55 protein-coding genes (2 of these 55 only partly in view) are annotated in these 57671 nt (G+C 37.1%); 9 read left to right on the top strand and 46 right to left on the bottom strand.

The annotated features are described in order from the left end of the window. Together ACM26V_RS24375 and ACM26V_RS24370 are read right to left on the bottom strand one after the other, a co-directional pair. Positions 1-470, bottom strand: partial view of a metal ABC transporter permease gene (locus ACM26V_RS24375; protein WP_416149347.1) — the 5' portion only. 364 nt of this gene lie to the left of the window's left edge; the window shows 470 of its 834 coding nt (coding positions 1-470); its start codon is at positions 468-470; its stop codon lies beyond the left edge, outside the window. Then, positions 467-1291 carry a metal ABC transporter ATP-binding protein gene (locus ACM26V_RS24370; RefSeq protein ID WP_416149346.1) on the bottom strand — a complete coding sequence of 275 codons (825 nt, stop codon included), beginning with the start codon at positions 1289-1291 and terminating at the stop codon, positions 467-469. Before ACM26V_RS24370 ends, ACM26V_RS24375 begins: the two co-directional genes overlap by 4 nt. 317 nt (positions 1292-1608) lie before the next feature. Between ACM26V_RS24370 and ppx the strand changes: the two genes are divergently transcribed. After that, the gene (ppx, locus tag ACM26V_RS24365; protein ID WP_416149345.1) at positions 1609-3147 is read left to right on the top strand and encodes an exopolyphosphatase; all 1539 of its coding nucleotides are present in this window, start codon (positions 1609-1611) and stop codon (positions 3145-3147) included. 91 nt (positions 3148-3238) lie between these two features. Continuing rightward, entirely contained in the window at positions 3239-5359 is a 2121-nt protein-coding gene (locus ACM26V_RS24360) for an RNA degradosome polyphosphate kinase (protein ID WP_416151958.1), read from the top strand. 104 nt (positions 5360-5463) lie between these two features. Here the strand turns inward: ACM26V_RS24360 and ACM26V_RS24355 are convergent, their stop codons facing one another. From ACM26V_RS24355 to ACM26V_RS24345, 3 genes are all read right to left on the bottom strand, one after another. Next, the gene (locus ACM26V_RS24355) at positions 5464-6180 is read right to left on the bottom strand and encodes a lytic transglycosylase domain-containing protein (protein ID WP_416149344.1); all 717 of its coding nucleotides are present in this window, start codon (positions 6178-6180) and stop codon (positions 5464-5466) included. A gap of 266 nt (positions 6181-6446) precedes the next feature. After that, positions 6447-7316: a metal ABC transporter permease gene (locus tag ACM26V_RS24350; protein WP_416151957.1), complete on the bottom strand. Its 870-nt coding sequence runs from the start codon at positions 7314-7316 to the stop codon at positions 6447-6449. Beyond that, the gene (locus ACM26V_RS24345; protein ID WP_416149343.1) at positions 7316-8089 is read right to left on the bottom strand and encodes a metal ABC transporter ATP-binding protein; all 774 of its coding nucleotides are present in this window, start codon (positions 8087-8089) and stop codon (positions 7316-7318) included. Before ACM26V_RS24345 ends, ACM26V_RS24350 begins: the two co-directional genes overlap by 1 nt. 386 nt (positions 8090-8475) lie before the next feature. Here ACM26V_RS24345 and ACM26V_RS24340 point away from each other — a divergent pair, with 386 nt between their 5' ends. Further along, on the top strand, positions 8476-8739 hold the full coding sequence (locus ACM26V_RS24340; protein ID WP_416149342.1) for a DUF2624 family protein: 264 nt from the start codon (positions 8476-8478) through the stop codon (positions 8737-8739). Positions 8740-8848: 109 nt separating this feature from the next. Here the strand turns inward: ACM26V_RS24340 and ACM26V_RS24335 are convergent, their stop codons facing one another. Both ACM26V_RS24335 and ACM26V_RS24330 read right to left on the bottom strand, forming a co-directional pair. Beyond that, positions 8849-9748, bottom strand: coding sequence for a deoxyribonuclease IV (locus ACM26V_RS24335; protein WP_416149341.1), 900 nt, complete (start codon positions 9746-9748; stop codon positions 8849-8851). Between the two features lie 32 nt (positions 9749-9780). Further along, on the bottom strand, positions 9781-11079 hold the full coding sequence (locus tag ACM26V_RS24330) for a DEAD/DEAH box helicase (protein WP_416149340.1): 1299 nt from the start codon (positions 11077-11079) through the stop codon (positions 9781-9783). A gap of 218 nt (positions 11080-11297) precedes the next feature. Between ACM26V_RS24330 and vrrA the strand changes: the two genes are divergently transcribed. The 3 genes from vrrA to ACM26V_RS24315 all read left to right on the top strand — a co-directional run bounded on the left by vrrA (position 11298) and on the right by ACM26V_RS24315 (position 13679). After that, positions 11298-11897 carry a VrrA/YqfQ family protein gene (gene vrrA / locus ACM26V_RS24325; protein ID WP_416149339.1) on the top strand — a complete coding sequence of 200 codons (600 nt, stop codon included), beginning with the start codon at positions 11298-11300 and terminating at the stop codon, positions 11895-11897. Between the two features lie 131 nt (positions 11898-12028). Next, the gene (locus ACM26V_RS24320; protein WP_416149338.1) at positions 12029-12520 is read left to right on the top strand and encodes a CarD family transcriptional regulator; all 492 of its coding nucleotides are present in this window, start codon (positions 12029-12031) and stop codon (positions 12518-12520) included. 202 nt (positions 12521-12722) lie between these two features. Continuing rightward, positions 12723-13679, top strand: a complete 957-nt coding sequence (locus tag ACM26V_RS24315; RefSeq protein ID WP_416149337.1) for a 4-hydroxy-3-methylbut-2-enyl diphosphate reductase — start codon at positions 12723-12725, stop codon at positions 13677-13679. Between the two features lie 397 nt (positions 13680-14076). On the opposite strand, the gene ACM26V_RS24310 is transcribed toward ACM26V_RS24315, so the two are convergent. The 26 genes from ACM26V_RS24310 to rpsU all read right to left on the bottom strand — a co-directional run bounded on the left by ACM26V_RS24310 (position 14077) and on the right by rpsU (position 40164). Beyond that, entirely contained in the window at positions 14077-15195 is a 1119-nt protein-coding gene (locus tag ACM26V_RS24310) for a Nif3-like dinuclear metal center hexameric protein (RefSeq protein ID WP_416149336.1), read from the bottom strand. Next, positions 15192-15935 (bottom strand): tRNA (adenine(22)-N(1))-methyltransferase, encoded by a 744-nt coding sequence (locus ACM26V_RS24305; RefSeq protein ID WP_416149335.1) that lies wholly within the window; start codon positions 15933-15935, stop codon positions 15192-15194. The genes ACM26V_RS24310 and ACM26V_RS24305 overlap by 4 nt, the downstream gene beginning before the upstream one ends. Before the next feature lie 65 nt (positions 15936-16000). Beyond that, positions 16001-16369, bottom strand: a complete 369-nt coding sequence (locus ACM26V_RS24300; protein ID WP_416149334.1) for a c-type cytochrome — start codon at positions 16367-16369, stop codon at positions 16001-16003. Between the two features lie 105 nt (positions 16370-16474). Beyond that, complete coding sequence (locus tag ACM26V_RS24295; RefSeq protein ID WP_416149333.1) at positions 16475-17215, bottom strand: glycerophosphodiester phosphodiesterase; 741 nt, start codon at positions 17213-17215, stop codon at positions 16475-16477. Between the two features lie 24 nt (positions 17216-17239). Beyond that, on the bottom strand, positions 17240-17797 hold the full coding sequence (locus ACM26V_RS24290; protein ID WP_416149332.1) for a hypothetical protein: 558 nt from the start codon (positions 17795-17797) through the stop codon (positions 17240-17242). A 366-nt stretch (positions 17798-18163) separates the two neighbouring features. Next, on the bottom strand, positions 18164-19279 hold the full coding sequence (rpoD, locus tag ACM26V_RS24285) for an RNA polymerase sigma factor RpoD (RefSeq protein ID WP_416149331.1): 1116 nt from the start codon (positions 19277-19279) through the stop codon (positions 18164-18166). Between the two features lie 47 nt (positions 19280-19326). Next, positions 19327-21138 carry a DNA primase gene (gene dnaG, locus ACM26V_RS24280; RefSeq protein WP_416151956.1) on the bottom strand — a complete coding sequence of 604 codons (1812 nt, stop codon included), beginning with the start codon at positions 21136-21138 and terminating at the stop codon, positions 19327-19329. A 1693-nt stretch (positions 21139-22831) separates the two neighbouring features. After that, complete coding sequence (locus ACM26V_RS24275) at positions 22832-23644, bottom strand: pyruvate, water dikinase regulatory protein (RefSeq protein ID WP_416149330.1); 813 nt, start codon at positions 23642-23644, stop codon at positions 22832-22834. A 32-nt stretch (positions 23645-23676) separates the two neighbouring features. Then, positions 23677-24321 carry a helix-turn-helix transcriptional regulator gene (locus ACM26V_RS24270; RefSeq protein WP_416149329.1) on the bottom strand — a complete coding sequence of 215 codons (645 nt, stop codon included), beginning with the start codon at positions 24319-24321 and terminating at the stop codon, positions 23677-23679. Positions 24322-24436: 115 nt separating this feature from the next. After that, positions 24437-26530: a glycine--tRNA ligase subunit beta gene (gene glyS / locus ACM26V_RS24265; RefSeq protein ID WP_416149328.1), complete on the bottom strand. Its 2094-nt coding sequence runs from the start codon at positions 26528-26530 to the stop codon at positions 24437-24439. Further along, the gene (glyQ, locus tag ACM26V_RS24260) at positions 26523-27413 is read right to left on the bottom strand and encodes a glycine--tRNA ligase subunit alpha (RefSeq protein ID WP_416149327.1); all 891 of its coding nucleotides are present in this window, start codon (positions 27411-27413) and stop codon (positions 26523-26525) included. The genes glyS and glyQ overlap by 8 nt, the downstream gene beginning before the upstream one ends. Positions 27414-27744: 331 nt before the next feature. Then, positions 27745-28494: a DNA repair protein RecO gene (recO, locus tag ACM26V_RS24255; RefSeq protein WP_416149326.1), complete on the bottom strand. Its 750-nt coding sequence runs from the start codon at positions 28492-28494 to the stop codon at positions 27745-27747. 39 nt (positions 28495-28533) lie between these two features. Beyond that, positions 28534-28680 (bottom strand): YqzL family protein, encoded by a 147-nt coding sequence (locus tag ACM26V_RS24250; RefSeq protein ID WP_416149325.1) that lies wholly within the window; start codon positions 28678-28680, stop codon positions 28534-28536. A gap of 142 nt (positions 28681-28822) precedes the next feature. Then, the gene (gene era / locus ACM26V_RS24245) at positions 28823-29734 is read right to left on the bottom strand and encodes a GTPase Era (RefSeq protein WP_416149324.1); all 912 of its coding nucleotides are present in this window, start codon (positions 29732-29734) and stop codon (positions 28823-28825) included. Next, positions 29727-30125, bottom strand: a complete 399-nt coding sequence (locus ACM26V_RS24240) for a cytidine deaminase (protein ID WP_416149323.1) — start codon at positions 30123-30125, stop codon at positions 29727-29729. The genes era and ACM26V_RS24240 overlap by 8 nt, the downstream gene beginning before the upstream one ends. Positions 30126-30220: 95 nt before the next feature. Further along, positions 30221-30571 (bottom strand): diacylglycerol kinase family protein, encoded by a 351-nt coding sequence (locus ACM26V_RS24235; RefSeq protein ID WP_416149322.1) that lies wholly within the window; start codon positions 30569-30571, stop codon positions 30221-30223. Positions 30572-30596: 25 nt separating this feature from the next. Continuing rightward, a complete protein-coding gene (gene ybeY / locus ACM26V_RS24230; protein WP_416149321.1) occupies positions 30597-31061 on the bottom strand; it encodes an rRNA maturation RNase YbeY in 465 nt (154 codons plus the stop codon). Next, the gene (locus ACM26V_RS24225) at positions 31058-33364 is read right to left on the bottom strand and encodes an HD family phosphohydrolase (protein ID WP_416149320.1); all 2307 of its coding nucleotides are present in this window, start codon (positions 33362-33364) and stop codon (positions 31058-31060) included. Before ACM26V_RS24225 ends, ybeY begins: the two co-directional genes overlap by 4 nt. A 159-nt stretch (positions 33365-33523) precedes the next feature. Next, positions 33524-34498: a PhoH family protein gene (locus ACM26V_RS24220; protein WP_416149319.1), complete on the bottom strand. Its 975-nt coding sequence runs from the start codon at positions 34496-34498 to the stop codon at positions 33524-33526. Between the two features lie 5 nt (positions 34499-34503). Next, positions 34504-35691: a sporulation protein YqfD gene (gene yqfD / locus ACM26V_RS24215; protein ID WP_416149318.1), complete on the bottom strand. Its 1188-nt coding sequence runs from the start codon at positions 35689-35691 to the stop codon at positions 34504-34506. Between the two features lie 29 nt (positions 35692-35720). Further along, complete coding sequence (yqfC, locus tag ACM26V_RS24210; protein ID WP_416149317.1) at positions 35721-36002, bottom strand: sporulation protein YqfC; 282 nt, start codon at positions 36000-36002, stop codon at positions 35721-35723. A gap of 285 nt (positions 36003-36287) precedes the next feature. After that, the gene (locus ACM26V_RS24205) at positions 36288-36812 is read right to left on the bottom strand and encodes a hypothetical protein (RefSeq protein ID WP_416149316.1); all 525 of its coding nucleotides are present in this window, start codon (positions 36810-36812) and stop codon (positions 36288-36290) included. A gap of 52 nt (positions 36813-36864) precedes the next feature. Beyond that, a complete protein-coding gene (floA, locus tag ACM26V_RS24200; protein WP_416149315.1) occupies positions 36865-37857 on the bottom strand; it encodes a flotillin-like protein FloA in 993 nt (330 codons plus the stop codon). A gap of 26 nt (positions 37858-37883) precedes the next feature. Continuing rightward, on the bottom strand, positions 37884-39224 hold the full coding sequence (locus ACM26V_RS24195; RefSeq protein WP_416149314.1) for an NfeD family protein: 1341 nt from the start codon (positions 39222-39224) through the stop codon (positions 37884-37886). Between the two features lie 303 nt (positions 39225-39527). Continuing rightward, positions 39528-39971: a GatB/YqeY domain-containing protein gene (locus tag ACM26V_RS24190; protein WP_416149313.1), complete on the bottom strand. Its 444-nt coding sequence runs from the start codon at positions 39969-39971 to the stop codon at positions 39528-39530. 19 nt (positions 39972-39990) lie between these two features. After that, entirely contained in the window at positions 39991-40164 is a 174-nt protein-coding gene (gene rpsU, locus ACM26V_RS24185) for a 30S ribosomal protein S21 (RefSeq protein ID WP_280768509.1), read from the bottom strand. A gap of 259 nt (positions 40165-40423) precedes the next feature. On the opposite strand from rpsU, the gene ACM26V_RS24180 reads away from it, so the two are divergent. Then, positions 40424-41359, top strand: a complete 936-nt coding sequence (locus ACM26V_RS24180; protein ID WP_416149312.1) for a Na/Pi symporter — start codon at positions 40424-40426, stop codon at positions 41357-41359. A 114-nt stretch (positions 41360-41473) separates the two neighbouring features. Here the strand turns inward: ACM26V_RS24180 and mtaB are convergent, their stop codons facing one another. The 12 genes from mtaB to gpr all read right to left on the bottom strand — a co-directional run bounded on the left by mtaB (position 41474) and on the right by gpr (position 55537). Beyond that, positions 41474-42808 carry a tRNA (N(6)-L-threonylcarbamoyladenosine(37)-C(2))-methylthiotransferase MtaB gene (gene mtaB / locus ACM26V_RS24175; RefSeq protein ID WP_416149311.1) on the bottom strand — a complete coding sequence of 445 codons (1335 nt, stop codon included), beginning with the start codon at positions 42806-42808 and terminating at the stop codon, positions 41474-41476. Positions 42809-42810: 2 nt separating this feature from the next. Further along, the gene (locus tag ACM26V_RS24170) at positions 42811-43566 is read right to left on the bottom strand and encodes a 16S rRNA (uracil(1498)-N(3))-methyltransferase (RefSeq protein ID WP_416149310.1); all 756 of its coding nucleotides are present in this window, start codon (positions 43564-43566) and stop codon (positions 42811-42813) included. 8 nt (positions 43567-43574) lie between these two features. Then, the gene (prmA, locus tag ACM26V_RS24165; protein ID WP_416149309.1) at positions 43575-44516 is read right to left on the bottom strand and encodes a 50S ribosomal protein L11 methyltransferase; all 942 of its coding nucleotides are present in this window, start codon (positions 44514-44516) and stop codon (positions 43575-43577) included. A gap of 25 nt (positions 44517-44541) precedes the next feature. Next, a complete protein-coding gene (gene dnaJ, locus ACM26V_RS24160; RefSeq protein WP_416149308.1) occupies positions 44542-45663 on the bottom strand; it encodes a molecular chaperone DnaJ in 1122 nt (373 codons plus the stop codon). Between the two features lie 179 nt (positions 45664-45842). Beyond that, entirely contained in the window at positions 45843-47681 is a 1839-nt protein-coding gene (dnaK, locus tag ACM26V_RS24155; protein ID WP_416149307.1) for a molecular chaperone DnaK, read from the bottom strand. Between the two features lie 31 nt (positions 47682-47712). Then, a complete protein-coding gene (gene grpE / locus ACM26V_RS24150; protein ID WP_416149306.1) occupies positions 47713-48300 on the bottom strand; it encodes a nucleotide exchange factor GrpE in 588 nt (195 codons plus the stop codon). 54 nt (positions 48301-48354) lie between these two features. After that, on the bottom strand, positions 48355-49389 hold the full coding sequence (hrcA, locus tag ACM26V_RS24145) for a heat-inducible transcriptional repressor HrcA (RefSeq protein WP_416149305.1): 1035 nt from the start codon (positions 49387-49389) through the stop codon (positions 48355-48357). A 117-nt stretch (positions 49390-49506) separates the two neighbouring features. Further along, entirely contained in the window at positions 49507-50649 is a 1143-nt protein-coding gene (hemW, locus tag ACM26V_RS24140) for a radical SAM family heme chaperone HemW (RefSeq protein WP_416149304.1), read from the bottom strand. A gap of 64 nt (positions 50650-50713) precedes the next feature. Beyond that, complete coding sequence (gene lepA, locus ACM26V_RS24135) at positions 50714-52540, bottom strand: translation elongation factor 4 (protein ID WP_416149303.1); 1827 nt, start codon at positions 52538-52540, stop codon at positions 50714-50716. A gap of 186 nt (positions 52541-52726) precedes the next feature. Then, complete coding sequence (locus ACM26V_RS24130; protein ID WP_416149302.1) at positions 52727-53140, bottom strand: hypothetical protein; 414 nt, start codon at positions 53138-53140, stop codon at positions 52727-52729. Between the two features lie 28 nt (positions 53141-53168). Further along, positions 53169-54344: a stage II sporulation protein P gene (spoIIP, locus tag ACM26V_RS24125; RefSeq protein WP_416149301.1), complete on the bottom strand. Its 1176-nt coding sequence runs from the start codon at positions 54342-54344 to the stop codon at positions 53169-53171. Positions 54345-54418: 74 nt separating this feature from the next. Beyond that, on the bottom strand, positions 54419-55537 hold the full coding sequence (gene gpr, locus ACM26V_RS24120; protein ID WP_416149300.1) for a GPR endopeptidase: 1119 nt from the start codon (positions 55535-55537) through the stop codon (positions 54419-54421). A 142-nt stretch (positions 55538-55679) separates the two neighbouring features. Between gpr and rpsT the strand changes: the two genes are divergently transcribed. Continuing rightward, entirely contained in the window at positions 55680-55946 is a 267-nt protein-coding gene (gene rpsT, locus ACM26V_RS24115) for a 30S ribosomal protein S20 (RefSeq protein WP_416149299.1), read from the top strand. A gap of 260 nt (positions 55947-56206) precedes the next feature. Here rpsT and holA read toward each other — a convergent pair whose 3' ends face one another. After that, entirely contained in the window at positions 56207-57229 is a 1023-nt protein-coding gene (gene holA, locus ACM26V_RS24110) for a DNA polymerase III subunit delta (protein WP_416149298.1), read from the bottom strand. Positions 57230-57657: 428 nt separating this feature from the next. On the opposite strand from holA, the gene ACM26V_RS24105 reads away from it, so the two are divergent. Further along, on the top strand, positions 57658-57671 hold the 5' end (the start) of the coding sequence (locus ACM26V_RS24105; RefSeq protein WP_416149297.1) for a YqzM family protein. The gene runs 118 nt beyond the window's last position; the window shows 14 of its 132 coding nt (coding positions 1-14); its start codon is at positions 57658-57660; its stop codon lies beyond the right edge, outside the window.

Raw genomic sequence — 57671 nt, 5'->3', positions numbered from 1 at the left:
AAAAGAAGTACAATTGAAACAAGAATTGTTAATACAACAACAACTCGAAAATCGGTTTGGTTAATCGCGACAACGCTACCGAATAAATAATTAAACAAATCGTTATTAAATCCATCAGCCAAAGAAATAAAGACAACTCCTACTCCAATTCCTGCTGATAAAATAATTGGAATCGCTAGTTCTTTGTAAAATCGATAGACATGTCTCAATTTTTCAATCAAAAGAGCACCAGTTACTGAAAATGCCATTCCCATATAAACAGGGTTCAATCCAGCAAAAAAGCTAAAGTTCCTTCCCAACAATAAACTAAACGCTATTCCTGTTAATGTAATATGTGAAAGCGCATCAGCCATCATTGATAACCGACGGACAACGATAAATACCCCCACAACTGGAGCTAAGAAGCCGATCATCAGTCCCGTATACAGAGAATAACGTAAAAAATCAAATTGAAAGAAAACTTCGATCATGTTACGTCTCTCCTCCCATCATCATGATCATGATGATGATGGTGGTGATCGTGATCGTGGTTGTGTTCGAGTAGGTTAACTTCATGGCCGTACATAGCGGTCATCATTTCTTCTTTATTTTTATCAAATGCATGTTTATCTCCATGGAAATGTAAGCATTTATTTAAGCAAGCTACATCAGTTACATATTCTGACATCGCTCCAATATCATGTGTTACAAGAATTAACGTGATCCCTTTTTCATCATTTAATTTTTTTAGCATTGTATAAAAATTACTAACCGATTTTGCATCCACACCTACTGTCGGTTCATCAAGGATCAGTAAACTCGGATCACTCACTAGCGCTCGCGCTATAAAAACTCTTTGTTGCTGACCACCTGAAAGCTGACCTATGTTGGCGTCTATAAAATCCTCCATTCCAACTTGCGCTATCGCTTCTCGGACTTTTTCTTTATGTTTTTTATTTAAAAACCGGAAAAGACCTACCTTTCCGTATAATCCCATCGATACCACTTCAAAAACCGTTGCTGGAAAACCACTATTAAAGCTGTTCGCCTTCTGAGAGACGAAACCAATATCACTCCAATGATCAAATTTTTTCACATCAACTCCAAATAATTTTACCGTTCCTTGATGAGGTGAAAGTAAGCCAAGTAAACATTTTATTAGTGTCGATTTTCCTGAACCATTCGGGCCAACCAAACCAAGAAAAGATCCTTGAGGAATTTTCATGTTTATGTCTTCAAGAACATTTTGATTTTGATAAGCAAATGATAGTTGATGAATATCTATTGCTAGTGGCTTTAATTTATTATTCATACCCGATACCTCTTTACATATAAGAATCATTACGATTTATTTCCTTACCGTAGTATACACGAGCAATAACCGTTTGTAAATAATTCAGTTTGACTTGTATTAGTAGACCTTCTCGCATCTTTAAGCCAACCCCTATATAATAGAAGTCATAAGATAATATCTAGTACATTGAGCATAGATTCACTATATCTTACTTTCAGATATTATTACCGTTGGCCACAAGCTTCATGAGCCAAACTTTCACTTTAACAATTTACCTATCGAAAAGCTAGAAGGTTAGATGTATAATCCAATTAATTTAAAAGGAGGCTTCCAAAATGAAAGCTCATCAAATTGGTATTATCGATATGGGTTCCAACTCGATTCGCTTTGTCATTTATGCGGTTGATCGCCTCGGTTGCTATAAAGAGGTATTAAATTTAAAAGTAACCGCACGTTTAAGTACATATATTACAAATGAAAGAACGATGACTCAAGAAGGAATAGAGGTTATTTTAAGTACCTTAGCAAAGTTCGAGAGCGTGATAAATGATTTTCAACTAACGGAGATTAGAGGTGTTGCTACAGCCGCTATCAGAAATGCAGAAAATAAAGCAGAAATTTTACAAGCCATTTCTGAAAAAACTCCCTTTTTAATCTCTGTCTTATCAGAGCATGAAGAAGCTTATTACGGGTATTTAGCAATCACGAACTCAACAAATATTTCTCAAGCAATTACGATAGACATAGGTGGTGGGAGTACAGAGATCACCTACTTTAAAAATAGAGAATTAAAACATTCACATAGTTTTCCTTTCGGCGCACTCACTTTAAAAAAAGAATTCGTCAAGAATCATACACCGACAGACAGTGAATGGGATAACATACGGAAATTTTTAAAAGAACAATACGATACCCTCCCTTGGTTAAAAGGAAAAGAGGTCCCTGTCATCGGAATTGGAGGAACAGCTCGAAATATTGCTCTTGTTCATCAAAATTACATTGACTATCCTCTTTCAGGTTTACATCAATATGAAATGTCAAAAAAAGATGTTGCATCGATTCAAGGTAAACTCTCCTCACTGTCTTTAAAAAAGAGAGAAAAAGTAGATGGTCTATCTAAAGATCGTGCAGATATTATTTTGCCTGGTATCGCTGCTATTGAGGAACTAATTGAACATGCCAATTCAGATAAATTTGTAATAAGTAATAAAGGACTTCGCGATGGACTTTTTTACGAAATCTTACTTAAACCAATGGAAGTCACTCACTTCCCTAATGTTACAAGCGAAAGTTTTTACCAGTTAGGCGTCACCTATAACCTAGATCAAGACCATCAAAAAAGAATCGCTATTTTGTCATCTTACTTTGCAAAGGAATTGCTTCCTTTAAATGATGTTACCCTTTCCCAGCAAGACTTACAGCATATTCAATGGGGAGCAAATGTTTTCTATCTTGGATACACTATTCACCCAGAATCGCAAAGTCAGCATAGTTTCTATCTACTAACAAATCAATCAATAGACGGACTTTCTCACTTTGAGAGGTTAACAATCGCCTTTCTTTCTTCGTTTAAATCTCAGTCTCAATTAAAACGTTTTGCTGAACCTTTTCGACACTGGATTTCAAAGGAAGAATTAAGTAATGTTGAACTAATGGGTGCGATTTTAAAGCTTTGCTATGGCCTAAATGTATCCAAAAGAGATATTGTTAAACGAATTGAAATGACGAAAAATTCTTCTAAATTAATTGAGTTATCTATTTTTTATAGGGGTGATGTGTATTTTGAATCTAACCACGCAAATAAATACAAAAAACATCTAGAACGTTCACTTAAAAAATCGATCGAGTTATCTTTTATTGAGGAAGATTATTAAATCTTTACACCAATTTAACAATGATTTGCTAATCTAAATGAGAAAGATCTTGCATAAACTAATGATGATTCTTCTTTCCAATGCGCAAAAGATGGAGGGTTCTCTGTTGAAACTACACGGAAATCACAAAGAGATAAATCTAAATGACCCAAAATATTATAACAATCGTGAATTAAGCTGGTTAAGTTTTAATAAACGAGTGTTGCAAGAAGGGATAGATAAAGAAAATCCATTGTTAGAAAGATTAAAATTTATGGCGATATTCAGCTCAAATCTCGATGAATTCTTTATGGTGCGAGTAGCTGGATTAAAAGATCAGGTTAAAGCTGGGTTTAACAAGCCTGAAAATAAGGCTGGACTTACACCAAAACAACAATTAAAAAAAATTGCATTCGAAACACACCGTCTCGTCGAAATACAGGACGATTTATACAACTCAGAATTACGATTTACACTATCCCAAAAGGGAATTACGTTTTTACAAATAAGTAAACTGACAGGAAAAGCATACGATGCCCTTTCTAATCATTTCAAGAATTACATCTTACCCGTTTTGACACCGATGGCAATTGACGCTTACCGACCGTTTCCGATGCTTTTAAATAAAAGTCTGAATTTAGCTGTTGTTCTTCAGGGGAATGAAGACGAGCAAGCCGATAAATTAGCAATCGTTCAAGTTCCAGCGGTTTTAAAAAGATATTTACCTGTATTAGGAGACGACCTTTCACACCAATTTGTATTATTAGAAGATGTGATTAGCCACTTTATTGATCACCTCTTCAGCGGGAATAAAGTAAAATCAGTTTCTCCCTTTCGTATTACTCGAAATGCTGATTTAACGATTCACGAAGAAGATGCAAGCGACCTATTGAGAGAAATTGAAAAGGAATTAAAAAAAAGAAAATGGGGTGCTGCCATTAGGTTGGAGACGAAACGAGATAATATGGACCCCAAAGTACTTTCGTTTTTAACGAATGTTCTTGAACTACGTGTTGAAGATTTATACGAAGTGTCAGGACCTATTGACTTGTCCTTTTTATTGCCTTTTTATGACGAGGTAGCTCCCGACTTCGAATTATTGATTCATGAAACATCCGTTCCACAGCCACCTGCAGATTTGAGTGACGAAAGTGATATTTTTCAAGCAGCTTTGAAAAAAGATCTATTTTTTCATCATCCATACGAATCGTTTCAACCGATCGTTGACTTTATTACTAGAGCTGCTGGCGATAAAGATGTCTTAGCAATTAAACAAACACTCTATCGAGTGAGTGGGGACTCACCAATTATTGAAGCTTTATTGCTAGCTGCTGAATTAGGCAAACAAGTAACTGTTCTTGTTGAATTAAAAGCAAGATTTGATGAAGAAAAAAATATTCATTGGGCAAAAAAATTGGAAAAGTCGGGTGTACATGTTATCTATGGGATTTCCGGATTAAAAACTCATAGTAAAATAACATTGGTTATTCGTCATCATCATGAAAAAATTCAGCGTTTTGTTCATCTTGGAACTGGAAACTATAATGATTCAACAGCTAAACTTTATACAGATATGGGACTCTTAACAACTAAAGACTCATTTGGTCGTGATGCTACAAATTTTTTCAATTATTTGAGTGGTTTCAGCAACAAGCCGAACTGGATAGAGTTATCGACTTCTCCTTTCGATATGAGAGAAACGTTTCTAACTCTAATTAATGAAGAAATAAAATATCAGGAAGAACATGGTGACGGTCATATTATCGCAAAGATGAATTCACTTACAGATAAACCGATTATTTTAAAGCTCTATGAGGCAAGCAGAGCTGGTGTTAACATTGATTTAATTGTACGCGGTATTTGTTGTCTTAGGCCTGGAATTCCTCATGTCAGTGAGAACATTACTGTTCGTAGTATTGTTGGAAGATTTCTCGAACATAGTCGTATTTTTTATTTTCATCAACATGGAACAGAAAAGATATTTTTATCTTCTGCCGACTGGATGACTCGTAACATGGAAAAGCGGATTGAACTTTTGTTTCCTATTTATTCACAATCAATAAAACGGCGCATAAAAGATGTATTAATGCTTTCGTTACGTGATAATGTTAAAGCTAGGATCCAAAAACCTGATGGCAGTTATGAATACATTTCACGGACTACCGATACCCCTACTATTATGAGCCAAAATGTATTCCATGAACAAGCAGCAGTATTTTTCGAGGACAATTAAGTTTCTGAAAAACCTCACATTTCTGTAAGGAGACAATTCTGTTCACTAAATATCTTGTTATAGAAAATGAAGAGAACCTCAAAAGGATCTCTTCATTCCCTACTTTATTGGTCATACGACAATAGAGTACTTTTTTCTACATTTTCCTGAATTTCAACAGCATACCAACTTTTCGCATCCCCATTCTCTTCAATATACTGTTCTAATCCATACATTCCTCTGTGATAGGCTGTTAGTGCATGATCCCAGTCTCCATATTCCTCGTAAAGAAAATCCAAATATACGATTGATAATTGAATTGCATAGTACGGATCAAATAACATCTCGTCTTCATATGGAAGGTCTGCCATATCTGCAATCCACGGCCCTGTATTTTTCATAAATTGGGCTAAACCATAAGCATGTCCATATTTCGTCTCTGGACCAATTAAGTCAGGGTCAAAAACACCACCCGTCTCTATCTTTAGCAATTCGTAAACAATAAGTGGATTGACCTCTCTTTGTTGTGCTTCGAGAGCTAGAAAGGTTCCCCAATCTTTCTTAAACTCTCCATCACTATCTTCATATAAGTGGTTTGATACTTGTTTTGCCTCTTGCCAATTTTCCAAGCCTGACACTTGGTATTCATCTGGCAGGTGATTAATATATCCTTTCAATTTTTCGATTTCTAAATCCATTTGCTGCTGCTCTTTTTGTTCTTCCTTGGCTATCTCTAATTCTTGTATTTTATCTTTTGTATTAAGATATTCATTTCCTAATACAATTGAGACACCAGACAGGACAGCAATAACTAATATCATCACAAGCGTTTGAACACGCATGAGTTAGTCCCTCCTTTTGAAACTGCACATCTATGTGTACAGTTTAGGATGTTAACTGATGCTGAGTAGAAAAGCAACTAATGAGACCTAAGAATAGGTTAAATTGTCCTTTTTACACCTGTATTTTACTAAAGATGGTATTATATATTAATAAAAAGTACCTGTGTACTATACACAGGTACTTTCGATTAGGTTTATTATTTTTTAAAGAAAATGCTTTACGAGAGGCCGCAACTCAGGAATAGCCATCTTTTACTACAGAAAGTTTATGAAAACGATTCTTTTTTCGGCGTCCGTAACCACTTCATGACAATACCTTGTTTAGGTGAAAAAAAGAAAGCTATCATAAAAATCACTGACGCGACCAAAACAATTGATGCCCCGGAGGATACATCATAGATAACTGAAAAGTAAAGACCCACTACGGCTGAAATAACGCCAAAAACGGCTGATAATAATAGCATAACAGAAAACCTTTCCGTCAATAGATATGCCGTCGATCCCGGTGTGATGAGCATCGCTACCACAAGAATGATCCCTACCGTTTGCAACGAAGCGACGGTTACAAAAGAGAGTAAAAGCATTAGCATGTAATGTATCCACTGGACCGGTAAACCCGTAGCTTTAGCCATCGTCTCGTCAAAAGTACTTAATAATAGCGGACGATAAAAAATTAAAATAGCTACTAAGACAAAAGACCCAATCCCTATCGTGATGTACAGATCAGTTTGCGAAACAGCTAAAACATTCCCAAAGAGAATATGCCATAAATCGATACTTGTTCCCTGCATAGCAGTTATCATAACAACACCTAAAGCAAACATTGCCGAAAACATGATTCCTATTGCCGAATCCTCTTTTATTCGACTATTTTGTGATATAAATCCAATCGCGAGTGCCGTTAAAACTCCCGTAATAACTGCCCCTACGAAGAAACTTGCCCCAACCATATAAGCTATCACAACGCCTGGAAGCACAGCATGAGAAATTGCATCTCCCATTAGTGCCATGCCACGTAATATAATAAAACAACCAATCACGCCACATATAATCCCAACTAAAACTGCTGCTAATAAAGCATTTTGTAAATATGGATAATTCATTAATTGATAAATGAACATTTCTATATTTGCGATCAAGGTCCCACCACCACCATTTCCTTACTGTCAGATAATATAGCTGCATTTCCTTGATAGGCTTCTTTTAAGAACTTTGCTTGGTAAACATCATGAACAGTTCCTGCCTGAATAAGCTCTTGATTCAATAAAATAAGATAATCAAAATATTTTTCGACTTTACTTAAATCATGATGAATAATAAATAACGTTTTTCCTTCATTTCGTAATTTGTGGAGGATATTCACAATAATTTCTTCAGATTTCACATCAATCCCCACAAATGGTTCATCCAAATAAAATAAATCGGCATCTTGAGCTAATGCTCTTGCTAGGAATACACGTTGTTGTTGACCACCAGACAACTCTCCTATTTGTCGGTTCGCATAACTTTCCATTCCAACTTCCTTCAAAGCTAGTTTAGAACGCTTCCGATCTTGTCGGCTAGCTCTCTTATACCAAGGGATATGCATAAATCTTCCCATGAGAACGACGTCTTCCACTCGAACTGGGAAATCCCAGTCAATTGAATTTCTCTGAGGAACATAGGCAATTTTTTTACGCATAGAGTTGACTTTTTTTCCAAAAATAGAAACTTGTCCTTGACTCTTTTCAAGCCCAAGCATAGCTTTCATTAGTGTCGATTTTCCGGCACCATTTGGCCCGATCACACCAACGATCGTCCCTTCTTCAACAGAAAAAGTGATATCGCGAATAGCTGTGTGATTATAATAATGTACGGATAAATGCTTTACTTCTATCAATTGTTTAGTCACTTCTTTCAACCTCCTCATTTCAACAAAATCATATAATAAGTTTATAAAATTAAAAATTAATCATAATCAATGTTTTTCATACTAAACTACACTCGTTGAAGAGTAGAGTTTGCTTTTATAATTATTATGACCCAATTGTATATGGTTAAATTTAATGTTTTATCCTATGCATATCTACAATGATTGTGCCCTGAACTGAAAATGTTGTGTTAACATCAAAAAGTTTACTTAGGGAAACTTTTTCAGTCACTTTTTATTATAATGCATCTGTTTCAATCTTTCAATGTATTACTGCATTTATAAATAATCGCATCGTTTCTTTGCGAAAATATCCGTTTTCTTCACATGATCTATCCCTTCTTCATAAAATAAATAATCTGATATACAATAGAGGAGGATCCCCATTGAATTCAGTCATTCAAGATATTATTAACCAAAAAGTTCGACAACTGACCTTAAAAGAATTGATTAAACTTTGTCAACAGGAAGGAATTCCATTAACTGTTAAAGACGGACGTCGTATTCTTGCTATCCTTCAAAGAAAACCATTTGATATTGCAGATAAAAAAAGAATTAAATCAATTAGAAAGCAATTGCAACAAGAATTCCCTTCTCAATATAAACATGCTCTCGTATTATTAAAGCCTTATGAACATTATTTAGAATAATACGAACGAATTTTAAGAGGTTTGCTTAGATCTTAAGTTAGTGATCAAGTTAGAATAACAAGCAAAAAAGGAGTACCCAATGATACTTGGATACTCCTTTTGTTTAGCATTATGCCTGACTTGCAAGAAGTTCATCTTTTAACGATTCATGGAAAATACGTTTTTTAAGCATGTCAATTTCTTTTCCATATGGTGGTTTTTTGTTTTTCTTATCTGTACCAACATAAGGCGTTTCTAAGATTTTAGGGATATTAATAAACACTTCATGATACAAGATTCGTTCAATCGCTTCAAAGCCAATATGGCCAAAACCAATATTTTCGTGACGGTCCTTTTGAGCTCCCCGTTCATTTTTACTATCATTTACGTGAAGAACTTTAATTCTGTCTAATCCAACAATCTTATCAAATTCAGCTAATACCTTGTCCAATTCTTCTACAATATTATATCCAGCATCGTGAACGTGACATGTATCAAAACAAACGGACAGCTTTTCGTTGTAGTTTACACCTTCAATTATCGCAGCTAATTCTTCAAATGAACGACCACATTCAGAACCTTTGCCAGCCATTGTTTCCAACGCAATTTGCACGTCTTGCTTAGGGTCTATCACTTCATTTAATCCTTCAATAATTTTTGCGATACCAGTCTCAGCACCCGCTCCTACATGAGCACCTGGGTGCAAGACGATTTGTTTTGAGCCAATCGCCTCCGTACGATCTATTTCACTTTTCAAGAAATCGACACCTAGCTGAAACGTTTCCGGCTTCGTAGTATTTGCAATATTAATAATGTATGGTGCATGAACGACCATGTTTGAAATCCCATTTGTCTGCATATGTTCTTGACCCGCTTCGATATTCAAATCTTCTATCGCTTTACGTCGAGTGTTTTGCGGTGCACCTGTATAAACCATAAAAGTCGTTGCTCCATAAGAAGCTGCTTCTTCACTTGCACCTAACAACATTTTTTTTCCGCTCATTGATACATGCGATCCTAATAACATCAAACATTCCCCCTATTCATCTTGCCCGATTTACACTAATCGTTTTTTCTTTTTAATCTCCGCTGACGATTCTCCCGTTGTTCCATTTCTCTTTTAGCCTTTTTCTTGTAACCTGGCTTAACTTTCTGCTTACTTTTCGTACTTTTCACTGGTGGTCCTGGCGTATGATTTGTTTTTTGGACTGGAGCAATCCTCTTTTCAATCGTTATCCATTCACCTTTCTTCAGCTCTTTATATACAAATTGAATACCTTGTTTTTCCAGTTTTTCAATACTTAATTGATCTGAACGTCCGTATAAAGTCAAAGCAATGCCATCCCATCCAGCTCTAGCAGTACGTCCGACACGATGAATATAATACTCTAATTCTTTTGGTATCTCAAAATTAATAATGTGACTAATTCCTTTAATATCAATTCCTCGTGCTACAAGGTCTGTCGCTACCAAATATTGAATTTCTGCATCCTGAAGTTTTTTCAATACTTTTTTTCGATGGCGAGGTTGCATGCCACCATGAATACAATCAACATTTAACCCTTGTGCTTGTAGTGTACGAAATACATCGTCGGCTGACTCTTTTGTATTCGTAAAAATTATCGCCAAAAATGGATTTAACACTTTCGTTATGTTAACAAGAATGTTTTTGCGATCACGATCTCGATCAGGAATAAGCCAGTGATTTATATTTTTTGGCGAAGCACCTTTTGCATCTACATCTACTTGTTTTGGATTTTTCATATACTTCTGTAAGAATGGTTTTAACTTCTCAGGAATCGTCGCTGAAAACACCATTATTTGTAAATTCTTATTCATCCTAGATGCAATAAGATCTACTTCTTCTAGAAAGCCCATATCAAGCATTTGATCCGCTTCATCAACAACTAAAGCTTCGACATGCGTTGGTTTTAATGCTTGCTGATTTAACATATCCAATATTCGACCTGGAGTTCCAATAACGATATGCGGGTGATGTTTTACTTTTTCGATCATTCTCAAACGATCTGTCCCACCGACAATAAGTTGTGAAGTAATTTGTTTATCACTTTTATCTGCATAAGATTTGCACACTTCATAAAGTTGTGTAGCTAGCTCTCTCGTAGGTGCAGTAATTACAAACTGAGTCGTTTCTTCCTCTGGTTTCACACGGTTTAACATAGGCAACAAAAAGGCTAATGTTTTTCCGGTGCCTGTTTGCGAACGACCTATGACATCTTGGCCATTTTTTATTGCTGGAATTAACCTCTCTTGGATTTCGGTTGGCAATGATATACCTTCTTGATTTAATGAATCAATTAAAAAAGGTTTCAATTCAAATCGATCAAAATTATGCTTCATGTTTTTTTCCTTCTTTCTATTAACGAATCATTTAGCTCTAATGAACCATTTTATCACGAAGACGGAAGCAAATGCCAGTTCATGTCCGTTTTCATTAATTTTTTTTATTTCACGGTTATAGCGTCCATCAAAATAAGCATCTTTAATCTATTTGCATAATAATTTATATTAACTTAAGCAAAAGCCCAAACGTTTGAGTTTATAGGGGCATACATATAGTGAAGAAGGTCATGTTTGAAAGGATGATCAAAATGTTCGGGCCTCCCCCTTTTCCAACTCATATGCCAATGGCTCCCCAATCATTTTTTCCAGGCGGCGCATCTCCTGCAAGTATGGTTCCATCTACCATTCCTCAAGGAGCACAAGGCGCTGGTCTGCTGTCAAAACTATTTGGAGGCGGTTCTGCAGTTGGTGGTGCCACTTCATCATTATCTGGGTTAGCTTCTGCAGGACAAGGAATGAATATGGGGCAATTGATCGGCTTAGCTCAAAACGCACAAAAGCTTATTCAAACTGTTCAAACCGTTGGACCGATTGTTCAACAGTATGGACCAATGGTGAAAGCTCTACCTCAGTTAATGCAACTATTAAATACTAGTTCAATTCCAGAACCAGAACAAGAACAAGAAAAAGAACCAAAAAAAGCAAAAACAGTGAAATCGAAATCAGTCAAAAAAAAGCCCACAAATAAACAAAAGCTTAAAAAAAGCAATGAATTATCTTCTCCACAAAAAACAAGCAAGCAGCCACTTGCAAAAAAAAGTACTAAAAAAACGCAAAAATCATCGAATATACCAGCACCTAAATTATATATTTAATTGTCAAAACCTCTGATGATAAAGAGGTTTTTCTATTTTTCTATTGACTAATAGAACGTAACATAGTAGAATGTTTTATTTTGATTCGATTTGTGTTATAATAGAAATACTATTGCATTGGAGGAATGTCTATGTTTAATGTGGGAGAAAGCGTCGTATACCCTTATCATGGGGCTGGCACAATCAAAGATATGGAAGAAAAGGATATACTAGGAGAAAAACACATTTATTTTGTTGTGTACTTTCCACTAAACCACGTAACTTTAATGCTTCCAGAAAACAGGATAAAAGAATCTGGTCTTCGCAAAATCATTAAAAGCGACCAACTTGAAGAAGTAGCTACTGCACTTAAAACAAGTGAAGTGCCTGAGAAGAAAGAAGCAGCTCGTCCCTACTCTAAAGAAAACGAGACATTACTTAAAACAGGCTCAATTCTTGATGCAGCCAGCGTTATTGCAAACCTCACTTCAAAGCAAGGCGAACGTAATAATGGCCTTCATATGGAAGATCGAAAAAACCTCGATAGAGCAAAACAGTTTATTGTTAGTGAACTGATGCTTGTAAATGAAATGAGCGAAGATGAAGCAATGAGCTTCATCAACGAACACGCTCACGGAGCATAGTATTAAATGATAACGGGTCCCTAGTTCCTAGGTATCCGTTTTATTTTTTATTCGATCTACATAAACATGTACTATTTGTTTGTCATTAAGTAGTTCAACATTTATAATTAAATTGGAGTTATCTCCGTTTCACTCTTTTTCAATTAAAACTAGCATAAATTAGCGACAAAAGCTTTTTTGAATCATTAGGAGGAATAGACTTATGGAAGTTATTAAAATTTCCCCAAGAGGTTATTGTTACGGCGTCGTTGATGCGATGGTATTAGCCAAACAAGCTGCTGCGAATTTGGATTTACCAAGGCCGATCTATATATTAGGAATGATCGTTCACAATCAACACATCACAGATGCCTTTGAAGAAGATGGGATAATTACTCTTGATGGACCAAATCGATTAGAAATACTAAAGCAAGTCGAAAAGGGTACCGTAATATTCACTGCTCACGGCGTCTCGCCGGAAGTAAGAGAACTTGCTAAAGAAAAAGGACTAACAACAGTAGATGCCACATGCCCAGATGTAACCGTGACACATGACCTTATTCGCAATAAAAAAGCAGAAGGTTATGAATTTATCTATATAGGTAAACAAGGCCATCCTGAACCAGAAGGAGCCATTGGCGTAGCCCCAGATGTCGTTCATCTTGTTGAGTCAGAGCAAGATGTAGAAGACTTAACATTAACAAACGATAAAATCTTAATTACGAATCAGACCACCATGAGTCAATGGGATGTTTCAACGATTATTAATAAAGCATTGAAAAAATATCCTAGAGCCGAAGTTCACAATGAAATTTGTATGGCGACACAAGTTCGTCAAGAAGCTGTTGCTGAACAAGCTGGCAAAGCAGACCTTCTCATTGTCGTGGGTGATCCCAAAAGTAATAATTCAAATCGACTTACCCAAGTATCAGAGGAAGTAGCAGGTACACCATCTTACCGAGTCAAAAGTGTAAACGACTTGGATCTAGAATCACTTAAAGGTATTAAAACAGTTGCTGTCACTTCAGGTGCAAGTACTCCTACACCAATAACAAAAGAAGTAATCACCTTTTTGCAGAATTTTGATGAGGAAGATCCTCATACATGGGATACAACAAGCATGGTAAAATTAACAAAAGTTCTTCCGAAAATAAAAAAGAAAAGGATTCAAGAGGCATAAGAGAAAGACGCCGGGCTAACTATTGCCCGGCGTCTTTTTTGTTTTTCCACCGTAAATCTGCTTCCAACGGGTTTCTGAGGAGTTGAGCAGTTTCCTTTTGACTTGTAAGCCCTTCATCTACCTTTGCTGCTCGATAAAGTCATATGCTGCTTTCTCTTGTGATCCTTACTTTCATATTCCAGCTCTCATGTGGCACAAGTCGCTCCCTCTTGTTACCTTTCTTTCCACATTCACTACATGACTACATGATAAAGGGCACAAGTTAACGAAACAATTGCAGTCCGCTATAAAATTCCTTCTGCTTTAAAAGCAGTCATTGATAAGTATTCCGAAATAAAACCTCCCGATCTTCATTTTCTATTGAAGAGCGGGAGGTTTGTTGTCAAATCATACTATCTTACAAAAATCTAAACGGATCAGTATGAAGATCTGAAATTATGACATCCGTATTATATTTTTTTTCAGCAATAAAAGCCTCAATCTTCTTTTGAACGCCTACTTTCATTATTTTCTCTACGTTGTGGCCTGGGTCTATCATCATCAACCCTTCCATCATCGCATCATGGGCAACATGGTAATATAAATCTCCAGTTACATAAACATCTGCTCCTTTGTGCAATGCTGTAAACGTATATTTATTTCCATCGCCACCAAGAACAGCTACTTTCTTTACTTTTCTCTCTCCATTTCCAACAACACGAAGACCTTTAACGTCAAACGCTTTTTTCACTTGTTCAGCAAATTCATCTAAAGTTACCTCTTTCTTTAAATAACCGATCCGCCCTAAACCAAGCGATGCACCTGAAGACGACATGTCATAAAGATCATAAGCGACTTCTTCGTAAGGATGAGCTTTCTCCATTGCGCGAATCACTTGCTTTTCTATCGATGCATGAAAAACACTTTCTATTTTCACCTCATCAACAAACTCCATTTCACCTTGATTCCCGATAAATGGGTCTGTACCTTCTCCGGGTTTAAACGCCCCCATCCCATAAGAGGTGAAACTACAATGACTGTAGTTACCAATATGGCCCGCTCCTGATGCTCCGATTGCCTCGCGAACTTCTTTCGCATTATTTTCTGGGACAAACACAACTAGTTTTTTCAAAGTATCCTTTTCTGTCTCTACTAAAACTTCTAAATCCTGTAATTCCAATGCGTCAGCCATCATATCATTAACACCACCTGGCGTAACGTCAAGATTTGTGTGCGCAGCATACACTGTAATATCATGTTTGATCAATTTTTCAATTGTTCTACCATACGTTTGATCTGTCCTTAACGCTTTAATAGGCTTGAAAATAATTGGATGGTGAGCAATAATCAAATTCACTCCTTTTTCAATTGCTTCATCAACAACTGGTTCCAATACGTCTAAAGCAACCATGACTTTACTAACTGGTTTGTTAAGTGTACCAATTTGTAAGCCTATCTTATCTCCTTCTAGCGCGTAAGACTTCGGAGAAAACTGTTCAAAAGCTTGAATAATCGTTTGTCCATTTGCTTGTTTCACGGTAATACCTCCTTCAACCACAATAACTTTTGTTGAATTTCTTGCTTTTTCAATACTAACTTTTCTTGATCACTTGCATGATTAAGTTGCTCAAATACCTTTTCTAATTTATCTAATTCCCTAACCCACTTTTTTTGAAAAGCGGAATTTTTCTCTTTTAGTAAAAATGGCCCCATCCAAAGTTCTTTCTCTAACTCGCTACCATAATGTAGATTTGGAGGTCCCTGCTCAGCAACAATAATTTCATAAACATGATCCTCTTCATCAACTATTGCTTCATCAACTAAGGACCAACCATGCTTGAATAACCACCGTCTCACGTTATCGGCGGCGACATTAGGTTGAAGAATAAGCTGTTCAACCATTTCAAGATAATCTTTCCCTTCTTCTAAGATCGATGCAATAAGCGATCCTCCCATACCAGCCACAACTACGGTATCAACTTTTTCGTCTTTTAGTACAGATAGACCACTTCCTAACTTAGCTGTTATTCGATCACTTAAACGATGTTTTGCAATTTGTGCTTTAGCTGAGGTAAGTGGCCCTTGATTTACTTCCCCAGCAATAGCACGAGGACACTTTCCTTGTTTAACTAAGTGGACAGGTAAATATGCATGATCAGAGCCAATATCTGCTAATATAGCTCCCTGCGCTACAAACTCGCTAACTTTCTCTAATCGTTTAGATAATAATTGTTCATTCACTTCATTCACCTTAATTTCATCGGTATAGTAAATCATTCATTTTTATTCATCTCACAATATGACAAAAAGAAGGATACAAAGATCCTTCTCTTAATGTTAATTTATTCATTTTCTGCTAAAATATAATCCGCAACAGCTTGAGCTTCATCACCTGACACAATATTATCAGGCATCGTTCCTGGACCTTCAGCAATCGCATCTACAATATCATCTGCTGAATAATCTCCACTATCCAACGCAGGTCCAACACCACCAGATAAGTCACCACCATGGCATCCTGCACACTGACCTGCATAAATGCTTTCACCTAGCTCAATTGGATCATCGAATTCTTGCTCTTCTGCGTTTTCTTCCCCGTTCTCTGAAGCTGTATCAGGACCTATATTAACGCCAACAAACGATAACACAATGATCAAAAGAATTCCCAAAATGGCAGTCAGAGCAAAAGGGTAAAGAGGTTTTCCTCTCATACTTATGTACCTCCCTTATTATTTCTAAAATAAATCCCCAACGATTTTCACGTTGTATAACACACACTACTATATTGTATATGAAAATGACTCAATAGAAAAGTATTAAACCCCATTTAACTTTTGATTTTCACGAAAATTCTCTGTCATTAGCCTAGGATCATTCGTAATAATTGCATCGACGTTCAAACGTTGACATTTTTTAGCTTCTCGTACGCTATGGACTCGGTAAACTCGTATCGGTACTCCCTTTTTACTCCACCCGAGGTAATACCTTGATGCCTGAAAACCATGTCGAATATGAATACCATCCGCTTGAACCTGACGAGCATACTTCGTCCCACGAAAAATCGGCGTTTTCGTTAATAATGCTGTATTTATCAATGAGTTTTGCCGTTTTATTTCTGATATATACGAATGATAAAAAGTTGATATGACGACTCTGTTTGAAAGTCCGGATTTATCAATCTCGTGCAAACAACTTTCTACAAACAAAGAAGGTTGATCCCGTTGTTGTTTTAATTCCACATGTAAATCAAGCTTAGTGCCTTTGGCCCAATTTAAGACATCAGCAAACGAAGGGATCTTCTCCCCACGAAATGACTCATGGAAATAACTACCTGCATCAAACTGTTTTAACTCTTGTAATGTAAAGGAACGTACAGCCCCTCTTCCGTTTGTCGTTCGATCGATCGTTGGATCATGAATCACAACAGGTACTTGATCTTTACTCCACTGAAGATCAAATTCTACTCCATCAATCGGATACGTCGCTGCTGATATAAATGCTGCCATCGTATTCTCTGGTGTATATTTCTTGTTTCCTCTATGAGCAATTATCTGCATTGATTATTCCCCTTCTTCAAATCATTACATTCTTTCCACTATAATAAGTCCGATAAACAATAAAATACCTGTGCCACCTGCTATATACAAATAGTGATAACGATAACGCCAACCGGCTAAAATCCAGCCTAAGCATAAAACAAGTATGCCCCCTCCTAAAAAAATACGATTGTCTGGAAAAAAAAGTTCCATTGCGACGATTGTGATAATAAACGAGATAAAGGTTGCCAACACGACATATAGGTGTGCATAGAGAGATTTTTTCTGATGATAAAAGTATGCTCCAGCAATACTTAAGCCAAGTAATCCAACAAGAATAACAACTTGAACAGTTGAAGTAGTTTGTGTAAAATAAATTGCTAACAATATAATAACCATTACTATTATCATTATAAAAAAACTCAATAGCGCTTTTTTTGCGTGCGGAATAAGTGAATCGGTTTTCTTACTGGTCGTTTCACTCATTCCGTCGTTTCCTTCCGAATATAAACTGAGTAGAAATAGACAGTACGTTTCTGGAAGAAGTTTATTTTCTTGCCATTTTTTTATTTCACTGACGATGATTCTTTTCCGCTCATCCATAAAATCACCTTTCATTAAATTATCTTTTTAATTATATCGTACAAATGTACAAGAATATATAGAGGTAAAATAAGAAAGCTCTAAATATGTTTCTTTCATGGTGCAACTTATGATCTTCACATTAGAAAAACTTGGCTTATCGCCAAGTCCATCATAGCGAAAGCCTTAGTTTATCTTATACTTTAACCCTTTAGCGACGTTTAACATTCTTATAGTATAAAAATAAAAGCCATAAAAACCGATGAGAACTTGCATTCTCTGTGGGCTTTTATGGCTTTCTCCTCTTCTCCAAATCAAATATTACATTTTGTCTCTCATTTAATTTTTCTTATATGACAATCTTTATCTTGATAAATGACACATTATCTATTCAAGAAAATCTTTCAGACGCTTACTTCGACTTGGATGGCGCAGTTTTCTTAAAGCTTTTGCTTCGATTTGACGAATACGTTCTCTCGTTACACCGAAAACTTTCCCGACTTCTTCCAACGTACGCGTACGACCATCATCTAGTCCAAAACGTAATCGCAATACATTTTCTTCACGATCGGTTAACGTATCTAATACATCTTCAAGTTGCTCTTTCAGAAGTTCATACGCCGCAGCATCAGATGGTGCTAATGCTTCTTGATCTTCAATAAAATCACCTAAATGTGAATCATCTTCCTCACCGATCGGTGTTTCTAATGAGACAGGTTCTTGGGCAATCTTCAAAATTTCCCTTACTTTGTCTGGTGTTAACTCCATTTCTTTCGAGACTTCTTCTGGAGTTGGTTCTCGTCCTAAATCTTGCAAGAGTTGTCGTTGAACTCTTATTAGTTTGTTTATAGTTTCGACCATATGCACTGGAATTCGGATCGTTCTCGCTTGGTCGGCGATCGCTCTTGTAATCGCTTGACGAATCCACCACGTAGCATAGGTACTAAATTTGTACCCTTTATTATAGTCAAATTTCTCAACTGCTTTAATTAACCCCATGTTTCCTTCTTGAATCAAATCAAGAAACAACATTCCTCGGCCAACATAACGCTTAGCAATACTAACAACTAGACGAAGGTTCGCTTCTGCTAATCGTTTTTTCGCTTCTTCATCACCGTCTTCAATTCTTTTTGCTAACGCAATCTCTTCAGCAGCAGAAAGTAGCGGTACACGGCCAATTTCCTTAAGATACATCCGAACAGGGTCATTAATTTTAATTCCTGGTGGTACACTTAAGTCATTCAAGTCAAATGCAGCTTCCTTTTCAACTTGTTGTATACTTGGAACCGCCTCATTATCATTTAATATTTCCACACCTTGTTCACCAAGATATTCAAAGAATTCATCCATTTGATCAGAGTCTTGATCGAACGCACCTAACCTTTCAGTAATCTCTGCATAGGTTAATGTACCTCTTTTCTTCCCTGATTCAACTAGCTGTTCTTTTACTTGATCGATGGTTAAATCCCCTTCCGCCATTGGACGAATTGGTTTCTCTGCCATACGACCCCTCCTTCCTATAGTTCACAACAATTTCCGAATCGTTGGTTTTACTTTTTTTTCAACTCTAAACTCAGTTGCAATACAGCACTCGCAATTCGAGCAGCTTCAACGAAATCTGAAGCTTCTTCAGCTTGCTTTTGCTCTATCTTCAATTGTTCAATTTCTTTTTTCTTAGGAAATTGACGTATCTGTTTTAAATAATCGTTCAATACTTGCTCAGAAAGGTCTAAATTCACTTTCTTCATTGCAAGTTCAGTTGCTTTTGTTCTTAACTCTTTATCATCAATCCATTCAATGAAATGAGAGGGTTCAGGCTCGTACCCTTCTCCGTAATAACTATAGATGAGTGCTGCTATTGCCTGATAGTCATCATAATGAAAATCACCGCCAAGCTCACTTTGAACTTGTTCAGCTATCTGCTTCGATTGGAGCATCAGAGCAATCAATTCTCTTTCTGCATTTTCATGAGCGGATAACATCCTTTGTGTTCGTTTCACTGTTTTCGTTTGAATCGCTTGATGTACTTGGCGCTTTTGTTTTTTTTGCTGGACTTTCAATAATACTGATTGTTCTTGTTTTAAAGCTTCTAATGATAGTGAAAACTCATCAGACAGCTGTCTCAAGTAATAATCTCTTTCTAACGCTCGAGGTAAGAGACTGATTTCGAATAGGATCTCATCAATATAAGTTAACCTATCTCCTTCATCTTGAAGATTTTTTCCACGGCGGAAAAATTCAAGTTTAAACGCCATCAATGTAATGTTTTTAGTAATAACATCTTGGACAAATCTTTCAGATCCATACTTTTGAATATAGTCATGAGGATCATCGCCATCAGGGAGTTTCCCAATACGTACTTGTGCACCTATACTTTCTAATACTTGTGCATTTTTATACGTCGCTTTAAGACCCGCATCGTCAGAATCATAACAAAGAATCACTTTGTCTGCGTTTCTGCGGAGCATTTTTGCTTGAGATTCTGTTAAGGCCGTTCCTAAACCAGCAACTCCATTATCTATACCCGCTCGCCAAGCTGAGATAACATCGACATATCCCTCGAACAAAACAGCCTCATTTTTCTTTCTCATCACAGACCTTGCCTTGTTAAAGAAATACAACACATCACTCTTGTTAAAGACTTGGGATTCCGGACTATTTAAGTATTTCGGATTCCCTTCATTTACAACTCGCCCCCCAAATGCAATCATATTTCCTCGTCGGTCCCAAATTGGAAACATAATCCGGTCTCGAAATCGATCAAATGGTTTTTGATCGTGTTCTCGCAAACCTAAGAGTCCACATTCTGCCATCTCGGTCACCGAATGAGACCTTTTTTGCAAAAAACTTGACAAAAAATCCCATGAATTAGGTGCATAACCTATTTGAAATCGATCAATCATGTCTTTTGTAAAACCTCTTTTACGAAGATACTCCCTTGCTTCTCTTCCCTCATCAGATATCGTAAGCACATGGTGGTAAAGCTTGGCTGCTAATTCATGACCTTCGTACCACCGCTTCATTTGCTCACTAATCTCGGGTTTATTATTCATCTTAGCTTCAAGCTCAGGTAGTGAAATATTCGTTCTTTCGGCTAATTTTTCGACCGATTCAATAAAACTAATCCCTTCCGTTTCCATAACAAATGAAAAGGCATTCCCTCCTGCTCCACATCCAAAACAATGATAAAGCTGTTTATCAGGTGAAACTGAAAACGAAGGAGTTTTTTCACCATGGAATGGGCAAAGGCCTACGAAATTTCTTCCTTGCTTTTTCAATTGAACATATTCGCTAATCACGTCAACGATGTCTAATGATTGACGAACTTCTTCGATTTTTTCTTCGGGAATACGTTGAGTCAATCTTTTCACCAACCTTTTTCCCTTTATCTAAAAAGTAGGCGCATGATATGGTTTCGCCTCTCTTTTCAAATTTCCTGCTAACTTTGTAGGAATTTATTCAAATACTCCTATAAAGCAATTATCGAACTTCTTAAACAAACTTCCTGAAGGAAGAGATCTGCTCCTTCTATTACCTTAGAAGTTAACAACAATTCTAAATAAGGTAGCATATTGTCGACAAAAATCTTGTTTTTTTTCATTGCCATATGTTGTTTATTCTACATCTCTTTAAATAATCCTTCTTTTTTTAAATTTTTATGAAGCTTCTTATTTAATATCGACCATTTACCAGTGGGGAATCCATGAACTATTACTATCTTTACCAAAAAACTAAAAAAAAGTCTTGACATTTACAATTCATTTGTTCTCTTTCTGATTTCGCTATCATTTTCTCTAATTCGACAAGTCACAATATTTCATTATATAGGATAAACATCATTTAGGCTAGAGTTTTCTCTCATCTTTTAGGAAAAAATCAATTTCAAATTAATATTAGAAAAATTTGGCTTTTAGTCTAGTCCTTCTTGGCGAAAGCCTTCGTTTAGTTATACTTTAATCTTTTAGTGAAGTTAAACATTCTTAAATCTAGATTATTCAAATAGCAGTTAAAAATTGATCTGTCTGTTGTGTCATATGGTCGAACTAACTTTTAACGTTTTCACCTTATAAGTGAAAAATGATAGATAAAGTATCTCCATCATCATGAAAAGTGCAGCAAAAAAATTGAAATTCAATAAAAGTATTAAAGCCACTTTCGCAGTGTGGACTGTTTCTCAATATTGATTCTACGAACGCTCCGAATTCCTCACTGATTCGGAACGTTTTCCAATCTTTATTCCTCGAACGCTCCGAATTCCTCACTGATTCGGAACGTTTTCCAATTTCCATTCCTCTAACGATCCGAATTCCTCGCTAATTCGGAACGTTTTCCAATCTCCATTCCTCTAACGCTCCGAATTCCTCGCTAATTCGGGACGTTTTCCAATCTCCATTCCTCTAACGCTCCGAATTCCTCGCTGATTCGGAACGTTTTTCATTTTCCATTCCTCTAACGCTCCGAATCCCTCACTAATTCGGAACGTTTTCCAATCTCCATTCCTCTAACGCTCCGAATTCCTCGCTGATTCGGAACGTTTTTCATTTTCCATTCCTCTAACGCTCCGAATCCCTCACTGATTCGGAACGTTTTTCAATTTCCATTCCTCGAACGCTCCGAATTCCTCGCTAATTTGGAACGTTTTTCAATTTCCATTCCACTAACGCTCCGAATTCCTCACTGATTCGGAACGTTTTTCAATCTCCATTCCTCTAACGCACCGAACCCGTCACTAATTCGGAACGTTTTCCAATTTTTATCCCTCGAACGCTCCGAATTCCTCGCTAATTCGGAACGTTTTCAGAAGACAGAAGCATTTGGAACGGAAAGGGTTCACCTATAGTGGATCAAGTGTCCCATATAAAAGTTGTGTAAGAAATTGATTTTTTCAACTCGTACGTCTAGTACTTCTTTGTGTTTTATGAATAATTCGGGTTAAAGTATAAAAAAGATTCAAAAGACGTTTAGCCTTCTAAATCTTTTTTTATAATTCCCTCATTATTGAAAGTAGAATATTATCAATAATTACTTTGCAGCACTGAAAGTTACTTCATTAGATTAAACTCCACGAACTTTTTGGTAAATTAAGTTCGCAGTTTCTTCTACTGCTTTTGTTGAGACGTCAATCACATCACAGCCAAGTCGTTCCATCACTTCTTTAGAATAGAGTAGTTCCTCCTGTATTCGATCCAACGTTGCATAACTCGCTTCTTCCTTTAATCCTAAAGCTTTCAGTCGTTCAGCACGAATTCCATTCAGTTTCTCAGGATTGATTTTCAAACCAATAATTTTTGCAGCTGGAGCTCTAAATAATTCTTCTGGTGGCTCAACTTCAGGAACAAGTGGAATATTTGCCACCTTTAAACTTTTATGTGCTAAATATTGTGATAAAGGCGTCTTTGATGTTCTAGAAACACCAACAAGAACAACGTCTGCTCGTTCAATTCCACGTGGATCTCTACCATCATCGTATTTAACAGCAAACTCTATTGCTTCCACTTTCCTAAAGTAATCTTCATCTAAAGCGTGCATTAGGCCTGATTTATTTTTAGGTGCGACATTTAAACGATCTCCCATAATCGATATTAGTGGAGTTAAGATGTCGTATATTGGAATATTATTCTCATAGGCTTCCCTCACCAGATATTCTCTAACTTCCGTCAGTACTATTGTAAAGGCAATGATACCATTATTTTCTTTCGCTTGAGCAATAATTTCATCAATTATAACTCTATCCTCTACATAAGGGACACATCGAATGACAGTTACATCCTCATCAAATTGACTTAACGCCGCTCTTACTACTAACTCGCCAGTTTCACCAACCGAGTCGGAAAGAACATAAACAACTGAATCACCTATTCTAGACATAGCTACCCTCCAAATACCCGGAATGTTCATGCTTAAGCATGTGCGTCATTATTCGCCAAATAAATAAATGCTTTGCTAATATTTGTCTTTGTCACCCGTCCGATAACTTCTTGAATAATTAAACCATCTACTTCCATTTCTTTAACTACCGGAAGACCATCAATTTGTTTGTTAATTAGCTTATTTGCTACTTCTAACATTGAATCTGTTGGTTTACAGGTTGTCACATTAGGCATTCTTGTCATGATGATACTGATAGGAACACTTTCAAGATCTTGTTTCCCCATACTCGCTCTCAACAAGTCTTTTCTTGATAGGATTCCTACTAAATGTTCTTTTTTGTTAACTACGAACAATGTCCCGACATCTTCTAAGAACATCGTACAGATAGCATCATAAACGGAAGCAGATTCATTAACTACGACAGGGGTAGATTGGAACTCTTCAACAGTTAACTTTATCATACGCTCGTTAAAAAATTGACCACCCGTTTTCCCCGTGTAGAAATAGCCAACTCGAGGTCGAGCATCTAAAAAACCTGACATAGTTAATATCGCTAAATCTGGTCGTAAAGTCGCTCTTGTTAACGAGAGTTTCTCTGCAATTTTTTCCCCGGTTATCGGCCCATTTTCCTTTACGATGCTAATGATTAATTCCTGCCGATTATTGAGTTCCATATCTTCCCCCCTATTCTAGATTGAACTAATCATGAATTTTTGGATAAGAATCGAGTTATTCCCATTATCTATTCGTCTATTATTATAACGTAACAAGGATTTATGCGAAAGAATCTTACTCCTCAGAATGAAACACAATCGCTTGAAAGTCAGCAAACGATTCGATCATTTTTGCAACCATGTTCATTTGTGCTAACCGATTCCGTTTTACAGTAGCATCCTCGTCCATAACCATAATATGATCAAAATAATCATGAATAGAAGGCTCAATGCTTTTCAATTCTTGATACGCTTCTTCTAATTTACTTTTATCTAACAGTTCAAGCAGTTTACCTGCTTTTTCATCTGTGATTTTTTGCAATTGTATTTCTTGCTTTTCTACAAACAGAGATGGATCTACAACTGTGCTATCGTCTTGAGCTTTTTTAGCAATATTCGTGACGCGGCTAAACGCTTCGACATCTTTTTTAAAAGTTTGAGAGGACAGTTCTTTCATCAAGAATCGTCCTTTTTCCACAATAAAACTCACACGACCTAATTGCGTTGTCAGGATTGCATCAACTACATCGTAACGAATGCCTTCATCATGCAACAAGATCTTATATCGTAATTTCACAAATTCAGTTAAATCACTAATAACTTGTTGCTTACTCCGCTTCAAAAGTCCTCTCGATTCAACTATATCTATTGCTTTTTCCACAAATTGAAATAAATCAAGATCCCAAGCCTCTGCCAAAAAGATTTTCATGACTCCCGCTGTTTGTCGGCGAAGCCCATGAGGATCCTGTGAACCGGTAGGAATTTGCCCAATAGCAAAACTTGTCACCAATGTATCAACTTTATCTGCCACGCTGACAAAGGAACCTACCGATGATTGAGGTAGAGGATCTCCAGACTGCTTTGGTAAATAATGCTCCCGGATCGCTTGTGAAACCTCTTTCGATTCTCCCGATTTTAAGGCATACTCTTCACCCATTCTTCCCTCTAATTCAGGGAATTCATTAACCATATGTGTAACTAGATCTACTTTTGATAAATGAGCTGCTCGTTCCGTTTGTTCTTTTTGCTTTGAAGTTGCACCTACCATATCAGCAAGTATCATCGCCAACTTCTTCACTCTTCTTACTTTATCTCCAACTGAACCTAGCTCCTCGTGATAGACAATCGATTCCAATTTAGAAAACCTGGATTCAAAAGTACTTTTCAAATCTTCCTTATAAAAGAACTCCGAATCAGCTAACCTCGCTCGTAATACTTTTTCATTTCCTTTTTGCACATTTTCCAAATGACGGTGATCTCCGTTACGAATAGTTACAAAATATGGTAATAGTTCTCCTGTGTCATTTTTCACTGGAAAATAACGCTGGTGTTCACGCATAGATGTAACCAAAACATCATCTGGAACATTTAAAAATCGTTCATCAAATTGTCCATAAAGAGCAGTTGGATATTCCACTAAATTGTTTACTTCTTCTAATAAATCATCATCTATTGGAATCTGCCACTTTTCATCTTCAGCCATCTGTTTAATCTGAGATTGAATCGCTTGTTTTCTTTCAACTGGGTCAGCAATGACATGCTGACTAAGTAGCGTTTCAACATAGTTATCGGCATCATTTATGTCGACTTTATCTCCTAAGAAACGATGACCAAATGTAAATCGGTTAGTTTTTACTCCCGCAATATCAAATGAAATGATTTCGTTCCCAAACAACGCAACGATCCATTTTATCGGTCTTACATATCGTAGGTCATGGCTCCCCCATTTCATATTTTTAGGAAATGAAACACTTAGAATAACTTCCTTTAGTTGAGGCAAAAGAGCTTTGACTTCTTTTCCTGCAACATGCTTTGTGGCAAATACGTATTCCTCACCTTTTACCTCTTTGAAATACAACTCTTCTACTGAAACTCCTTTGCCTTTAGCAAAACCTTGAGCCGCTTTAGACCATTCACCAGCATTATCAATCGCTATTTTTTTTGAAGGTCCTTTCGCTTCTTCTTCGATATCCGCTTGCACTTCAACTAACCCAGTTACTAAGACAGCCAATCGTCTTGGTGTTGAATATGCAATGATTTTTTCATAACCTAAACGGTTTTCATCAAACCATTTTTCTGTCTGCTCTTTTAATTTATTCATAGCATCTGTCACAAATCTTGCTGGCACCTCTTCTAGTCCTACTTCTAGTAGCAATGTTCGCTTACTCATGGTTATTCTCCTCCTCATCTTTCAACATTGGAAATCCGAGTTCTTCTCTTACATGATAATATTGCTTTGCACAATTACGTGCCAAATTCCTTACACGACCAATGTAACCGGCTCTCTCCGTCACAGAGATTGCCCCTTGAGCATCTAGTAAATTGAATACATGCGAACATTTTAAAACGTAATCATAAGAAGGAAGCACAAGCTTTTCTTCTAATGCACGTCTCGCTTCCTGTTCATATGTACCAAAAAGCGTAAATAGCATGTTTGCATCTGCAACTTCAAAAGCATATTTTGATTGTTCAAACTCATTCTGTAAAAATACATCTCCGTACGTAAATCCGTTTACCCACTCTAAATCGTAAACATTTTCCTTGTCTTGAATATAAGAAGCTAACCTTTCAATACCGTATGTGATTTCTACGGACACCGGACTTGCATCCAATCCACCTACCTGCTGAAAATATGTAAACTGTGTGATTTCCATGCCATCAAGCCACACTTCCCAACCTAATCCCCAAGCAGCAAGCGTAGGCGCTTCCCAGTTATCTTCAACAAAACGAATATCATGCTCTTCAGGATTTATCCCTAACTTCTGTAAACTTTGCAAATATAACTCCTGAATATTGTCTGGAGAAGGTTTCATTATGACTTGAAACTGATGATGTTGATACAAGCGGTTAGGGTTGTCCCCGTAACGTCCGTCAGCCGGTCTTCTAGATGGTTCTACGTAGGCAACATTCCAAGGTTCAGGCCCAATACTCCGCAAAAAGGTCATTGGATTCATCGTCCCAGCACCTTTTTCTATATCATACGGTTGTAATAACAAACAATTTTGCTCTCCCCAAAATTTCTGTAACGTAAGGATCATTTCTTGTACATTCACACTTATCCCTCCACTTATTTAATATTTTGTAGCTTTACATTATTCAGATTTTAAACAAATAAAAACTCTCGTCCCTATGTCCATTCTAATGGACATAGGGACGAGAGTAACCCGCGGTTCCACCCTACTTGCACAACTATAAAGCCATGCCACTTTAAAAATGTGCTCGAGAACGCCTTCCTTACTATCCATACATTGCTTAGCTTCCACCATCCTAAGCTCGCTCCTTTGCAGGGAGAGAGTAAGTACTATTTTCTTTCTACGCACATTATTCTTTTAGCTTAAACTTGCTTATTGTCAAATCTTACTCAATTATCACTCAACTGTCAATCTAACCGTCTGATAATTTATCCATTTGATCTAAAAATCTTTTCGATTTCAAATAAACGCCTACATACTCTTGATAATATAGTTCTAAAGCATTTTTTAGTTGCTTTTTCGTTTCAGGCTTCACAGAAATATGTCCTATTCTTGAAGGATTTAATTGCTGAAACAATCGCAATAGTTTCATCGCCGCTGGTGAAATCTTCATGTGATAAGGATCTTCTATCAAGCATCTCTTACAAAGAGCCCCACCGAATTTTAATGAGAACATAAATGGTAATTCGGAACTACTACAACGAGCGCATTGATGAAGGGTTGGTGCTGATCCAGAAAAAGACAGCATCTTCGTCTCCAAAATCCGCATTAAAATTTCGCCGTCCTCTCCTTCATTTAAATGATAAAGAAGTTGATAAAGAAGCTCAAATAAATACGGATTACTTTCTTTGTCTTCTGTCAGTTTATCAAGAAGTTCTACCATGTAAGCAGCATAAGCTGTCAGCATGAGATCACTCCTGATATCTCGAAACGAATCGAGAACATCCGCTTGATTTAACGTACCAATCCCTGTTGATTTTTGATAAACAAACGACCCGTATACAAATAACTGTGAACTTGAAACAAAACGACTTTTAGGTCTTTTTGCTCCCCTTGCCATCAAAGCCACTTTCCCGTTTTCTCTAGAATAGACTGTTAAAATTTTGTTTGTTTCTGAATAATTTGTTGTGCGAATAATGATACCTTCAATTTTTTGCAACATGTTATCACCTACATTCTTCAGGTGATCTAAAAGCCATCATTAAACAAAAGAATCATCTTCTTGAATTGTTTGATGTTCCTCTTCTTCAGAGGGTTCATCAACCTGATCCTGGTCTAGCTCTTTGTATAACAGATATGATTCAACATTGCCTGTCATGGAGAATACATGCCAAGATAACTGCCTCATCTCGCTACTCCACCTTTCTTGAAACAGACGTAATATTACGTTTCATACCTGTTATGATGGCCTCGATCTACTATTTCATGTCAAGGAAAAATTGACATTTAAACTAAATGCGCTATTTCCTCTTATTCCTCAACCTTATTCATTAATATTCGTCTTTATCATAACCGAAATCACGTAAATACTTCGGTTTATTTCGCCAATCTTTTTCAACTTTGACAAATAGCTCAAGATATATTTTAGAGCCAAGAATCTTCTGAATATCTTCCCTTGCCAACTTCCCAATTTCTTTCAACAGTTTGCCTTGTTTGCCTATTATAATCCCTTTTTGAGAGCTACGCTCCACAACAATAACACCACTTACATAAACTGTATCGGTGTTTTCTCTTCGCTTGATTTGCTCAATGTCGACTGCAATAGAATGGGGTACTTCTTCATGCGTTAAATGAAGTACTTTTTCTCGAATCATTTCTGACATTAGAAACCTCTCAGGGTGATCCGTCACTTGGTCTTCTGGATAATATTGTGGGCCATTCTCCAAGTATGCATAGACTTGATCAAGCAAAGTAGGTACGTTATTGCCTTTTAGAGCTGAAACAGGAATAACCTCTGTAAAGGTTAATAATCGTCTGTAAGATTCAATAATTGGTAAGATTTCGTCCGGATGAATTTCATCAATTTTATTGATAATAAGGAACACTGGTGTATTAACATTTTTCAATCGCTCAATAATGTATTCATCACCACGACCTTTTCCTTCTTTTGCATCAACAAGAAATAACACTACATCTACTTCTCTTAAAGCTGTCTGAGCAATACTTGTCATGAAATCACCTAATCGATGTTTAGGCTTATGAATTCCTGGTGTATCTATAAAAACAACTTGTCCTCTTTTTTCTGTGTAAACGCCATGAATACGATTTCGAGTCGTTTGAGGCTTATCACTCATAATCGCAATTTTTTGGCCTAATATTTTATTTAATAACGTTGACTTGCCGACATTCGGTCTACCTATTAGTGCTGCAAACCCTGACTTCTTCTGATGTTGATTATCCATTTAAATCCTCCGGTGTAAAGGCTCCTGGTAGCAATTCAGCTACAGTCCACTCTGATGTATTCTTTGATAAATTAGTTAGATATATTTTCGTATTAGGCTGGAGCAACTCTGACATCACTTGCCTGCAAGCTCCACACGGTGAAACAGGTCCTTCTGTATCTGCAACAACCGCCATCGCTTCAAACTCTCTCACACCATCTGAAACCGCTTTGAATATCGCGGTTCTTTCTGCACAGTTACACATACTGTATGCAGCATTTTCTATATTACATCCATGAAATACCTTGCCGTCTGTCGATAATAAAGCTGCTCCTACCTGAAATTTTGAATACGGGACATATGCTTTTTCTCTAGCAATTTTTGCTTCATTTAATAACTGCTCCATTTTCATGGCAATCACCCTCACCTCTATATATTACTTTTTCATTTGGTTACCTGTGTTATGTTGTTGATTTTCAACATAGAATGTAAAAAGTACCTTTTCATCTAGAAAAACAATGCCAGCAATCTTGGAACAAAAATCAAGCAACCGACAATCGCTGCTGTCAATGCAAAAGCAAATACAGCCCCCGCCGCAACATCTTTGATAATTTTCGCCCGTTCATCATAAGTTTGCACAACTAAATCTACCATATGCTCAAACGCTGTGTTAATTAATTCAAGGCCAATAACAGCACCTATAACTACGACCAAGATCGTTTGTTCAAGAAGTGAGACCCGTAAAAGTTGTGCTAGAATAAATATACCCACAGCTACTAAAATGTGAATCCGAAAATTTTGTTCATGTTTCCACGTATGACGAATTCCTTTTGAGGCATAGTAAAAACTTTTTTTCAAACGACTCCACGATACAAAAGGGCGGCTATTTTTTGAGGCCATGCTCGTTTAGAATATCCTCTTGTTTTGTGAACATGTCAGATTCATTCAGCTCAGTATCATGATTATAACCCATTAAATGAAGAAATCCATGTACAGCAAGAAAACACAGTTCTCGCTGGAAATCATGTCCATAATCAGTCGCTTGGAACTCAGCACGTGGAATCGAAATAATAATGTCACCCAATAAGTTAGGCATCTCTTCACTGTTTATAATCTCGTCACCCTCATTTAAAGCAAAGGATAAGACGTCTGTTGGTTGATTCTTATCTCTATATTGTTTGTTGATTTCTTGAATTCGTTCATCTGTCACAAATGTAACTGATAATTCCGATTCATTTTCGACCGATTCTTTATCAAGTGCAGTTTGTAAGACACTGATAACTAAGTCTTGATCCTGTGTTGAAACCTTATTTGTCTCATCAATTACGTCTACAACATACGATTTCATTCTTTTACCTCCTCTTTCTTTTCTTTTGGAATATCTCCCTCAGGGTATTCAATTCTTGAATGGAACGTTCCCTGTAGTGTTTCACATACAGAAGTAGCGACCATACTTAGTTCTTTTAATGTCAAATCACATTCATCAAATTGGCCGTCCTCTAATCTATCTGTCACGATCTTTCGCACAAGTAATTCAATTTTTTCTTCCGTAGGCTTTTGCATTGACCTTACTGCTGCCTCTACTGAATCTGCAATACCAACGATGGCAGATTCTTTTGTTTTTGCCCGCGGACCAGGATACCGATAATCAATTTCGTGTATTTCTTCCTCTGGAGATTCTTGTTTTGCTTTGTGGTAAAAATACTTCAGAAGAGTTGTTCCATGATGCTGTTCTGCAATATCAACTAATTCTTTCGGAAGTTTATGTTTTTTTAATAATTCTGCACCATCATATGGGTGGGCGATAATAATCGTTTTACTCAGTTTCGGTGAAATTGTATCATGTGGATTGTCTATCTTCAGCTGATTTTCAATAAAGAAATGAGGACGTCGAGTTTTACCAAGGTCATGGTAATAGGCTCCCACTCTAGCCAACAATCCATTCGCTCCAATTGATTCGCATGCACCTTCTGCTAAATTAGCAACGATGACACTGTGGTGATAAGTCCCTGGTGCCTCTAATAAAATCTTCCTTAATAACGGGTGATTTGGATTAGATAGTTCAATCAATTTTGTCGTTGATAAAATACCAAATCCAGCTTCAAAAAATGGTAAAAGCCCGATGGCTAACACGACAGAGATAAATCCAGCCATAGCAGCAAATCCTAAATTTGATCCAATTTCAATCCATCCATACTGGGCGTTTTTCAACATGATCATTGCAATTACCACTAATACATTTATAAAAGAAACAAAAATACCCGTTTGCAGCATCCTCATGACTTGATGAGATTTATTCAAGAAAAATACACCTGACACACCACTGAAAAACACAAAAATCGCGTGAGAATAGTCAACTATGCCTGATCCTTGACTATTAAACATGATACTCGCAATTACTGCAAAGACCATGCTAGTAAATAAGGCAACTCTCGAATGTATTAGCGTTGTTATTAATATTGTCCCCATAGCTACAGGGGCAATATAAGTAATACCATTTAGACCTAGTACATGCATCATACTGACCAACTTAAGTAATACCAAGGTTAGTGTAAAGATAAGTGTATACATTAACAGATGAGTGTTGTTTGATTGCAGGGTCGTCTTCGCGTCATTTAGATAATACGCAAGCATAGAAACTAGTAAAATAACAATAATTGCAAGCCCGATATAAGGATAAATCATGTTGATATCTTCTGTTAATCCTACAAGAGATAATTGTTGATACAATTCTGAAGTGATGACTTGTCCTTCTTCTACAATAAGTTGCCCTTCTCTTATCATAGCTGGTTCTATAAATTCACTAGCAAGTTCTCTCGCTTCAACTGTCGCTTCTTCATCAAGCATATAGTTTGCTGTCACACCAAATCTCGATATCTCTACCATAGCCCTCGATAATTGAGGGCTAACAGCTGATAAACCCACTTTTCTCTCTACTTCATCTTTTGCTTGATCAACTGTATTCATATCAATTTCTCTATTCATGATGTCATAAACAGCACTTGTTGTGGTTTCTTGCACCATTTGTAAGTCATCAAAAGAAGCTCTTAACAAAGTTTGTAATGTTTCATCTGACAAACTTTCACTCGTTTGTTCCGCTAACAATTCACGGATCAGTTCTATTTGCCTTTCCTCCGTTATCTCTTCAGGAATTTTTATCGTCTCTTCATCTTCGTTCACAATAAGTTCATCTTCGCTATTCTCTTCTACTTCTTCGTCTGATTCATTTCGTAATTGTTCCCTTGCTATTTCATCTTCTAAATCTCTTAATTCTTCTTCTTTTTGATCAATCTCATCTTCACGTTCCTGTACTTCTACCTGAACTTGTTTAATCGTATGAAATACTTCTTGCATTCGTTCAATTTGATTTTGTGAATATCGAGCCCTCATCGAATAAACAGGTTCTACTGAGTCAAATGCTTCCTGCCTTAATCTCTCCGTCTCCGTTTTATTTTCAATGGTTAAAGGAGATCGGATATCGGTTTCTGAGACAGCCCCAGTCTCAACTTCTAACGTATCTGGGATAATATTTGATACTAATAAACCATATGTAACAATTCCTAATACAAAAAATAAAAAAACTCGAATATACCGATGATTTTTTAGATTTTTCCACCATGCTTGTTGATCAATGGACGACCTTTTTGCCATGATTCCCCACCTCAATTATGAATAGCTTAGCATCCTTATTTAAAACTCAGGTACTGACATTCGTTACGGAAGAAATACCAAATAGTTTTTATTCCATCCGACTATACCAATACCAGTACGAAAAGATAAGAAACCACAGCATTTTTATGACTTACTAAGTTATTGCGACGAGTGGTTATCGTCATTTTCATATGCATCTATAATTCGTTGAACGAGGGTGTGACGAACTACATCTGAAGATTCTAGGTGAATAAACGCTAGTCCTTCAACTTCTTTTAGGACTTTCAAGGCAACTTTAAGACCAGAATTCTTTCCTCTAGGTAAATCAATTTGAGTTAAATCTCCAGTGACGACCATCTTTGAACCAAATCCAAGTCTTGTCAAAAACATTTTTATTTGCTCTGCAGTCGTATTTTGAGCCTCATCTAAAATAACAAACGAATCATCTAATGTTCTTCCACGCATATAAGCTAATGGAGCAATTTCAATTGTACCTCTTTCCATCAAGCGGTCCGTATGTTCGACACCTAATACATCGTGAAGGGCATCATATAATGGACGCAAATAGGGATCGACTTTCTCTTTTAAATCTCCTGGAAGGAACCCTAAACTTTCGCCAGCTTCAACTGCAGGTCTTGTTAATACAATCCGTTTTATTTGCCCTTCCTTGAGAGCGTGAACAGCCAACACGACAGCTAAGTAGGTCTTTCCTGTACCAGCTGGACCTATCCCGAGCACAATGTCATTCTTTCGGATCGCAGAAACATAATGCCGTTGGCCAAGAGTTTTGGCTAAAATTGGCTTTCCTTTTGCTGTAACTGTAATTTTATCTTCATATAAATCAGCCATCTCATTTAACAAGCCACGATTTGATAATTGTGTAGCATATAAAATATCTCTTTCCTTTACTGAAACACCATTTCGTATTAATCTTAGTAGCATTTCCAAGATCTCTTTGACTTTTTCGATGGTCTCATCATCGCCAAAGATCGTAACTTCTTCACCTCTAGTCAAAATCTTTGTTGCGTACACTTCTTCAAGCCGGTACAAATGTTTATCTTTTGGACCAAATAAAGCTTGTACCTCATTAGCATTTTGAATAGGTAATTCAATCGTTCGTTTATTTTCTATCAATCGTCTCAGTCTCCTTGAATTATCGGTTGTTTTACCGCGATTTCATCGATGATTCGAAAGTGTAATGATACCTTTACTTTACCACCGTCTAGGGTCTGGTGCAAAACTTTTTCATCTATCACTTCTGCCTTATCAGAAAATTGCTGGAGAAGCTTTTTTTCACTCTCTTTAATTGCAATCTTAACTGCTTCTGTCTTTAGTCTGTCACTATCTAAAGTCTTTAACTCATATTCATCTATATACTGATAATTGATTGGAAAAGTCAATCCAAAAGGTTCCCATTCTTTTGTGAATGTTTCCTCAAACGTCTCTTCCGAGTCCAATGAATTCCAACCCCAAATCGGTATATCTAAATTCCATATTCCAAGTAAATGCTTTCTATTTATTTCACCAGTAAGCATCTCAACCATCATATGAAGTGGTACACTAACTTGAACCCCATACCAAAACTCACCTACGACACTTCCCTCAGCTGAGATTTGCTTTTTATCATCTTCTTTGCCAATAAGTCCTGATACAAGAATATCACCTTTTTCAACAACTTGATTCATCTTTACCATCGCTTTTCCTTTATCAACAAACATATCCTTTATAACTGCTTTCCTTGACGCAATTAGATGTCCAGGCGTGGAAGGAGGACTCTCTTCAACAACCTCTTTTTCTACGATTTGAAAATGATAAGAAGCACCTTGTTTCGTCACTCCGACCCAAGTAACTTCATTCATTTCATTCATAATAGTTTGTTGGATAATTTCAGGAGGAGGGAGAAAATATTGAAATCTTCCTTTTTTTATCCCCATCTCATTGACGGTTGATTCAATTTCATGCTCCAACGCTGGAGAAGCACCTTCTATGGTAATTCCCCAGACCATATTTGAAAGAAGTACCAAAAATAACAAAAAACCAATAAGCCCAGCTACCATTCCTTTTCGACGTAAAATCTTATTTAAAAAAAATGGAAATCCTTTTTTTTCAAGAAAAGATACTTTACACGGGAAATGCTTGGCCAATATTTTGAGTTTCGAGAGATCTGCTAATAATATATTTGCAGTAAATACATTTTCTTCTTCATAAATAATCTCCCAAATCACTATATCTTTTTTAGCGCATTCTTGAATAAAATCTTCTGCGCTTACACCTGTTACACGCATGTTAATATAACCTGTTGATCTTTGTGCCCAGTAGTTTTTCATGTATATCCCCTCTTTACCATGTATTCTTATCACTCTTCAAAGTAAGAAATATGATGAATTCTACCTTCAAGTAACATTTCTTCTGGTAAAATTGTTTTAATCACAAATTGTTCGCCAGTAATAACGAGTTGCCCTTCATTTAATGCTAACCTCAACTCTTTGTTGGTGAATCGTACGACACCCTTATGATTTTCTATATATAGATGAACTTGCCCAATCATTGTTAATCTCGGTAAATCCATGACGACATCTTCAGGCAAGTCCATATGATCTACCATCCATCTCTTTATCCATGTTTGGAATTGTTTCATATTGAACCTCCCCTCCCCTCATATGTATGACGACTTTTATAGGGCTATCACCCAAAAAAGCTAGTTACATAAAAAATATGATCAATCTTGACTTCTTATTTATATTCTGAATAATATTGAATCAGATGGATTTACTTTTTGACAGCATTAGAAAAACTAAGGCTTGTCGTCAAGTTCTTCGTGGCGAAATCCTTAGTTTTTCTTATACTTTGATCCTTTAGCGAAGTCAAACAATCTTAAAGTACAAAAAGACATGCACAGGATACTGTGCATGTCTAAAATATCTTATTTTCTTCTTGCCTTTGGTTTTCCAAGTATCTCTGACCAAATAACACCTTTAATAGCATCATTCTTCGATACCTGGCTAAAATCTAAATTGATTTTATCTTTCTTTTGAAGCGTTAAATCATTGTTAAAGATTGGAGAAGTTTCAATCGTACTTTCTTTTTGATTCTTTATCCGCTCATACCGCTCGTGAAGTTCACGATTGGATTGGTTGAGTTCTTCTTCAGCATCATTAGGAAATGATGATACAGGCGATTCAGACCTGCTTTGTCTGGAAGCAGACGGTTGACGTTCCGTCGGATCAGTTTCTTGACGGAAAATATCTTTCCAATCAACTCCTATATCCGGCGATCCTTGTTTTCTCGTTTGCTGCTTAGGCTGTGAAGATTGCCTCTCTTGACTTGGCTCCCCAGACTGTTTTTCCTGTTGCTCTCCACCGCGACTACGAAAGAAGCTAATGATTGCAGCGATGATGAAAAAGAGAAGGAGCGGAGATTCCGTGATTAATTCAAACAAACCTTCCATTCCAGTTCGCTCCTTTCCTTAAAAGGAACAATGAGAAGTCTCTCATTTATTCTCAGTATGATTTATCATCATCATCACTATCATTCGTTGCTTTGCCAATCGAATCGCGCATGTTTGTATCAGCTTTGACATTATTAAAATTCATATAATCCATTACTCCTAGCTTTCCAGAGCGTAATGCATCTGACATAGCCATTGGTACTTCAGCTTCAGCTTCAACCACTTTAGCCCGCATTTCTTCTACTCTTGCCTTCATCTCTTGCTCTTCAGCTACAGCCATTGCACGACGTTCTTCGGCTTTAGCTTGAGCAATTTTCTTGTCTGCTTCTGCCTGATCCGTTTGAAGACCTGCACCAATATTTTTACCGATATCAATATCAGCAATATCAATAGATAAAATCTCAAATGCTGTTCCAGCATCCAAGCCTTTTTTCAAGACGGTTTGCGAGATCATGTCTGGATTTTCCAATACTTCTGCGTGATTTTGTGCAGAACCGATTGTCGAAACAATCCCTTCGCCAACACGAGCAATAATTGTTTCTTCACCAGCACCACCTACGAGACGGTCAATATTAGCTCGTACAGTAATTCTAGCTTTCGCTTTCACTTCAATACCGTCCATTGCTACACCAGCAATAAATGGTGTTTCAATCACTTTCGGATTAACACTCATTTGCACAGCTTCGAGTACGTCACGACCTGCTAAATCAATAGCTGCTGCACGTTCGAAAGTTAAATCAATATTAGCACGTTGAGCCGCAATTAATGCGTTTACAACGCGGTCAACGTTACCACCTGCTAAGTAATGTCCCTCTAGTTTGTTCGTGTTAAGTTCAAGACCAGCTTTTACTGCTTTAATCAATGGGTTCACTACTCTATGTGGAATAACCCTTCGAAGTCTCATCCCAACTAGTTGGAAAATCCCAACTTTTACTCCGGCAGCCCATGCTGAAATCCATAGTGCTACTGGTACAAATGTGAACAATACTGCGAAAGCTACTATCACAACACCAATGATTATTAGTACAAAAATTTCATCTGTCATTTGTCTTCCTCCTTTTTCTAATACAACTATTCATTTCCTTCAGTTACTTCGCGAACAACAATTCGTGAACCCGCTACGGAAATAACTTTTACTTTCTTTCCTTGTTCAATATATCCTCCCTCAGAGACAACGTCAAGTCTTTCATTATTTAATTCCGCTGTTCCTGATGGTCTAAGGATCGTTAATGTTTTGCCAACCTCACCCATAAGCTCATCTCGATTAACATTTGAGACGTAACCTAATTCTGTTTTTGTTTGGTCCGTAAAAATTATTCGTTGCATTGGTCCAGAGTAACCTACGTACTTAAAGAATAACACGGAAGCAACTATTGTCACAATAATAGCTATTCCTACGGACATTAACATATTTGCCGTCGAATATGAGCTCATGACAAGACTGCCAATCATCGCACCAATCCCGACAATTCCAAATATCCCAAAACTTGGAGAAAAAATTTCCACTAGAAGCAAAATCACCCCTATTGCAAACAAGATTAACGTTTCCCACCCTGCAAATCCAGCAACCAAGTGCCCATAAAAGTATAAAAGCAACGATGACGCACCCATAATCCCCGGAATGCCAAATCCAGGTGAATAAAGTTCAAGAACTAATCCTAGACTACCTATCGAAAGCAAAATAGGTATGACAATTGGACTCGTTACAAACCGAGCAATTTGCTCCGCAAAGCTAACTTCTGTTGTTATCTCTGTGGCATTTTCTATATTCATTAACTCAAGAAGTTCTGCTCGATTCTCAACAACAGCCTCTGCATAGCCAACTTCTAACGCTTCTGAACTCGTTAATGTAAGCAAATGGCCTTCTCCTGCGCCATATTCAGGCAAGTCAATCGATGCATCAGCCATTGCTAAAGCGTAAAGATGTTCACGGTTATTTATATCTGCAGCGCTCCTCATACTCCCTAGCCAAGCGGATTGCGCTTTATCCTCAGCAGCATTTCCTGTCCCATCAATAACTGCTGCAGAACCCATTTCAGTACCAGGAGTCATAACAATTTGATCCGCATTTAAAGAAAGATAAGCTCCTGCTGACAATGCATCCCCAACGATAAATGCTGTAGTCGGCGCGTTTGCGTCCCTAATTAGTTTTGCAATATCTCCTGCTGCATCTACATATCCACCTGGTGTATTTACTTCAAACACAATTTGGTCAGCGCCTGCTTCTTCAGCAGTTTGGATTGAACGATTTAAAAATGCCTCTAAGCCTCGCTCCACTGTTTGTTCTAAAGGAATATAATAAACGAGTTGACCTGAGCCATCGCTCTTCGCTTCTGGCGGTGTGAATATCAACAACATAAAAGCCAGTATCATCATCAAAGAGTAACCCATCACTCGAAAGTTCTTTTTCAAATTTATAACCTCCTTTTCAAAATGGTGTCACTTTAAAATTATTGCGATAATATGAATACGTTTAAATAAGAGCTAGGTTTCATTTTTTTCAAACCTTTTGATTTCATTTTACCTTTTATTCCTTAAAAAAGAAATCAAAATGAGTTATCAATCATTTCACTCAAGAGGATTCCTTATGAAAAATTTGCTAGAACTATAGAGGTGATAAACCTTCTACTTATTAGTATTTTTTGCAACTGAGTAATTCCTAAATACAGCTAAGCAAAATAAAAACGCCTTGTATAAAACAAGGCGTTAATTTATTTAAGCTAAAGATTGATGGACAATATCTTTCACTCTGGAACCATCAGCACGACCTTTTACCTTAGGCATGATCGCACCCATCACCTTACCTATATCTGATTTTGATTTTGCTCCAACTTCATCCATTGTCTCATTAACGATTTGCTGCAGCTCATTATCAGATAGTTGTGATGGCATATATTCAGAAAGTAGCTGAATTTCTGTATTAGTTTTTTCAACAAGATCTTCACGTGTTGCTTTTTTAAATTCATAGAGAGATTCTTTTCGTTGCTTCATCTCACGATTTAATACCGTTAAGATTTCATCAGCAGTAAGCTCTTCGCCTTTATTGATCGATTCATTCTGCAGTGAAGATTTCACTGATCGAATGACCGAAAGACGTTGCTTATCTCTGTTACGCATCGCATCCTTTAAATCTTGATTAAGTTGATCAAGAATGTTCAAGGAAAATACACCCTCTCATTTAGAACTTACGCTTACGAGCCGCTTCGGACTTTTTCTTACGTTTAATACTAGGTTTTTCATAATGTTTACGTTTCTTAACTTCTGCCATCGTACCTTCTTTAGAAATTGATTTCTTGAAGCGTCGAAGAGCAACATCGATGGATTCATTTTTTCTTACACGTGTTTCTGCCATTCTGTATCCCTCCCTCCGAACAACCAATCAAAACATGCTAAACAAGACATTTGATGATCATCAGTTTAATACTATTGATGAAAATTTTTGTCATAGCGTACTTTGACCTTTCTCAAAAGAGAGAAAACTACAAGTACAAAAAGCATGTCTTTTTTCATTATATATGAATGGGAAGTTATGGTCAACTTTTCTTTTAAAATTAATGAAATTGTCATGTTTGTCCTCCTCTTCCGATATAATATCTCGAGGAGGAAATAAAATGAATGAATGGATGACATTATTTGCAATTTATTTATCTCTATTTCTGTTTGGAATGGTGGTCATGAGACACGGATTGCTTATGAGATTCAAAGGTGCCATTCCTTCTCTCTTTATTAAATTAGTTGACCGACCTTGGAAGGGGTTATTAATTGGATTAATTTTAACCAGCCTTCTTCAAAGCAGTTCAGCAGTTATGGTTATCATCGTTGGTTTCGTTTCTGTTGGAATATTATCTTTTTATTCTTCCATTGGGATTATGCTCGGTGCTAACATTGGAACAGTGATGACTTTAGAGGTGCTTGCATTTGATCTCTCTTCGTTTATTTTTCCTTTTCTATTATTAGGTGTTTTGTTTCTTTTTTCAAAAAAAGAAACAGTTTTTTCATATGGGTGCTTTTTTTTTGGACTAGCAATGATGATAACTGCAATAAGAGGATTTGAAGGCCTAGCTTATTTACTTTCTTCTATCCCAACAGTTTATGACTGGTTTGTTTTTACAAGCAATAGCAACACAATAGCTCTTGTTATTGGAACACTTCTCAGCTCTGTCATTCAATCTAGTTCAGCAGTTACAGCGATGACAATGAGTTTTATTGGGGAAAACTTATTAACATTACAATCTTCTATCGCGATCATGTTTGGTGCCAACATTGGAACATGTATTACAGCATGGTTTGCTAGCATCGGGGGGGCTCAAGAAGCTAAACTTACAGCCTACGCTAATATTTGGCTAAATATCGTTGGAGTCTTACTTTTTTTTCCGTTTATCGAATATTTCACAACATTTATTTCATTTACAAGTGAGTTTCCAGCACAACAATTAGCCCATGCAGCGTTAATATTCAATGTAGTATGTTCCTTAATCGTACTTCCATTTGCTAAACCCTTCGTCTCTTTCATCATTATTATTCATGGAAAGGGACCTATTCGCTAGGATCGAAAAAAACTTAGCCGTTTATAAAAGAGGGAGATTCTTTTTTCTTAAACTGCTCTCCCTCGATAGATACAAAAGAGACTGCACCAAAAATATTTTGGTGCAGTCTCTCAATTAGACTAGTTCAACTTCAGGATCTTTTACTACTTTTACAAACGATCCAATATTATAAGGATAACCAGCTTGGTCAATTCTAACTTTGACAATTTCGCCAATCATCTTTTTATTCAATGGAACTTTTACTTTCATATAATTATCCGTGTACCCAATTAAATAGTCTGAGTTGTCATGATCATCTTCCTCAGGGATCATCTCTAATACTTCCCCTTCAAATACAGAAGCATATTCTTTAGCTTGCTGATTTGAAAGCTCAATTAGTTTATGCACGCGATCATTCTTCACGTCATTTCCTACTTGATCTTCCATCCTAGCCGCTGGTGTTCCGGTGCGTTTAGAGAATGGAAATACATGCAATTCAGAAAAACCAATTTCCCGAATAAAATCAAATGTTTCCTGAAATTCATCCTCTGTTTCACCAGGGAAAGCAACAATCACATCAGACGTTACCGCTAGACCCGGTAAAGCTTTCTTCAAGCGATTAACTCTTTCTTTATAAAAATTGGTTGTATACTTTCGTCTCATACGTTTTAAAACCGTATTTGAACCTGACTGAAGAGGTACATGCAAGTGACGAACTACTTTTTCAGACCGATCAATCACTTCAATCACATCATCCGTAATCTGACTAGCTTCAATAGATGAAATTCGGATTCTTTTCAATCCACTGATTGTTTCCAATTCAGCTAACAGGCTTGCAAGGCTAGTATCCTTCATATCTTCACCATATCCACCTGTGTGAATTCCAGTTAAAACAATTTCTTTGTAACCTGCTTTCACAAGTTGTTTCGCTTGTTCTATAACATCTTCAGGTTTCCTTGAACGCATCAAACCTCTTGCCCACGGGATAATACAAAACGTACAGAAGTTATTACATCCTTCTTGAATTTTCAAAGAAGCTCTTGTTCGATCTGTAAAGGACGGTACATCCAACTCCTCATATACTCGTGCCTTCATAATGTTACCGACTGCATTTATAGGCTCCCGCTCTTTTTGAAATTTCTCAATATAAGGCAAAAGTTTATGTCGATCTTGTGTGCCTACAACAATATCTACTCCAGGTATCGCCATCACTTCAGCTGGAGATGTTTGAGCATAGCAGCCAGTCACACAAACAACCGCCTCTGGGTTTTGACGAATTGCCCTACGAATAACCTGTCGACTTTTTTTGTCACCTGTATTTGTAACTGTACATGTATTTATGACATAAACATCGGAGATCTGCTCATATTCTATTTTTTCATAACCCGCCTGCTGAAACAGTTGCCAAATAGACTCTGTTTCATAGTGGTTAACTTTACATCCTAATGTATGAAAAGCGACCGTTGGCATTTTCATCCCCCCATCAATTCAAAATGATATGATATCGCTGCTAAACCATATAGTGGTGCTGTTTCGCTCCGCAAAATTCTCGGTCCAAGTGCACAGCTAATTGCTCCAGCATTGATCATTATTTCCACTTCACGATCAGAAAAACCACCTTCAGGTCCTACCACAAGCAAAAGAGAATCTCCTCGTTTCATTTGTGATAACGTATGATGGAACTGACTTTTCTCATCATTCTTTGCCTGCTCCTCATTTGCGAGAATGACATAAGAATATAAATGGAAATGCCGAAGAAGCTGTTTCAATTTTTGAACAGTCTCTACTTGTGGAACGTATTGACGATGCGACTGCTCGCTCGCTTCTTTCGAAATTTTATTCCATCTCTCTATTTTTTTCTCCGCTTTTTTTTCATCCCATTTCACAATCGAACGTTCTGCCTGAAATGGTATAAATTTTATCGCTCCCAATTCTGTTCCTTTTTGGATAACTAACTCCAACTTATCACCTTTTGGCAATCCGTGAGCAATCGATACATCGATTGGTAATTCAACATTTTTCTCTATTTGTTCGATGATATCTGCTTTCACAATATCGGAGGACACTTCACTAATTTCACATCTATAACAGCTACCATGATTATCACAACAAATGATCTGAGCACCTAATGTCATTCTCATCACTCGAGCAATGTGTTTCGCATCTTCGCCATCAATCATAACATAAGTACCATCGAAAGACTCTTCACTCAAAAAATATCGTTGCATGTCTTCACCTACTCTGGTTTTTTGGCAACAACCGCAAGCCAATCTTCCATTTCAACGATCTCATTGATCTCAAAACCAGCCGATTGGAGAGCCCCTTTAACCATGTTTCTTTTCGTTTGAATGATTCCTGACGTAATAAGTTTACCGCCAGGTTTCAAAGCAACAAAAGCATCCTCAGTCATTTGTACAATGACTTCAGCCAATATGTTAGCAACAATTAAATCCGGAGAATAATTAACCTTATCTAACAAATTACTTTGCTTGACATTAACAACATCTTGTACGTGATTTAGTTCTACATTCAATGAGGCTGAATTCACCGCTACATCATCAAGATCTAATGCATCCACATATGAAGCCCCTAACTTCGCTGCTGCAATACTTAACACACCTGACCCTGTTCCAACATCAACAACTACTTGCCCCTTTACTAGATGTCTTTCTAATGATTGCACACAAAGAACCGTTGTTGGATGAGTTCCAGTACCAAACGCCATACCTGGATCAAGTTCAATCACCAGTTCATTATCTTGGATTTTTTTATAATCCTCCCATGAGGGGGTAATTGTAATGTGATCAGATATTTTCACCGGTTTGTAGTACTTTTTCCATGCAGTAGCCCAATCTTCTTCATTCACTTCGCTAACTGTCATGCTATTACGTCCGATATCAATATTGTGGACAGGAAGTTGGCTAACAGCCTCTTTGATTCCACTTACCGCTTCAGCCAAGAAACTGTTAGCTGGTAAATATGCTTTTAAAAGCACTCCTTCTTCAGGGTAGTCATCGGCAGAAAGTTCATATATTTCACCATATTTCGTCTCCCAGTCACGATTTAAATCGTCTGGATCTTCGATGACGACGCCACCAGCACCAGCTTCGTGCATAATATGACTGACAGGTTCCACTGCTTCCTGAGTAGTGTGAATGCAAACTTCTGACCACTTCATCTTACCAACTCCCTATCCCTATTGATTATCCGAAACTTTTAAATGCTCTTTTAACTTTCGCAAAGAAATTATCGCTTTGCTCATCAGGAGCTTCATTTCCGCTTATTTCAGAAAATTCACGTAATAACTCTTTTTGACGATCAGACAAATGTTTCGGTGTGATCACTTTCATTTGAATATGTTGATCACCTTGGCCCATTCCACGAACATTCGGGATTCCTTTTCCGCGAAGTCTAAAATTGGTTCCAGTTTGTGTGCCAGCAGGTACTTTCAGTTTGACTTTACCTTCAAGAGTTGGCACCTCAATTTCATCACCTAAGGCTGATTGCACAAATGTAATCGGCATTTCACAGAAGATATCATCCCCATCTCGCTTGAAGAATTCATCGGACTTCACATTAAATACGACAAATAAATCTCCTGATGGACCTCCATTTTCGCCAGCTTCACCTTGGCCAGCCACGCGAATTTGCTGTCCTGTATCAACACCAGCTGGGATTTTAATATGAATTTTCTTACGTTTTTTCACTTTACCTTGACCGCCACATGTACGGCATTTGTGCTTAATGAATTGTCCTGTTCCATCACAATGGTGGCAAACACGGCGATTGACAACACGGCCAAAAGGTGTGTTTTGTTCAACATTTAATTGTCCAGCACCACCACAGTGTTGACAAGTTTCAGGTTTCGTACCTTTTTTGGCACCAGATCCATCACATGTGTCACATGTTTCTTCTCTTGGGATTTCAATGTCTGTTTCTTTTCCAAATACAGCTTCTTTGAATTCCAGTCCCATTGTATATTGCATATCTGCACCTTGACGTGGAGCATTCGGATCTCTTCTTCCGCCACCACCAAAGAACATATCAAAGATGTCGCTGAAGCCGCCTGCTCCAGCGCCAGCGCCCGCTCCACCAAATCCTTGATTTGGATCTGCATGGCCGAACTGATCATAATGAGCTCGTTTCTGCGAATCGCTTAATGTATCATAAGCATCTTTCACTTCAATGAATTTATTTTCAGCGCCCTCTTCTTTATTAACATCCGGATGGTATTTCCGTGCTAATTTCCGATACGCTTTTTTAATTTCTGCTTCAGATGCGCCTTTTTCAACACCAAGTACATCATAATAGTCTCTCTTACTCATTTATTCTCACTCCCGAGTTTAATCCATAACGAATATCTTATCATTCTCAAGTAAAACAGGCAAGGTACAAAAATTTTTTTCCTAACCCTACTCTAAATCATTGGGAACACCTTACCGTGAAAAAAGTCAAAGCCAAGAAATTCCTGACTTTGACTTTTCAGTAACGAGATTGCGTTTTATTACTTTTTATCCTCGTCTGTTTCGTCTTTCACTTCTTCGTAGTCTGCATCCACGACGTCATCTTCGCCTTCTTGGCTCTGATCACCTTGCTCAGCTTCAGCTTGTTTAGCTGCTTGCTCATACAATTTCGTTGTAAGTTGTGTAACAATTTCTTGAAGTTCATCTTTTGCTGTACGAATTGCTTCAATGTCTTCGCCTTCAAGCGCAGTTTTCACTTTTTCTTTTGCTGCTTCTGCTTTTTCTTTATCTTCAGCATCAACATTGTCTTCACCGATGTCTTTGATTGTTTTCTCTGTTGAGAAGACGAGTTGATCAGCTTCGTTACGAAGGTCAACTTCTTCACGGCGCTTCTTGTCTTCTTCCGCATTTTCTTCCGCATCTTTTACCATTTGTTCAACTTCCTCGTCTGAAAGCCCAGAAGAAGATGTGATTGTAATAGACTGCTCTTTATTCGTTCCAAGATCTTTCGCACGAACATTTACAATACCATTCGCATCAATATCAAAAGTTACTTCAATTTGCGGAGTTCCACGTGGTGCTGGTGGAATATCAGTTAATTGAAAACGTCCTAATGTTTTGTTATTCGCAGCCATCTCACGCTCACCTTGAAGAACATGGATATCTACGGATGGTTGATTATCTGATGCTGTCGAAAATGTTTGCGATTTACTTGTAGGAATCGTAGTATTACGCTCAATAAGCTTAGTAAATACGGCCCCCATCGTTTCAATACCTAATGAAAGTGGAGTGACGTCAAGTAGAACAACATCTTTTACATCCCCAGTTAAAACACCAGCTTGAACAGCTGCACCCAATGCAACTACTTCATCCGGATTAACGCCTTTATGAGGATCTTTACCCGCTACTTTCTTAATCGCTTCTTGTACGGCAGGAATACGTGTAGAACCACCAACTAAAACAACTTTATCTACTTCACCAGCTGATAAACCTGCATCTTTCAATGCACGACGAGTTGGCCCCATTGTTCTTTCTACTAGGTGAGAAGTAAGATCCTCGAATTTCGCTTTAGATAAGCTTAATTCCAAATGTTTCGGTCCAGATTGGTCTGCTGTAATAAATGGCAAACTAATTTGAGTTTGAGATACACCAGATAAATCTTTTTTCGCTTTTTCAGCAGCATCTTTCAATCGCTGAAGTGCCATTTTATCTTGAGATAGATCGATGCCATTGTCCTTTTTAAATTGTTCAACTAAATGATCGATGATCACTTGGTCGAAATCGTCTCCACCGAGTTCGTTATCACCTGACGTTGCCTTTACTTCAAAGAAACCATCCCCAAGCTCTAAAATCGACACATCAAATGTACCGCCACCTAGGTCATAAACAAGAATTGTTTGATCATCATCTTTCTCCAGACCATAAGCTAAAGCTGCTGCTGTAGGCTCGTTAACAATTCTTTCAACTTCTAAACCAGCAATTTTACCTGCATCTTTTGTTGCTTGACGCTGAGAATCATTGAAATAAGCAGGTACAGTAATAACCGCTTTTGACACTGTTTCGCCTAAGTAAGCTTCCGCATCTGCTTTTAATTTTTGTAGAATAATCGCAGAAATTTCTTGAGGTGTATAAGCCTTACCCTCTGCTTCTACTTTATAGTCTGTTCCAATATGGCGCTTAATCGACGTAATTGTGTTTGGGTTAGTGATCATCTGACGCTTTGCGACTTCCCCTACTTGTCGTTCACCATCTTTAAATGAAACTACAGATGGTGTTGTTCTTGCACCTTCTGCGTTTGCAATAATTGTGGCTTCTCCACCTTCCATTACTGCGACACAAGAGTTTGTTGTACCTAAGTCAATTCCGATTACTTTACTCATTTTAAAATCCTCCTATTCATTGCATATGTAATTATGCATTTACTTTTACCATTGCTGGACGAATAATACGTCCTTTTAACTGATAACCTTTTTGCATCTCTTCAACGACTACATTTGATTCATAATCGTCCGATTCCACTTGCATGACAGCTTGATGGATTTTCGGATCGAAAGGTTGACCTACTGAGTCTACAGGTTCTATTCCTTCTTTATCCAATGCTTCCATTAGTTGACGGTAAACAATTTCCATTCCTTGCAACAAGCTCTTTGTTTCTTCACTTTGAGCATCTATCTTCATACCTCTCTCAAAGCTATCTAGAGCTGGAAGCAAACTTTCTGCCAAACTTTGTGATCTATATTTAGCCGCTGACTCCTTTTCTTGCTGTGTGCGACGTCGGAAATTATCATAATCTGCTTGAAGACGTAACATCCGGTTTGTTGTTTCCTCGAGCTTTTCTTCTAGCTCTTGTTGAACGCTTGAAGACGTATCTTCTTCTGGCTCTACTTCTGCTTCAGCCTCTATAACTTCATCTGCCTCTAGCACTTCTTCCGCCTCGTTCTCAGAGTTCTCTTCGGACACCGGTTCGTGTTCAGTCTCTCGCTTTGTTTCGTTTTCCACTTCTTTCACCTCCTTAAAATAGTCAGTTCTTTCTTTCCACTAATTCTCTATCATTTACATTTTTTTCTGATACCACGCTGTTAGTATCTTCGTCATATCTTTAGACAAATAATCCATAATACTTATCACTCGCGGATACTCCATCCTAGTTGGACCTAATATTCCAACTGTCCCCATATGTTTTCCATCAAGAGAGTATGTTGCCGTAATAATTGTACAGTCATCGAAAGGTTCAAAGTGATTTTCTTCACCAATCTTCACCGTTAATCCATTATCTTCAGAACGAAAAAGTTTTGAAACGAGGGTATCTTCTTCAAATATATTCAAAATATTCCTTACCCGTTCCACGTCATTAAATTCTGGTTGTGTTAAAATATTCGTTTTCCCACCATAAAACACTTTTTCATTTTGCTGCGTTTGAAAGACATCACCAAGCATCTTTATCATCGATTCATATTGGTTGACGTACCGCTTCAAAAGCAATGAAATTTCAGCATTCAATTTAACTTGCAATTGGACAAGGGGGACTCCACGCAAGCGTTCATTTAAAATATTCACTACTTTTTCTAGTTGTTCTCCTTTTAAATCACCCGGAAACTGCACCGTTTGATTTTCAACATGTCCGGTATCTGTAACAATAATTACAACTGCTTGATTATCTGAAATAGGAATCAACTGAATTTGCTTTAATGTTGATTCAAATATTTCTGGTCCCAAAATGATTGAAGTATAGCTTGTTAAATTTGAAAGAACTGTCGCTGATTGCTTGATCAATTCTTCAAACTCATTATAACGACTATCTAATAGCGATTGAATATCAGATACTTCCCCACTTGTTAATTTTGAAGGTGAAACTAGGTGATCTACATAATAACGATACCCTTTCTGAGAAGGAATTCTTCCTGCCGAGCTATGAGGCTTTTCCAAAAAACCTAGCTCTTCTAAATCAGACATTTCATTTCGTATCGTTGCTGGACTAAAACTCACATCATCGCGCTTTGATACACTTCTTGAGCCTACAGGTTCAGCATTTGTAACATAATCATCTACAATCGCTTTTAGGATTAATAACTGACGCTCTGTCAACATGAAAATCCCCCCTGTTAGCACTCTTCATTAACGAGTGCTAAATCTATATAATAAGTTACCAAATAACGATTCGAGTTGTCAACGTAGAGAAACCAACAAATTTAAAAAAATTTATATTTAATCGCTAAGTAAGAATTTTTCAAAGACTTCATTACCTAGCAAAAGCCCTTTATCCGTAAGCCTTACATGCCCTTGGACTACCTCTAATAATTGATCAGTTATTAGTTTATTCATGACTTGAGGAAAAATTTGCTGAACAGCTTTTCCAAACCTTTTTTCAAATTCTACTAAAGAAACGCCGGTCCGTTTTCGAAGTCCCATAAACATCTGCTCTTCCATTTTTTCCTTTTCTGACACTTGATTTTGTTCAAGATATGGAAATTCATTGTTATTTAGAGCTTTCATATATTTAGGCAATGGCCCATGGTTCACACGACGCACGCCAGTAATATAACTATGAGCACCTGCACCAATCCCATAATACTCCTGATTATCCCAATATGTTAAATTATGAAGACTCTCTTTGCCATCTTTAGCAAAGTTACTAATCTCATACTGACGAAACCCCTGTTTACTTAATTCTTTTAACATGTACTCATACATGTCTGCTTCGTCTTCTTGGTCAAGCAAAGTAAGTTTACCCTTTTTAAACAATTGATAAAACACTGTTTTTTCTTCAACTTTCAAAGAGTAGGCACTAATATGCTGAATTTGTAATTGACAAGCGGATTTTAATGAATCTGTCCACTGTTTCATCGTTTGTTTTGGTAAACCAAACATCATATCAATCGAGAGATTCTTAATGCCTGAATTATGAGCCAAGTTCACTGTTTTTTCCACATCTGACGCCTTATGGTCACGGTTTATCGCTTTTAATAAATCTTCGTCAAAGGTTTGGGCTCCTATACTCAAACGATTAACTCCCATTTCATATAACATTGACATTTTTTCTTCATCTGCGCTCCCAGGATTAACTTCGACCGTAAATTCAAGCTCGTTTGACAATGGAAAATAATGTTTGATTTGTTGCAACAATCGCCGTAGTTGTTCTGTAGATAAGGATGTTGGCGTTCCTCCACCAACATAAATGGTCGAAATAGCTTCATCTGAGGGGAAAAAATGTATCGTTTTCTCCATTTCACTAGCACACAAATCGATGTACTCATCTATCGGCTGGTTGTGTAAATAAAATTTATTAAAGTCACAGTAATGACAAATCTGCTCACAAAATGGAACATGAACATAAAGGGATTTTGGCATATGGTTACCTCTCTTTCATGAAACGGTGAAAGACCGCAGGAATCCTGCGGTCTAACCGGTCCGTTTACTTATTTTCATCCATACTAAGGACTGACATAAACGCTTCTTGTGGAACTTCCACATTACCAACGGTTTTCATTCTTTTTTTACCTGCTTTTTGTTTTTCAAGTAACTTACGTTTACGAGAAATATCCCCCCCGTAACATTTTGCTAATACATTTTTACGCATCGCTTTAATTGTTGATCTCGAAATGATCTTTTGTCCAATACTTGCTTGAACAGGGACTTCAAATTGTTGACGAGGAATCAGTTCTTTTAATTTTTCAACAACATTCTTCCCTCTCTCATAAGAAGTGTCTCTATGGACAACAATAGAAAGAGCATCTATTCGTTCACCATTCAATAAAATATCCATTTTCACTAAATCACTTTGTTTGTAATCAATCAGCTCGTAATCGAATGAAGCATATCCTTTTGTACTCGATTTCATCGTATCAAAAAAGTCATAAACAATTTCAGATAAAGGCAGTTCATAAATAAGATTAACCCGATTTGCATCATAATATTTCATGTCAATATAGTTACCACGTTTTTTCTGACAAAGTTCCATCACAGGTCCAACGTATTCATTTGGCACCATAATTTCAGCTTTTACGTAAGGTTCCAATACATATTCTATTTTTTGTGCATCAGGCATATCCGATGGGTTGTCAATCCTTAATGTTTCTCCGTCCGTTTGGAATACTTCATAAACAACACTAGGTGCGGTTGTTATAAGACCGATATTAAATTCTCGTTCAATTCTTTCTTGCATAATTTCCATGTGCAATAATCCTAAGAAACCGCAACGAAAACCAAAGCCGAGTGCTTGCGATGTCTCCGCTTCAAATTGCAAAGCTGCATCATTTAGTTCTAGTTTCTCTAAAGCTTCTCTTAAACCAATATAATCGGTTGTATCAACAGGGTAAAGTCCACAGAACACCATTGGGTTTAGCTTACGGTAACCTGGAAGAGCTTCTTCCGTTTGTCTATTTGAGTGCGTTACTGTATCACCAACGCGACTGTCACTTACGTTTTTAATCCCAGCAATCATAAACCCTACATCTCCAACGCTTAATTCTTCTCTGTTCTCAGGTTTTGGAGTAAAGACACCGACTTCATGAACTTCAAATTCTTTTTCCGTGGCCATCATTTTGATTTTTTCTCCAGGCTTTACGGTTCCTTCCATAATTCGTATATAAACAATGACACCGCGATAAGGATCATACAGAGAGTCGAAAATCATCGCTTTTAATGGGGCTTCTGGATCACCAGATGGAGAGGGAACATTTTTGACGACAGATTCGACAATATCTTCAATTCCAATACCATTCTTAGCTGAAGCCAACAAACAATCATCCATTGGAAGTCCAATAACATCTTCTACTTCTTGTTTGACACGATCTGGCTCGGCACTTGGTAGATCAATTTTATTGATAACTGGCAGAATCTCCAACTCATTGTCTAATGCTAAATAAACATTAGCTAACGTTTGCGCCTCAATTCCTTGAGCAGCATCAACAATTAATAATGCCCCTTCACATGCAGCAAGGCTCCTCGATACTTCATAGGCAAAATCGACGTGCCCTGGAGTATCAATAAGATGGAAAATATACTCAACACCATCTTTTGCTAAATATGTTAATTGAACTGCATTTAATTTAATCGTAATTCCTCGTTCACGCTCAAGATCCATTGCATCAAGCATTTGGTCCTTCATCTCACGTTGCGATAAGGCACTTGTTAGCTCTAAAATACGGTCTGCTAACGTGGACTTACCATGATCAATGTGAGCTATGATGGAAAAATTCCTAATTCTATCTCTTCTTTGAATACGTTCTTTAGGGTTCATTATACTATCACTCCTACGGACTCCGTTAATACACTATGAACCATTATAGCAAGAATAATAGCAAACGTTCAAACATTAGTTTTATTTGGTGGTCTCTGATCATCAAATATTGGCTTAGTAAACGAGTTAACGTTAAGTTAAGTTAAGCATATTTTAAATCAATTAGTTTTTAAGATAAATACTTCGTTACTGACCATCAATATAAGAAAACATTTTCTGAAATACTTGTTCGAATGCTCCGGCAGTGCGTAACCCCATTTCGGAAAATAGCGGACTAGAGTGAGAACTTCCTGAAGAGTCTGACCTTTCAACAAAAGACGGGAGTTGTTCCTCAAGCGACTTGTGAATCTCATCATCACTTTTTTTATAAACGACTAAGCCCTCTTCATCTTCCATTTCAATAATATTTGATTGCTCTTTTTGATGAATTTCTACTTCTTTATTTATCACGTAACCTTTTGTGTCAACCAATGTTTCTTCTTTTATTTGAAACCGTGAAGAGGTCAAATCAATATCCTGATCTGAATACAGGATGCCCAGAATAAAACCAAACATCAAGATCGAAACAAATATTCCTGCTCTAATTATCAGCTGCCCCATCTCTGTATCCCCCCTCCTTACTCCATAATTATTGATTCTTTTCATGCTCCCAATAAAACTCACTAAATACCTCTGCGAATATTTCAACTGAGCGATACACTTCTTCTAGGGTATTTTCTACACCACCAAATTCGATCAAGATTGAATTTGCTGATAAGTCTTGATTATATACGCCATTGTTCCCACTTCCGCTTACAGCTGGTGCAAAAATGCCTCTACTAAGACCATAATAATTATGTTGTAATTTATCATGTAACTCTTTCGCTAGAGCTTTATTCTGTTCAAAATCCGGATTGTTTTCACCGATAACAAACAATGTTTTTGCATATTTTTCTCCATTTATTTCTACAGTGGTGATGTCTCTTGGCTGTGAGTCACGGTGAAGGTCAAAGAAAAATTGAAGCTCCTTATTTTTTTCTTTTGCTTCCTCCACTATTTCCCGGGACATATCGTATGATTGACTATACTGCCAATTTCGATCATCTAACTTGACACCGATATCACTCGTATCTACATCAGCATGAATACCATGCTTTGCTAATTCAATTCCGAGACGCTCCCCAGCCAATGTAATATTGACACTGTCGTGAAATGCTTCATCTGCATTTTGTAATTCAGGCAAATAAGACTCTCGATTATGAGTATGAATAATATGAACTGTCACTGGAAGATCTTCTATATTTTCTGTTTCTGGTACAGACTCTTTCAAATCTGCTATCTCATCTAACCTTTCAGTTGACGCCTCTCTTTCAGCGAGTAAAACCTCCATAGGCGGAGCTGATTCCACTGGCATATTCGTATAATCCGCGCCTTCTCCAGCGGTTACAATTCGACCGTCAAATAGTGAAAATCCTGGCATTTCTCTACCTAACAAACTTCTCGGGTCTTCAGGGTTTATGTTTGTTGTTAACTCAAAGGCAATCGGCATTAGGGACGGAGGTTCATGTCCATCTGGTAAGGATTGTTGCAAGTAGCGGTTTTCATTTCCTAATAAATATACAAGTGATTCCATAGGGATATGGTTACTCATATTATTAACTGATGATGAAGATAGACTATATGCTGGTTCAAATGCTGTTAAAGTTGCCGTAAAGAAAAAAATCGACATTACTCCCATAACTAAAAATACAATCTTCTTTTGAAGGCTTGTCCTTTTTGGTCGCGGGAAACCTGGACTTCTTCGATATGTACGATGAGACACCATAAGAATTCCACCCTCTCTTTAAGCTTGTCCATATGTTTCATGCCTATGCTAAAAGAGAGGATTTAGAACTCCTTTTAATGAGTATAAGAACCAACATTATCTTGATTCACTTGTGAATGAAGGGCTGTGTTTAAACCTTGAGCTAATAAATTCGCCATGTCTTCAATAAATTCATCTACTTCTTTGGGCGTCACCATTAAATTATGCCCAAGTGGCGAGAGCACTTCCTGTATAAGTTGTCGTTTTTCCTGCTCTTCAAGTATTCCAACAGCACCCAAATAAAGCTCACGTTCTTTTTTATCTGGTAAATCTTCCTGATTTAATGCTCTTTTCTCGCCAAAAGTCATCCCAGCGGGAGTTAATGCACTCTTCGCGTGTTTACCCTCATTCGTTTCTCTGCCAAAATGCTTAAGTAAGAAATCGATTGTATCACTTGTAATGGAGACTGCATCAACGACTGTTGGCACACCAATCGCAATTACAGGAATTCCTAACACATCTTCTGATAATTCTTTCCGTTTATTACCAACCCCAGATCCTGGATGAATTCCTGTATTTGATATCTGAATCGTCGTATTGACGCGCTCAATCGACCTTGCCGCCAATGCATCAACTGCAATAATAAAATCCGGGTTCACCTTTTCGACAACTCCAAAAATAATGTCACTTGTTTCAATCCCTGTTAACCCCATGACCCCTGGTGTAATCGCACTTACAGGACGAAACCCCTCCTGTACATTTTCCGGCTGAAGTTCAAATAAGTGTTTTGTAATCAATAGGTTATCGGTAACTAGTGGTCCAAGGGAATCTGGCGTGACATTCCAATTACCCAATCCAACTATTAAGCACGTTTGTGTAGATTGAATTCCGATTGATATTAAAAAGTCATGAAACTCTTCTGCAAATATTTTTTCCGCTTTCGATTGCAGTTCTGTATCTTTTTGTCTTATTCCATCTATTTGAATAGTTAAATATTTCCCAGGCTTTTTCCCTAATTGACTCGCTGCTTTTTCTTCTATTGTCACATTTGTTATCGTCACTCCATCTCTTTCGCTTTCGTCTACCTGGACACCATCTATTCCACTTTTTGTTGAATCAGACTTTTTCTGCCTATCTTGTTCTCGCGCTATCGTATGTGCCTCTACAGCTAAATCTGTTCTTACCTGGTATTGTTCCAAATCTAAATCCTTCATTTACTAATCCCTCCATTTTATTTTAAATACCTTTACTACCGAATTAAAATGTTATTGCATTTTAATTTTGATTTTGGTACAATCCTTAGTGTTGCACGCAAAACCAATGGTTATTACGGTTGCATCATAGGAGGTGAATAACGTGGCAAATATTAAATCTGCTGTCAAACGTGTACAAACGAACGAAAAGCGTCGCGCACAAAATGCTGCATTTAAATCCGACCTTCGTACGGCAATCAAAGTCTTTAACACAAAAGCTGAACAAAAGGATGTTGAAGGTGCTAAAGAAGCATTCCTTTCAGCTACAAAGAAAATTGACAAAGCCGCTAACAAAGGAGTTTTCCATAAAAACACAGCAAATCGTCAAAAGTCTAGCTTACAAAAGCGCTTAAACGAATTGTCTGCTTAATTGCATGACGGAAAACAATCTCATCTATATTTTTAAAGTAAGGCAGTCACTATTCTTAAGTGATATGCCTTTTTAATTTACCCAATATAGGCTTTCACATACTATAATAGAAAAACTTGGCTTTTCACCAAGCCCTTCACGGCGAAAACCTTAGTTTATCTTATACTTTATTCCTTTAGAAAAGTTAAATATTATTAAAGTATAAAAAAAGAACCTAACTGGAGCTATAAGCTCCAGTTAGGTTCTTTTTACCGTTACTATTATACAGTTTGTCTTTTCAACAAAAACAATTCAACCCCTAATTCGGGGTTAATTCGTCCAGTTTTAATACTAAAGTCAAGATCAGCTAGCTGATCAAGTAAATGCAATAATTCTCCGTCGCGAAACTTTTGAACTTGTCTCGCAGCTAATTTGACGACATAAGGATGCAATTTGAGTTGAGAAGCTATGATTTTTTCTCCATAACCTTGTTGAGTTAGTTGCTTTACTTGATAGAGAATTCGAAATTGCCTCACCATTAGTGCAATAATCTTCACAGGTGCTTCTTTCTGTTTTAATAAGTCTTTATATATTTTCAACGCTTTGTTCACCTGTGCTTTAACGACACCGTCTACCAATGAAAAAATATCCTGTTCAAGAGACCTGGCGACGAGATTGTCGACATGGTCTTGCGTAACAACTTCTCCTTCACCCACATGCATCGCCAATTTTTTTATTTCTGATGCCATAATCATCAAGTCTGCTCCTGTTAACATTAGAAGACGTTCTTGAGCTTTAGAGTCGAATGTAACTTGATATTCTTCCGCTTTATCAAGCATCCACTGTTTAAGCTCTCTTTCTTCAAGAGGCCTTCCATCCATGACAGAAGCTTGTTTTTTCATCACTTTCACAATTTTTTTTCTTTCATCTAATTTTTCATAAGGAGCTTGAATAATCATCACGGTTTCTTGCGCCGGATCTTCTATGTATGACAATAGCTTACTTAAATCATGTTCTACTTTATTTGTTCCTTTTTGAGTCGTAAAGAAAAAAGCATCTTTAAGGAAAACCACTCTCCGCCCTCCCATAAATGGAAAAGTGTATGCTTCCTCAACCGCTAATTCGACGGAATGCTCATTCATATCGAATTTAGAAAGGTTAAATTCCTGTTCTTCTTTAGATAAAGCTTGTGACATTATACGTTGGATAATATCCTCAATTAAGTATGTTTCAGATCCATACAATAAATATAAAGGCGACAATTTCTTTTGATTTAACTCCTTTAGTACATTTACATAGGACAAGGTTTTTTTCTCTCCTCTCCGTACTTACTCTCAATGTATTTTACCATAGGAACAAAAGGAAAGGGAAACAGCATGAATGCCGCTCCCCATTTATGATAAACGCCTCCAATGAAGTACCTAGGATCTCCACTGATGACGATAATCAAAGTGACTGTATTGATATCTTATCCTATGCTTGCTAGTTCTATAGGTGACAACTATTAGGAAATTTCTCAGCATTACTGTTATGACCTCCTCAGCAATTGAGGTATATTTATCCAATAGATTTGATGAGATCCATATTTAAACATTTATTGCTTTATTCCGATATATATAAAGCCTGAATAGGTTTTAATATTTATTTGGAAAAAGTGTTCCTTTCATTTTGTGGATTTTTTTTTAAGAATGTCTTATACTAAGAACTAAGTAAGTTACAGGGGGGATAAAGCATGAACGAATTTGA

Origin of the sequence: Salipaludibacillus sp. HK11 (assembly GCF_047795645.1) — a bacterium.
Classification (GTDB): domain Bacteria; phylum Bacillota; class Bacilli; order Bacillales; family Salisediminibacteriaceae; genus Salipaludibacillus.
The sequence above is the reverse complement of the archived record's forward strand: the minus strand, read 5'-3'. Positions and strand labels throughout refer to the sequence as shown.

What these genes read in the sequence shown, in the direction of transcription:
- ACM26V_RS24295 (WP_416149333.1), bottom strand. Translation starts at nt 17,215, where the DNA reads ATGCAGATAATTGCTCATAGAGGAAACAAGAAATATACACCAGAGAAT.
- ACM26V_RS24370 (WP_416149346.1), bottom strand. Translation starts at nt 1,291, where the DNA reads ATGAATAATAAATTAAAGCCACTAGCAATAGATATTCATCAACTATCA.
- hemW (WP_416149304.1), bottom strand. Translation starts at nt 50,649, where the DNA reads ATGCCAAAATCCCTTTATGTTCATGTTCCATTTTGTGAGCAGATTTGT.
- dnaK (WP_416149307.1), bottom strand. Translation starts at nt 47,681, where the DNA reads ATGAGTAAAGTAATCGGAATTGACTTAGGTACAACAAACTCTTGTGTC.
- ACM26V_RS24305 (WP_416149335.1), bottom strand. Translation starts at nt 15,935, where the DNA reads ATGATTTACTATACCGATGAAATTAAGGTGAATGAAGTGAATGAACAA.
- ACM26V_RS24360 (WP_416151958.1), top strand. Translation starts at nt 3,239, where the DNA reads ATGGAGGGTTCTCTGTTGAAACTACACGGAAATCACAAAGAGATAAAT.
- ACM26V_RS24180 (WP_416149312.1), top strand. Translation starts at nt 40,424, where the DNA reads ATGAATGAATGGATGACATTATTTGCAATTTATTTATCTCTATTTCTG.
- yqfD (WP_416149318.1), bottom strand. Translation starts at nt 35,691, where the DNA reads ATGAAAAACTACTGGGCACAAAGATCAACAGGTTATATTAACATGCGT.
- prmA (WP_416149309.1), bottom strand. Translation starts at nt 44,516, where the DNA reads ATGAAGTGGTCAGAAGTTTGCATTCACACTACTCAGGAAGCAGTGGAA.
- ACM26V_RS24330 (WP_416149340.1), bottom strand. Translation starts at nt 11,079, where the DNA reads ATGAAGCATAATTTTGATCGATTTGAATTGAAACCTTTTTTAATTGAT.
- rpsU (WP_280768509.1), bottom strand. Translation starts at nt 40,164, where the DNA reads ATGGCAGAAACACGTGTAAGAAAAAATGAATCCATCGATGTTGCTCTT.
- ybeY (WP_416149321.1), bottom strand. Translation starts at nt 31,061, where the DNA reads ATGAAATCGTATGTTGTAGACGTAATTGATGAGACAAATAAGGTTTCA.
- ACM26V_RS24225 (WP_416149320.1), bottom strand. Translation starts at nt 33,364, where the DNA reads ATGGCAAAAAGGTCGTCCATTGATCAACAAGCATGGTGGAAAAATCTA.
- ACM26V_RS24300 (WP_416149334.1), bottom strand. Translation starts at nt 16,369, where the DNA reads ATGAGAGGAAAACCTCTTTACCCTTTTGCTCTGACTGCCATTTTGGGA.
- mtaB (WP_416149311.1), bottom strand. Translation starts at nt 42,808, where the DNA reads ATGCCAACGGTCGCTTTTCATACATTAGGATGTAAAGTTAACCACTAT.
- ppx (WP_416149345.1), top strand. Translation starts at nt 1,609, where the DNA reads ATGAAAGCTCATCAAATTGGTATTATCGATATGGGTTCCAACTCGATT.
- ACM26V_RS24290 (WP_416149332.1), bottom strand. Translation starts at nt 17,797, where the DNA reads ATGGATGAGCGGAAAAGAATCATCGTCAGTGAAATAAAAAAATGGCAA.
- era (WP_416149324.1), bottom strand. Translation starts at nt 29,734, where the DNA reads ATGGATAATCAACATCAGAAGAAGTCAGGGTTTGCAGCACTAATAGGT.
- ACM26V_RS24250 (WP_416149325.1), bottom strand. Translation starts at nt 28,680, where the DNA reads ATGAGGCAGTTATCTTGGCATGTATTCTCCATGACAGGCAATGTTGAA.
- spoIIP (WP_416149301.1), bottom strand. Translation starts at nt 54,344, where the DNA reads ATGGTGTCTCATCGTACATATCGAAGAAGTCCAGGTTTCCCGCGACCA.
- ACM26V_RS24275 (WP_416149330.1), bottom strand. Translation starts at nt 23,644, where the DNA reads ATGTCTAGAATAGGTGATTCAGTTGTTTATGTTCTTTCCGACTCGGTT.
- ACM26V_RS24205 (WP_416149316.1), bottom strand. Translation starts at nt 36,812, where the DNA reads ATGGAAGGTTTGTTTGAATTAATCACGGAATCTCCGCTCCTTCTCTTT.
- ACM26V_RS24315 (WP_416149337.1), top strand. Translation starts at nt 12,723, where the DNA reads ATGGAAGTTATTAAAATTTCCCCAAGAGGTTATTGTTACGGCGTCGTT.
- recO (WP_416149326.1), bottom strand. Translation starts at nt 28,494, where the DNA reads ATGTTGCAAAAAATTGAAGGTATCATTATTCGCACAACAAATTATTCA.
- dnaJ (WP_416149308.1), bottom strand. Translation starts at nt 45,663, where the DNA reads ATGAGTAAGAGAGACTATTATGATGTACTTGGTGTTGAAAAAGGCGCA.
- ACM26V_RS24130 (WP_416149302.1), bottom strand. Translation starts at nt 53,140, where the DNA reads ATGGGGCAGCTGATAATTAGAGCAGGAATATTTGTTTCGATCTTGATG.
- floA (WP_416149315.1), bottom strand. Translation starts at nt 37,857, where the DNA reads ATGACAGATGAAATTTTTGTACTAATAATCATTGGTGTTGTGATAGTA.
- ACM26V_RS24240 (WP_416149323.1), bottom strand. Translation starts at nt 30,125, where the DNA reads ATGAAAATGGAGCAGTTATTAAATGAAGCAAAAATTGCTAGAGAAAAA.
- ACM26V_RS24270 (WP_416149329.1), bottom strand. Translation starts at nt 24,321, where the DNA reads ATGGAACTCAATAATCGGCAGGAATTAATCATTAGCATCGTAAAGGAA.
- glyS (WP_416149328.1), bottom strand. Translation starts at nt 26,530, where the DNA reads ATGAGTAAGCGAACATTGCTACTAGAAGTAGGACTAGAAGAGGTGCCA.
- ACM26V_RS24345 (WP_416149343.1), bottom strand. Translation starts at nt 8,089, where the DNA reads ATGAGGAGGTTGAAAGAAGTGACTAAACAATTGATAGAAGTAAAGCAT.
- lepA (WP_416149303.1), bottom strand. Translation starts at nt 52,540, where the DNA reads ATGAACCCTAAAGAACGTATTCAAAGAAGAGATAGAATTAGGAATTTT.
- rpoD (WP_416149331.1), bottom strand. Translation starts at nt 19,279, where the DNA reads ATGGCAGAGAAACCAATTCGTCCAATGGCGGAAGGGGATTTAACCATC.
- hrcA (WP_416149305.1), bottom strand. Translation starts at nt 49,389, where the DNA reads ATGTTGACAGAGCGTCAGTTATTAATCCTAAAAGCGATTGTAGATGAT.
- yqfC (WP_416149317.1), bottom strand. Translation starts at nt 36,002, where the DNA reads ATGAAACAATTCCAAACATGGATAAAGAGATGGATGGTAGATCATATG.
- ACM26V_RS24320 (WP_416149338.1), top strand. Translation starts at nt 12,029, where the DNA reads ATGTTTAATGTGGGAGAAAGCGTCGTATACCCTTATCATGGGGCTGGC.
- ACM26V_RS24170 (WP_416149310.1), bottom strand. Translation starts at nt 43,566, where the DNA reads ATGCAACGATATTTTTTGAGTGAAGAGTCTTTCGATGGTACTTATGTT.
- gpr (WP_416149300.1), bottom strand. Translation starts at nt 55,537, where the DNA reads ATGAAGGATTTAGATTTGGAACAATACCAGGTAAGAACAGATTTAGCT.
- ACM26V_RS24355 (WP_416149344.1), bottom strand. Translation starts at nt 6,180, where the DNA reads ATGCGTGTTCAAACGCTTGTGATGATATTAGTTATTGCTGTCCTGTCT.